Origin of the sequence: Burkholderia mayonis, from assembly GCF_001523745.2 — a bacterium.
GTDB classification, from domain to species: Bacteria; Pseudomonadota; Gammaproteobacteria; order Burkholderiales; family Burkholderiaceae; genus Burkholderia; species Burkholderia mayonis.
Genome location: NZ_CP013387.1, coordinates 2,238,097 through 2,295,767 on the forward strand (window position 1 = coordinate 2,238,097; position 57,671 = coordinate 2,295,767).

At 68.0% G+C, this 57,671-nt stretch carries 47 protein-coding genes, 1 pseudogene and 1 riboswitch (2 of these 49 only partly in view); of the genes and pseudogenes, 18 read left to right on the plus strand and 30 right to left on the minus strand.

The window, feature by feature from the left end; all coding sequences use genetic code 11:
- The 6 genes from WS70_RS28845 to WS70_RS28880 all read right to left on the minus strand — a co-directional run.
- Window positions 1-315, minus strand: partial view of a rubrerythrin family protein gene (locus WS70_RS28845; RefSeq protein ID WP_010110230.1) — the 5' portion only. 108 nt of this gene lie to the left of the window's left edge; only the first 315 of its 423 coding nucleotides appear in the window; it begins with the start codon at window positions 313-315; the stop codon falls past the left edge of the window.
- 282 nt (window positions 316-597) lie between these two features.
- On the minus strand, window positions 598-1,644 hold the full coding sequence (locus WS70_RS28850) for an N-acetylmuramoyl-L-alanine amidase (protein ID WP_059598556.1): 1,047 nt from the start codon (window positions 1,642-1,644) through the stop codon (window positions 598-600).
- A gap of 552 nt (window positions 1,645-2,196) precedes the next feature.
- Window positions 2,197-3,465 (minus strand): RNA polymerase sigma factor, encoded by a 1,269-nt coding sequence (locus WS70_RS28865; protein WP_059598555.1) that lies wholly within the window; start codon window positions 3,463-3,465, stop codon window positions 2,197-2,199.
- Entirely contained in the window at window positions 3,462-4,001 is a 540-nt protein-coding gene (locus tag WS70_RS28870; protein ID WP_059472710.1) for an SRPBCC family protein, read from the minus strand. Before WS70_RS28870 ends, WS70_RS28865 begins: the two co-directional genes overlap by 4 nt.
- Window positions 4,002-4,022: 21 nt before the next feature.
- The gene (locus tag WS70_RS28875; RefSeq protein ID WP_059598584.1) at window positions 4,023-4,436 is read right to left on the minus strand and encodes a YciI family protein; all 414 of its coding nucleotides are present in this window, start codon (window positions 4,434-4,436) and stop codon (window positions 4,023-4,025) included.
- Between the two features lie 416 nt (window positions 4,437-4,852).
- Window positions 4,853-5,206 carry a YciI family protein gene (locus tag WS70_RS28880; protein WP_059472709.1) on the minus strand — a complete coding sequence of 118 codons (354 nt, stop codon included), beginning with the start codon at window positions 5,204-5,206 and terminating at the stop codon, window positions 4,853-4,855.
- A gap of 367 nt (window positions 5,207-5,573) precedes the next feature.
- On the opposite strand from WS70_RS28880, the gene WS70_RS28885 reads away from it, so the two are divergent.
- The 4 genes from WS70_RS28885 (at window position 5,574) to WS70_RS28900 (ending at window position 10,400) form a co-directional block, all read left to right on the plus strand.
- Window positions 5,574-7,448, plus strand: coding sequence for an ExeM/NucH family extracellular endonuclease (locus WS70_RS28885; RefSeq protein ID WP_059472708.1), 1,875 nt, complete (start codon window positions 5,574-5,576; stop codon window positions 7,446-7,448).
- 665 nt (window positions 7,449-8,113) lie between these two features.
- Window positions 8,114-8,494, plus strand: a complete 381-nt coding sequence (locus tag WS70_RS28890) for an ElaB/YgaM/YqjD family protein (RefSeq protein ID WP_059598554.1) — start codon at window positions 8,114-8,116, stop codon at window positions 8,492-8,494.
- A gap of 45 nt (window positions 8,495-8,539) precedes the next feature.
- The gene (locus WS70_RS28895) at window positions 8,540-9,124 is read left to right on the plus strand and encodes a BPSL1445 family SYLF domain-containing lipoprotein (protein ID WP_059472706.1); all 585 of its coding nucleotides are present in this window, start codon (window positions 8,540-8,542) and stop codon (window positions 9,122-9,124) included.
- A gap of 217 nt (window positions 9,125-9,341) precedes the next feature.
- On the plus strand, window positions 9,342-10,400 hold the full coding sequence (locus WS70_RS28900; protein ID WP_059598553.1) for an AI-2E family transporter: 1,059 nt from the start codon (window positions 9,342-9,344) through the stop codon (window positions 10,398-10,400).
- A gap of 304 nt (window positions 10,401-10,704) precedes the next feature.
- On the opposite strand, the gene WS70_RS28905 is transcribed toward WS70_RS28900, so the two are convergent.
- Together WS70_RS28905 and WS70_RS28910 are read right to left on the minus strand one after the other, a co-directional pair.
- Window positions 10,705-11,133, minus strand: a complete 429-nt coding sequence (locus tag WS70_RS28905) for a hypothetical protein (RefSeq protein ID WP_059472704.1) — start codon at window positions 11,131-11,133, stop codon at window positions 10,705-10,707.
- Between the two features lie 357 nt (window positions 11,134-11,490).
- On the minus strand, window positions 11,491-13,587 hold the full coding sequence (locus tag WS70_RS28910) for a TonB-dependent receptor (protein ID WP_059598552.1): 2,097 nt from the start codon (window positions 13,585-13,587) through the stop codon (window positions 11,491-11,493).
- A 560-nt stretch (window positions 13,588-14,147) separates the two neighbouring features.
- On the opposite strand from WS70_RS28910, the gene WS70_RS28920 reads away from it, so the two are divergent.
- Window positions 14,148-15,359 carry an MFS transporter gene (locus tag WS70_RS28920; RefSeq protein WP_059598551.1) on the plus strand — a complete coding sequence of 404 codons (1,212 nt, stop codon included), beginning with the start codon at window positions 14,148-14,150 and terminating at the stop codon, window positions 15,357-15,359.
- Between the two features lie 769 nt (window positions 15,360-16,128).
- On the opposite strand, the gene WS70_RS28930 is transcribed toward WS70_RS28920, so the two are convergent.
- From WS70_RS28930 to WS70_RS28965, 7 genes are all read right to left on the minus strand, one after another.
- Window positions 16,129-16,491, minus strand: a complete 363-nt coding sequence (locus WS70_RS28930; RefSeq protein ID WP_059598550.1) for an MFS transporter — start codon at window positions 16,489-16,491, stop codon at window positions 16,129-16,131.
- A gap of 364 nt (window positions 16,492-16,855) precedes the next feature.
- On the minus strand, window positions 16,856-18,127 hold the full coding sequence (locus WS70_RS28940) for an NADP-dependent oxidoreductase (protein ID WP_108034135.1): 1,272 nt from the start codon (window positions 18,125-18,127) through the stop codon (window positions 16,856-16,858).
- A 75-nt stretch (window positions 18,128-18,202) separates the two neighbouring features.
- A complete protein-coding gene (locus WS70_RS28945; protein ID WP_108034093.1) occupies window positions 18,203-19,000 on the minus strand; it encodes an SDR family oxidoreductase in 798 nt (265 codons plus the stop codon).
- 66 nt (window positions 19,001-19,066) lie between these two features.
- A complete protein-coding gene (locus tag WS70_RS28950) occupies window positions 19,067-19,837 on the minus strand; it encodes an SDR family oxidoreductase (RefSeq protein WP_059472698.1) in 771 nt (256 codons plus the stop codon).
- A 35-nt stretch (window positions 19,838-19,872) separates the two neighbouring features.
- Complete coding sequence (locus WS70_RS28955) at window positions 19,873-20,562, minus strand: histidine phosphatase family protein (protein ID WP_059472697.1); 690 nt, start codon at window positions 20,560-20,562, stop codon at window positions 19,873-19,875.
- Window positions 20,559-21,635 carry a phosphotransferase family protein gene (locus tag WS70_RS28960; protein ID WP_059598548.1) on the minus strand — a complete coding sequence of 359 codons (1,077 nt, stop codon included), beginning with the start codon at window positions 21,633-21,635 and terminating at the stop codon, window positions 20,559-20,561. The genes WS70_RS28955 and WS70_RS28960 overlap by 4 nt, the downstream gene beginning before the upstream one ends.
- Window positions 21,632-22,864, minus strand: coding sequence for an acyl-CoA dehydrogenase family protein (locus WS70_RS28965; RefSeq protein WP_059598547.1), 1,233 nt, complete (start codon window positions 22,862-22,864; stop codon window positions 21,632-21,634). Before WS70_RS28965 ends, WS70_RS28960 begins: the two co-directional genes overlap by 4 nt.
- 137 nt (window positions 22,865-23,001) lie before the next feature.
- Here WS70_RS28965 and WS70_RS28970 point away from each other — a divergent pair, with 137 nt between their 5' ends.
- Window positions 23,002-23,928, plus strand: a complete 927-nt coding sequence (locus tag WS70_RS28970) for a LysR family transcriptional regulator (RefSeq protein WP_059598583.1) — start codon at window positions 23,002-23,004, stop codon at window positions 23,926-23,928.
- Between the two features lie 90 nt (window positions 23,929-24,018).
- Window positions 24,019-24,420: an OsmC family protein gene (locus tag WS70_RS28975; RefSeq protein ID WP_059472694.1), complete on the plus strand. Its 402-nt coding sequence runs from the start codon at window positions 24,019-24,021 to the stop codon at window positions 24,418-24,420.
- A gap of 351 nt (window positions 24,421-24,771) precedes the next feature.
- Here WS70_RS28975 and WS70_RS28980 read toward each other — a convergent pair whose 3' ends face one another.
- Together WS70_RS28980 and WS70_RS28990 are read right to left on the minus strand one after the other, a co-directional pair.
- The gene (locus tag WS70_RS28980; RefSeq protein ID WP_059598546.1) at window positions 24,772-25,998 is read right to left on the minus strand and encodes a DUF3472 domain-containing protein; all 1,227 of its coding nucleotides are present in this window, start codon (window positions 25,996-25,998) and stop codon (window positions 24,772-24,774) included.
- 695 nt (window positions 25,999-26,693) lie between these two features.
- Entirely contained in the window at window positions 26,694-27,578 is an 885-nt protein-coding gene (locus tag WS70_RS28990; RefSeq protein WP_059598545.1) for a Dyp-type peroxidase, read from the minus strand.
- Between the two features lie 645 nt (window positions 27,579-28,223).
- On the opposite strand from WS70_RS28990, the gene WS70_RS29000 reads away from it, so the two are divergent.
- Entirely contained in the window at window positions 28,224-30,218 is a 1,995-nt protein-coding gene (locus tag WS70_RS29000; RefSeq protein WP_059598544.1) for an ABC transporter ATP-binding protein, read from the plus strand.
- 351 nt (window positions 30,219-30,569) lie between these two features.
- Here WS70_RS29000 and WS70_RS29005 read toward each other — a convergent pair whose 3' ends face one another.
- Complete coding sequence (locus tag WS70_RS29005; protein ID WP_059598543.1) at window positions 30,570-31,268, minus strand: DJ-1/PfpI family protein; 699 nt, start codon at window positions 31,266-31,268, stop codon at window positions 30,570-30,572.
- A gap of 87 nt (window positions 31,269-31,355) precedes the next feature.
- On the opposite strand from WS70_RS29005, the gene WS70_RS29010 reads away from it, so the two are divergent.
- The 4 genes from WS70_RS29010 to WS70_RS29025 all read left to right on the plus strand — a co-directional run bounded on the left by WS70_RS29010 (window position 31,356) and on the right by WS70_RS29025 (window position 34,756).
- Window positions 31,356-32,387, plus strand: coding sequence for a GlxA family transcriptional regulator (locus WS70_RS29010; RefSeq protein ID WP_059598542.1), 1,032 nt, complete (start codon window positions 31,356-31,358; stop codon window positions 32,385-32,387).
- A 30-nt stretch (window positions 32,388-32,417) separates the two neighbouring features.
- The gene (locus WS70_RS32000) at window positions 32,418-32,702 is read left to right on the plus strand and encodes a hypothetical protein (protein WP_159082988.1); all 285 of its coding nucleotides are present in this window, start codon (window positions 32,418-32,420) and stop codon (window positions 32,700-32,702) included.
- Window positions 32,703-32,817: 115 nt separating this feature from the next.
- The gene (gene trpS / locus WS70_RS29020; protein WP_059598541.1) at window positions 32,818-33,858 is read left to right on the plus strand and encodes a tryptophan--tRNA ligase; all 1,041 of its coding nucleotides are present in this window, start codon (window positions 32,818-32,820) and stop codon (window positions 33,856-33,858) included.
- A gap of 250 nt (window positions 33,859-34,108) precedes the next feature.
- Window positions 34,109-34,756: an outer membrane lipoprotein gene (locus WS70_RS29025; RefSeq protein ID WP_059472686.1), complete on the plus strand. Its 648-nt coding sequence runs from the start codon at window positions 34,109-34,111 to the stop codon at window positions 34,754-34,756.
- Here the strand turns inward: WS70_RS29025 and WS70_RS29030 are convergent.
- Window positions 34,738-35,256 (minus strand): AraC family transcriptional regulator, encoded by a 519-nt coding sequence (locus WS70_RS29030; RefSeq protein ID WP_226382885.1) that lies wholly within the window; start codon window positions 35,254-35,256, stop codon window positions 34,738-34,740. The two genes, WS70_RS29025 and WS70_RS29030, sit on opposite strands and share 19 nt — an antisense overlap.
- Window positions 35,257-35,275: 19 nt before the next feature.
- Between WS70_RS29030 and WS70_RS29035 the strand changes: the two genes are divergently transcribed.
- Complete coding sequence (locus tag WS70_RS29035; protein WP_226382886.1) at window positions 35,276-35,587, plus strand: hypothetical protein; 312 nt, start codon at window positions 35,276-35,278, stop codon at window positions 35,585-35,587.
- Between the two features lie 151 nt (window positions 35,588-35,738).
- Here WS70_RS29035 and WS70_RS29040 read toward each other — a convergent pair whose 3' ends face one another.
- Together WS70_RS29040 and WS70_RS29045 are read right to left on the minus strand one after the other, a co-directional pair.
- A complete protein-coding gene (locus WS70_RS29040) occupies window positions 35,739-36,974 on the minus strand; it encodes an oxygenase MpaB family protein (RefSeq protein WP_226382887.1) in 1,236 nt (411 codons plus the stop codon).
- A gap of 564 nt (window positions 36,975-37,538) precedes the next feature.
- Window positions 37,539-38,612 carry an AraC family transcriptional regulator gene (locus tag WS70_RS29045; RefSeq protein ID WP_059598540.1) on the minus strand — a complete coding sequence of 358 codons (1,074 nt, stop codon included), beginning with the start codon at window positions 38,610-38,612 and terminating at the stop codon, window positions 37,539-37,541.
- Between the two features lie 321 nt (window positions 38,613-38,933).
- Between WS70_RS29045 and WS70_RS29050 the strand changes: the two genes are divergently transcribed.
- The 5 genes and pseudogenes from WS70_RS29050 to WS70_RS29075 all read left to right on the plus strand — a co-directional run bounded on the left by WS70_RS29050 (window position 38,934) and on the right by WS70_RS29075 (window position 45,475).
- A complete protein-coding gene (locus WS70_RS29050; protein WP_059598539.1) occupies window positions 38,934-40,616 on the plus strand; it encodes a GMC family oxidoreductase in 1,683 nt (560 codons plus the stop codon).
- A complete protein-coding gene (locus tag WS70_RS29055) occupies window positions 40,603-43,083 on the plus strand; it encodes a flavin-containing monooxygenase (protein ID WP_059598538.1) in 2,481 nt (826 codons plus the stop codon). The genes WS70_RS29050 and WS70_RS29055 overlap by 14 nt, the downstream gene beginning before the upstream one ends.
- 176 nt (window positions 43,084-43,259) lie before the next feature.
- Window positions 43,260-43,696, plus strand: a pseudogene (locus WS70_RS33320) (SRPBCC family protein).
- Window positions 43,697-44,030: 334 nt separating this feature from the next.
- Window positions 44,031-44,270, plus strand: a complete 240-nt coding sequence (locus tag WS70_RS29065; protein ID WP_472298000.1) for a DUF4180 domain-containing protein — start codon at window positions 44,031-44,033, stop codon at window positions 44,268-44,270.
- Between the two features lie 257 nt (window positions 44,271-44,527).
- Window positions 44,528-45,475 carry a CPBP family intramembrane glutamic endopeptidase gene (locus tag WS70_RS29075; protein ID WP_059472680.1) on the plus strand — a complete coding sequence of 316 codons (948 nt, stop codon included), beginning with the start codon at window positions 44,528-44,530 and terminating at the stop codon, window positions 45,473-45,475.
- Window positions 45,476-45,645: 170 nt separating this feature from the next.
- On the opposite strand, the gene WS70_RS29080 is transcribed toward WS70_RS29075, so the two are convergent.
- The 9 genes from WS70_RS29080 to WS70_RS29120 all read right to left on the minus strand — a co-directional run.
- The gene (locus tag WS70_RS29080; protein WP_059472679.1) at window positions 45,646-46,926 is read right to left on the minus strand and encodes a voltage-gated chloride channel family protein; all 1,281 of its coding nucleotides are present in this window, start codon (window positions 46,924-46,926) and stop codon (window positions 45,646-45,648) included.
- A gap of 82 nt (window positions 46,927-47,008) precedes the next feature.
- A riboswitch (Fluoride riboswitch) is annotated at window positions 47,009-47,075 on the minus strand.
- A 90-nt stretch (window positions 47,076-47,165) separates the two neighbouring features.
- On the minus strand, window positions 47,166-47,888 hold the full coding sequence (locus tag WS70_RS29085; protein ID WP_059472678.1) for a haloacid dehalogenase type II: 723 nt from the start codon (window positions 47,886-47,888) through the stop codon (window positions 47,166-47,168).
- Between the two features lie 393 nt (window positions 47,889-48,281).
- Window positions 48,282-49,307, minus strand: coding sequence for a chemotaxis response regulator protein-glutamate methylesterase (gene cheB / locus WS70_RS29090; protein ID WP_059472677.1), 1,026 nt, complete (start codon window positions 49,305-49,307; stop codon window positions 48,282-48,284).
- 4 nt (window positions 49,308-49,311) lie between these two features.
- The gene (locus tag WS70_RS29095) at window positions 49,312-51,825 is read right to left on the minus strand and encodes a hybrid sensor histidine kinase/response regulator (RefSeq protein WP_059598536.1); all 2,514 of its coding nucleotides are present in this window, start codon (window positions 51,823-51,825) and stop codon (window positions 49,312-49,314) included.
- Window positions 51,822-52,544, minus strand: coding sequence for a chemotaxis protein CheW (locus WS70_RS29100; protein WP_059598535.1), 723 nt, complete (start codon window positions 52,542-52,544; stop codon window positions 51,822-51,824). Before WS70_RS29100 ends, WS70_RS29095 begins: the two co-directional genes overlap by 4 nt.
- Window positions 52,525-54,585, minus strand: a complete 2,061-nt coding sequence (locus WS70_RS29105) for a CheR family methyltransferase (RefSeq protein WP_059598534.1) — start codon at window positions 54,583-54,585, stop codon at window positions 52,525-52,527. The genes WS70_RS29100 and WS70_RS29105 overlap by 20 nt, the downstream gene beginning before the upstream one ends.
- Entirely contained in the window at window positions 54,582-55,121 is a 540-nt protein-coding gene (locus WS70_RS29110; protein ID WP_059472673.1) for a chemotaxis protein CheW, read from the minus strand. The genes WS70_RS29105 and WS70_RS29110 overlap by 4 nt, the downstream gene beginning before the upstream one ends.
- Window positions 55,122-55,151: 30 nt before the next feature.
- A complete protein-coding gene (locus WS70_RS29115) occupies window positions 55,152-56,828 on the minus strand; it encodes a methyl-accepting chemotaxis protein (RefSeq protein ID WP_059472672.1) in 1,677 nt (558 codons plus the stop codon).
- 171 nt (window positions 56,829-56,999) lie between these two features.
- On the minus strand, window positions 57,000-57,671 hold the 3' portion of the coding sequence (locus tag WS70_RS29120) for a hybrid sensor histidine kinase/response regulator (protein WP_059598533.1). It continues 426 nt past the right edge of the window; the window shows 672 of its 1,098 coding nt (coding positions 427-1,098); its start codon lies off the right edge, out of view; it ends in the stop codon at window positions 57,000-57,002.

Genomic DNA, 57,671 nt, shown 5'->3' on the forward strand with positions numbered 1-57,671 from the left:
CGCGGTCTTCGCCATGCCAGGGTACATGTCGGTGTACTCGTGCGTCTCGCCCGCGATCGCCGATTGCAGGTTCTGGCGGGACGAGCCGAACGGCAAGCCCGTCGCCGGATCGCCGACCGCTTCCAGATACTCGAGGTGGCCGTGCGCGTGGCCGGTTTCGCCTTCGGCCGTCGAACGGAACAATGCGGCGATATCGTTCTGTCCCTCTACGTCCGCCTTCGATGCGAAATACAGGTAGCGGCGATTCGCCTGCGACTCGCCGGCGAACGCGTACTTCAGGTTCTCTTCGGTCTTGCTGCCCTTGAGCTGTGCCATCTGCGCCTCCGTGTCTCATGCCGGCGCGCGCGGCGGCGGGCCGGATGAACGATTGTGGGGAACGATGCGCAGCTCGGCTGCCGCCGCTGGGGCACCGTGCATTTCAATCTAGGCGCTCTCGCGCGCATCCCCCAATAGGCTTTTTCAATGTCGTCGATAGTGCGGCGATGGCGGGAGGCAGCGACGGCGGTCAGGCGATGACGATGACGATGACGATGACGATGACGATGACGATGACGATGCCGCGCCGCATTGCGGCGCGGCACACGCTCGCCTACGGCGTCAGCGCGGCGACGCGGGCGCGAGCGGCCACGCGTCGCTGCCCTTCTCGCCCGTCGGCGCGGTCGCGCCCGGCAGCGCCTGCTTGCTGATCGAGCGACTGCGGTTGAAGTACTTCTCGAGCAGCGCATCGAGGATCGCAACCGTCTCGACATCCGGCACGCCGTCGTAACGCGACGGCCGGAAGTGCATCTGGAACGCCGACACGACGTTGACCGTCTGCGCGTCGAGCGCGCCCGTCTGCGGCGTGTCGTAGCCGTACGCGAGCAGCTTCGACTGCAGGCTCGCGACGTCGCCCGCGAACGGCCGGTTGGTCCGGTAGTAATCGACAGCTTCCGCCTCCGGCCACGCGCCGATCCGATATTGATCGTAGAGCTTCTTCCACGGGAACAGCGGCCCGGGATCGGTCTTGCGGCCGGGCGCGACGTCCGAGTGTCCGACGACCTTCTGCGGCAGCACCTGATGCCGCGCGACGACGTCGGCAGCGAGGGCGCCGAACACCGCGACCTGCGCATCCGGATACGGATACCAGCGCCGGTTCATCAGCGGCAGGTTTTCGTCTTCCGGCGGGAAACCGAGATTGACGATCTCGATGCCGACCGAGCCCGCGTTGAGCATCCGGTCGCCCTGCCAATAGCTGACGCCCGCATGCCATGCGCGGCGCGCCTCGGGCACGAGCTCGAATACCTTGAAGCGCTGGCCGTCGTCGGCCGCGTCGGGCACGAGATAGTGCGAGCTGACCTGCCGTTGCGGATCGGTCAGCGATGCCAACGAATCCGCGAGCGTCTGCGCCGTGTAGTGCAGCACGAGCGTGCGCACCCGCGAATCCTGATTCGGCGACTGGATCGAGCGGTCGATCGTATAGCTCGCGCCGGCTGCCGCACCGGACGACTGCGACGCATCCTGCGCGTGCGCGGACGACACGACGCCGTCGCCATCGCCGCAACCGGCGAGCGGCAGCATGAGCATTCCCACCGGCCATGCCGACGAACGCGCGAGAAAACCGCGCCTGCCCTCGTTGATGATTTTCGCTTGTTGTTCTTCAGCCATACCCTTTTCCGTAAGAGTCGTAACTTGCGATTGAGAATCGGCGCGATGCGCCGAGCGAGTAAATTGCGCGATGAAGCGACGCGCGACCGTGGGAGTCGGCGAGGCAGCGCAAGTTCCGATTCGGAGTGCGACGTATTCGCGGAAAACGGGAAAGCTTCGAAGCGAAGCCGACGATGCGACCGCGTGAAGATGAAGATGCACTGCGTGTCGATATTTCGCGCGGGCGACGCGTGGCGTGTGGTTGCGGCTTGCGGCTTGCGGCTTGCGGCTTGCGGCTTGCGGCTTGCGGCTTGCGGCTTGCGGCTTGCGGGAGGCTACGTCAAGCGCGTCGCCATGTCGGAACGAAACGACGCCGCCCCGACGCATGACGACAACGAGCAACGACTCGCATACGCATCGTCCTCCTGATCGATGTCGAAACACGCCACGCGCGGCAACATGACATATGCCGGGGTGCAACGCGCGGGCGACGACGCCTCACGCACGCGCAATCCGCCAATCCGCCAATCCGCCAATCCGCCAGTCCGACCGCCCAGATCGCCCCACGACGCATCATCGCTCCATCGCCCGCGCGAGCAGCATCTCGCGCTCGCGCGCATTGAGCGTCATGTCGGCCGCGCGCCGAAACTCCGCCTGCGCCTCGTCGCGCCGCCCGAGCTTCGCGAGCAGATCGCCGCGCACGCTCGGCAGCCAGTGGTAGCGCGCGAGCGCCGGATCGGCGGCGAGCGCGTCGACGATTTCGAGCCCCGCCGCCGGCCCGAACGCCATGCCGACCGCGACTGCGCGATTCAGCTCGACAACGGGTGAAGGCGCGACTTGCGCAAGCGCATCGTAAAGCGCGACGATCTGCGCCCACTCGGTGTCGTCGGCGCTGCGCGCACGCGCGTGACACGCGGCGAGCGCCGCCTGCAGCGCATACGGGCCGCTCGCGCCGCCGAGCGCTTCCGAGCGCGCGAGGGCGGCGAGCCCGCGCCGGATCAGCAACGGATCCCAGCGGCTGCGGTCCTGATCGAGCAGCAGCACCGGACGCCCTTGCGCATCGGTGCGCGCGTGCATCCGCGACGCCTGGATTTCCATCAACGCGACGAGTCCATGGACTTCGCTCTCGTCGGGCGCGAGCTCGGCGAGCACGCGTCCGAGCCGCAGCGCTTCGTCAGTCAGCGCGGGACGCATCCAGTCGTCGCCGGCCGTCGCCGAATAGCCTTCGTTGAAGATCAGGTAGATCACTTCGAGCACCGAAGCAAGCCGCGACGCGCGCTCCGGCGCGCGCGGCACCTCGAACGGCACCTTCGCCGCCGACAACGTGCGCTTCGCGCGCACGATCCGCTGTGCGATCGTCGGCTCGGGCGTGAGGAACGCGCGCGCGATCTCGCCCGTCGTCAGCCCGCCCAGCAGGCGCAGCGTGAGCGCGACGCGCGCGTCGGTCGACAGCACCGGATGGCACGCAGTGAACACGAGCCGCAGCAGATCGTCGCCGATGTCGTCGTCGCGCGCCGCTTCGAGCACGTCGACGACGTCCGGCGCCACGTGTGCGCCGAGCGCGTCGAGATCGAGGCCGATCTGCTCGCGCTTGCGCGCATGCAGCGCGTTCTGTCGCAGGTGATCGAGCGCGCGGCGCTTCGCGGCCGTCATCAGCCATGCGCCCGGATTCTCCGGCACGCCGTCGCGCGGCCAGTGCTCGAGCGCGGCGACGAGCGCGTCCTGCGCAAGCTCCTCGGCGGCGCCGACGTCGCGCACGAGCCGCGCGACGTGCGCGATGATTCTTGCCGCCTCGATCCGCCAGACGGCATCGATCGCGCGATGAACGGCGGCGTCCGTCATGCGCGCCCTTCCGCGAGCGCCTTCAGGTTCGCGAGCCCCGCGGTGAAATCCGCACCGATCATCTTGTCGATGCTGAAGAACACCTGCATCAGCTTCGACAGGAACGGCGACGGGCCGCGCATCGCCCACGTGACGACCGTCGCGTCGCCGTCCGGCCGCAGCGTGAATTCCGCGACGTCGTGCGCCTCGAACGGCTTCACGAAATCGAGCCGCATCGTCACGTGCGACGGCGCTTCGAGCTCGGTGATCTCGAAGCGCCCGACGCCGACCTTATCGCTCGTCCACGCATAGCTCGCGCCGACACCGGACGTCACCGCGCCGTATTCGCCGCGCAGCGCCGGATCCTTGCGCTCATATGGGTTCCACGTATTGAAGCGGTGCAGGTCCGCCACGTATGGAAAGATGCGCTCGGCGTTCGCATCGATCCGCGCGCTGCGCTCGACGCGAAACGTGCCCGGCCGCGACGCCGCATACAGCATCAGCAGCAGCGCCAGCGCGACCGCCGCCGCGCAGGCGATCACCACGATCTCGACCATCGCCGTCTCCTCTCGCTCGCGTCAGCCGAGCTTGCTGTCGAGCTCGCGGAACCGCTCGACCGCATCGCTCGGCTCGAAGTCGTCGAACTCGAACAGCTGCCGCACTTCGATCTCGCCGTCCTCGCGCTCGCCGAACGGCGCGGGAAAACGGCGGGTCCATTCGAGCGCCTCGTCGCGCGACCGCACCTGGATCAGCGTATAGCCGGCGATCAGTTCCTTCGTTTCGGTGAACGGACCGTCGACGACGGTGCGCTTGCCGCCCGAATAACGAACGCGCCAGCCCTTCGACGACGGCTGCAGCCCCGACGCATCGAGCAGCACGCCCGCCTTCGCCAGTTCTTCGTGATAGGTCGCCATCGCGGCGATCAGGGATTCGTCGGGCATCGCACCGGACTCGCTCGTCGCGTTGGCCTTCACCATGATCATGAAACGCATCGCTCTCTCCTTTGGCAGATGGACGGACGCCTCATCCGGCATCCCGACCCTACGACGGACAATGCGATCGCCGCTCGACATTCCGGGCGTCGAACTCGGGAAAACCCCTAGCGCCGGTTCACGCGCATGACGGGCTTGCACTCGCCGCCCAAAAAGCCAAGCGCAAGAACGAATACAGGATGTATTCGCAGCGGGCATGGCGCGGCGATCGGCCTTTCCGGCGGCCGATCCCGCGAAATTCGGGGTGTTTGGCCCGGCCAGACGATGCGCCTCCCTCGTTGCACTGCGCCCCGCGGTAAGCCCCGTTGGCAGGCGGCATGCAGCGCACGTTCGCAAACCCGTTTAGCGTGAACGGACCCTGGATCGATGCGATACGCGACGCCCGGCGGGCGTCGGTCGGATTCACGCGAAACCGCTCAGGAGAAGCACGGGCCGATCTCGCGCACCTCGACCGAGCACCACTCGGCAGCAGGGCAGCCCTTCGCGATTGCGAGCGCTTCGCCTTCCGTCTCGACGTCGAGCAGGAAGAAGCCGCCGACCATTTCCTTCGCTTCGGCGAACGGTCCGTCGACGAGGCGCACTTCGCCGTTGCGCACCTGCACGCGCGTCGACTTGTCGTCGGACACGAGCGATTCGGCGCCGATCAGCACGCCGCGCGATTGAAGCTCGCCGGCGAAGTGGCGCATCCGCTCGTACAGGATTTCGCCTTCGGCTCGCGTGCGTGCCGTGCGTTGGCCCCGCGGTTCGATGATCAACAACATGTAGCTCATTTGCGTCACCTCCTGTGACGATGCCGTCCGGAATCGCTCGATGCGGCCGCATCGAGCCGGCAATCGCTGATGGCCGCGCCTCTATTCTGAGCGGCTGGCGTGCGGCGGTCCATCGGAATCGAAGGCTTCCCCTGCGATGCGGAACCGCGCGGGTGAACACGCGGCCGGCGCGTGAAAGCGCCCGGCGTCGCCTCGCCCCGGATGCAGGAAACGGTTCTATCGCGAATCGCCGATCCCGCATCGACGATGCGCCGTGAATACGGCCCCCAAAAATATGGCCTGATTACATATCCATGTCTATTCTTTACGCAAAACTGTCAACATGCGTCATTAAGCTTTCAGGATTCCCACACAACGGACCGTCCTCATGCGCACTCCGATACCCTTGCTCGCCGCCCTGTCGCTCCTTCCGTCCCTCGCCGCCGCGCCCGCCTTCGCGGCCACCGCCGCGCCCGTCAGCACGAACTGCGGCGGCAGCGCGACGCCGATCGCCGAGATCCAGGGCGCCGGCGCACCGTCTCCGCTCGCCGGCCAGAATGTATCGATCGAAGCCGTCGTCACGGCCGACTTCGGCGGCACCGACGGCTTCGGCGGCTTCTTCGTCCAGCAGGCCGATCCGCAGCGCCGCAACCAGCCCGGCGTGTCCGAAGGGCTGTTCGTCTATGCGCCGAAGGCGCGCGCGCAAGCGGGCGATCTCGTGCATCTGGCGGGCAAGGTCGAAGAGAAATACGGGCAGACGCAGCTCACGCTGTCGGGCGGCATCGCGGTCTGCGGGAGCGGCCAGTCGGTCACGCCCGCGACGCTCACGCTGCCCGTCGACAACGCGAGCACGTTCGCCGCATACGAAGGGATGCTCGTGCGGCTGCCGCAGACATTGACCGTCACCGAAGTCTACGAGCTCGGCCGCTACGGCAGCGTGCTGCTCAGCAACGGGCGCCTGCGCACGCCGACGAGCGTCGTGCCGCCCGCGCAGGCGAAAACGGTGGCCGAAGCGAACGCGCGCAACCGGCTGATCCTCGACGACGGCTCGAACAAGCAGAATCCGGCGACCATCCCGTATCCGGCGCCGGCGCTGAGCGCCGCGAACACGCTGCGCGCGGGTTACACGGTCGGCGGCGTCGAAGGCGTGCTGGAGATGCGCTACGGCGCGTGGCGCCTGCAGCCGGTGCCGGGCGCGCGCACGCCGGCGTTCGGCGCGAGTGCGAATCCGCGCACGACTGCGCCCGCACGCGATCCGCGCGCGAACCTGCGGGTCGCTTCGTTTAACGTACTGAATTATTTCAACGGCGACGGCACCGGCGGCGGCTTCGACGATCCGAACAACCGCGGCGCGAAGAACTACGACGAGTTCGTCCGTCAGGACGCGAAGATCGTCAGCGCGCTGAAAGCGCTCGATGCCGACGTGATCGGCCTGATGGAAATCGAGAACGACGGCTACGGCGAGCTGAGCGCCGTGCGCCAACTGGCGGCGAAGCTCGGCGACGGCTGGCGCGTCGTCGATCCGGGCGTCGCGCGGCTCGGCGGCGACGCAATCTCGGTCGCGCTGATCTATGACAGCCGCAAGGTGAAGCCGGTCGGCCAGGCGGCGACGCTCGCGATCGACGACAAGAACCGCCAGCCGCTCGCGCAAACCTTCCGGCCCGTCGGCGGCTCGCGCGCGGTGACGGTCGCCGTGAATCACCTGAAATCGAAGAACTGCCCGGACGCAGCGGGCGACGACCTCGACCAGGGCGACGGCCAGGGCTGCTGGAACGCGACGCGCACGCGCGCGGCGTCGAAGGTCGCGGACTGGCTCGCCCGCACGCCGACCGGCGTGCCGAGCGAAGGCGTGCTGCTGATCGGCGACCTGAACAGTTACACGTACGAGGACCCGGTTCGCACGCTCGAGTCGCGCGGCTACGTGAATCTCGTGTCGAGCAAGATCGGCGCGGGCGCGTACAGCTACGTGTACAACGGCGAGGCCGGCTATCTCGACCACGCGCTCGCGTCGCGCGCGCTCGCGTCGCGCGTGAAGGCGGTGCACGACTGGCACATCAACGCGGACGAGCCGATCGCACTGCAATACACGCTCGCGTACAAGACCGCCGAACAGCAGCGCACGTACTACGCGCCCGACGCGTATCGCTCGTCGGATCACGACCCGGTGCTGATCGACATCGCGCTCGCCGACGAATATGCGGCCGCCGCCTCCCGCAAGGGCGCAGAAATGGCGGACGCGCATAGTCGTCGCGCCTGGCGGTAACGCATCCGATGTCGCGCCGTTCGTCATGCGGGCCGTGTGACGAACGATGCTTCCGCGCATGCCGTGCGATGCCGGCATGCGCGGAAGCGGTGCCGGGCATCGAGCGGCTGGTTGCCGGTCGCCGGTTGCCGACGCAGACAAATCGGCCTCCTTTGAATTTTCCTCGTCGCATCGCTTCAACGCATGTCGCTCGCGAACACATTCGACGATTGCGGCGACGAATCCGCGATCGATCCGCTCGTGCCGGCGACGTCGGATCATTCGGCGCGCACACGCGCTGCCGTGCCGACATGACGACGGAATCCTCACGGCGATCGCTTCGCGAAACGCCCGTCCCGCCCCCTCGAGCGATCGCGGCAATGGACGAAACGGTCCGCACAAGAAGCAAAAGACCGCAGCCGGTGCGCAATCGGAGCAAGTCACATTTACCGAATGCCGCCGCGCAAACCCGGAAAAATCTCCTTTTCCAATTCGCACACTTAATCGATTCCTGCATCCGATCGCCGCACAAAATGTTGCATTTTCCGCCAAGCCCCGCCCCGCAAAGGCTTCGGCCCCATCGCGACGGCCCGCCGCGGCCGGCGCGCGAAACTCAGGGCCGGATAGTGGATCACACTTGAGCAACGCCCGCACATTTCCCTCAAACCATCAGGAGAACGACCATCATGGCTCTTTCCGACACTGTCGAATACAAGCTTGACCGCGGCCTCTCCGAAGCACGACGCGTCGGCCGCCGGTTCGCACGCGATGCGCGTTCCGCGGCGCGCGACTTGAACGGCGACGTGAAGGACAACATGCGCTCGCTCGTCGACGAGCTCGACGCGCTGCTGAAGGAGGACGGCGACGCCGATGCGCTCCGCAAGCGCCTGCACGGGCGGCTCGAAGCCGCGCGCGACACGCTCGACGACGCATCGTGGCACGCGTCGCGCCGGCTGCGCGAATCCGCCGAGCGCGTGTCGCAGGTCGTCCACGACAATCCGTGGCAAACGGCCGGCATCGTCGCCGGCCTCGCATTCGCGGCAGGCATCCTCCTTGCGCGTCGATAAGCGCGGCGCTTTCGCCCGTTCAACCATCAAGATGGAGGAAGCATCATGCGCAAGACACTCGTTATGAAGGTCGCGATCGCGACCGTGCTCGGCAGCCTGGCGCTCGCAGGCTGCACCACCACGCCCGACAAGCCGGCGACCGCATCGTCCAACGCGTCGACGCGCGAAGCGATCGACGCGCGCGTCAACGCGACGCTGTCGCGCCTCTACTCGACGGTGCCGGGCTCGCGTGAACTCGTCTCGAAGTCGCGCGGCGTGCTCGTGTTCCCGAATGTGCTGCAAGCCGGCTTCATCTTCGGCGGCCAGAGCGGCAACGGCGCGCTGCGCGTCGGCGGCGCGTCGGTCGGCTACTACAACACGTCGTCGCTGTCGGTCGGCCTGCAGGCGGGCGCGCAGTCGAAGGCGCTCATCTTCCTGTTCATGACGCAGGATGCGCTCGACAAATTCCGCAGCTCGGAAGGCTGGGCCGCGGGCGCCGACGCGTCGGTCGCGCTCGTCAAGATGGGCGCGAACGGCGCAGTCGACACGTCGACCGCGACGAGTCCGGTCGACGTGATCGTCCTGACCAACGCCGGCCTGATGGGCGACCTGTCGGTCAACGGCACGAAGGTCACGCGCCTGAAGCTCTGACGCAACGCGGCGCGACGCTTCTTTTGCCCGCGCCGCTTCTCCCCCGAGCCGCGGCCTCCGCCGCGGCGCTTTCGATCGCAGCCCGAACGATGTGCGCTCGAGGGCGCGGCAACGCACAGTCGCCGCGCGGGACGCGTCAGGCATAATCGATGCGTCACGGCGGGCCGCCGCGACGCGGCTTGCCCGTCCGATCAACCATCCTCCCCTTGAGCACACCATGGATAGCGGGAACGATCACCAAAAATTCTTCCACCTGCTGCTGTTCGTCGTCACCGTCGGTCTTTGCTGGATATTGACGCCGTTCTTCGGCGCGATCTTCTGGGGAACCATTCTCGCGATCCTGTTCCAGCCCGTGCAGCGCTGGCTCGCCGCGCGCTTCGGCAAACGCCGCAATCTCGCCGCGCTCGTCACGCTGTCGGTCATCATCCTGATCGTGATCCTGCCGCTCGCGTTCGTCGCCGGGACGCTCGTGCAGGAAATCGCGTACGTGTATCAGCAGATCAAGGCGATGCAGCCGAACATGACGCAGTACTTCCAGGACATCATGCATGCGCTGCCGACGTCCGTGCATCGCGTGCTGCACAACTACGGGCTCACCGACATCGCCGGCATCCAGAAGAAGCTGACCGACGGCGCGGCGGCGATCAGCCAGTTCGTCGCGACGCAGGCGCTCAGCATCGGGCAGAACACATTCCAGTTCGTCGTCAGCTTCGGCGTGATGCTGTATCTCGTGTTCTTCCTGCTGCGCGACGGCGGCGAGATCGGCCGCCGCGTGCGGCGCGCGCTGCCGCTCGCCGAAGATCACAAGCAGCACCTGCTGACGAAGTTCACGACCGTCGTGCGCGCGACCGTGAAGGGCAACATCGCGGTCGCAGCCGTGCAGGGTGCGCTCGGCGGCCTGATCTTCTGGATTCTCGGGATCGAAGGCGTGATCCTGTGGGGCGCGCTGATGGCGTTCCTGTCACTGCTGCCCGCGATCGGCGCGGGGCTCGTCTGGGTGCCCGCCGCCGGCTACCTCGCGGTCACCGGGCAGATCTGGAAATGCGTGATCCTCGTCGCGTTCTGCGTCGGCGTGATCGGGCTCGTCGACAATCTGCTGCGGCCGATCCTCGTCGGCAAGGACACGAAGATGCCCGACTGGGTCGTGCTGATCTCGACGCTCGGCGGAATGGCGCTCTTCGGGATCAACGGCTTCGTGATCGGCCCGCTCGTCGCCGCGCTGTTCATGGCGAGCTGGGACATCTTCGCGCGCACGGAGCAGGCCGACTGGGAATGACGCGTTGACGGTATCCTGGCGCCCCCGACGCACGACCCGGCGCTCTTCTGGATTCCAAACGAAAAACCCGGCCAGGCTGTCATGCCGTTCTGTTAAGCGTGGTTCGCAGTGGCCTAGCCCTGCAGAACCAAGGAAAAAGGCCGCTCCGGTATCAATCGGAGCGGCCTTTTTGATCTTGACCGAACGGCATGACGGCCCAGGCCGGGTTTCTCTGGCGACGCCGACGTCGGCTCCGATCCGGTCCGAGCGACGACGGCAGCCGCATCCGCGCAATATGGCGAAGCGACGCTGCGCGTCGCGCCGCTCACTCGAAGCTGAAGCGCAAATCCTTGACGACGGGCTCCTTGCCCCAGTTGAACGAGCACACGCGTCCGGTTTCGAGGCTCACCGCGTCCGCGCCCTTGCCCTGCGTCTCGCTGATCGGCTGGCAACCGCCCGAAATAGTGACGGTCGGCGTGCCCTGCTTCGACAGCGGAAACTCGATCGCGCCGTCCTCTGGCACCGTGTGCGTGAGCGCGACCTTCTCGACGTAGTCGTCGGGCAGCATGAAGATCGGCGAATCGTCAACCCACAGCGTGTAGTAGTCGTGCTTGAACGGCGTCTGCTCGACACACATCTTCGACGTGTGCGCGCCTAGCTTCTGGGTTTGGCACAGCGGCGCGGCGACGCAGACCGAACCTGCGGCGAGCAGCGGCACGAGCGCCGCCCAGCTTTTCTGGGTTGTTCTTTTCATGTTCGACTCGAAAAGGAATGGCGGGAGGAAGTCATGCCGTTTCGCACGACGCCGCATGCGCTCTCAGGGCCGCGCACGGCGACCGCTATCTTACAAACGATCGTCAGCGAACAGAAGAGGGGCGTGGGGGCTCGGATGCGGTGAGCGGTGAGCGGTGAGCGGTGAGCGGTGAGCGGTGAGCAGCGGGCGGCGGGCGGCGGGCGGCGGGCGGCGGGCGGCGGGCGGCGGGCAGCGGGCAGCGGGCAGCGGGCAGCGGGCAGCGGGCAGCAAAGTTAGTCGAGCTTACCGAGCACGTCGACCCGCTCGACTCCACGCGAACTGCCCCGCGCCGCCGATTCTCCCGCCCGCGCGCCGCGCTCAGAATGTCGTGCGCATCCCGACCGTCACGCTGCGCCCGCCTTGCGGCGCGATGTTTCGCACAACCGAGCTCGCGTAACGGATGTCCTGATTGGTCAGGTTGTCGCCGCGCAAATAGGCGAGCCAGTTCGTCGCGCCGACGCGGAACTTGTACGTCAGCACGACGCCAAGCGACGTGTAGCCGTCAGTCGCGAGATCGTTGTCGGGCACGCGGTGCTGCGCCCACGCGTGCGTGACCTGCGCACGCGCGCCGAACGGCCCGTAGCCGTAATCGGCCGCGAGCGTCGCGCGCAGCGGCGCGATCCGCGGCAGCGGCTCCCCGGTGTCCGCGTTGCGCGCATGCGTGTAGTCGGCCGTCAGTTCGAGGTCGACGCGATGCCCGCGCTTCTCGAACGCGCGCCACTTGCCTTCGAGCTCGACACCGTAGAATTCCGCGCGCACGCCGCGATAGACGGCCTCGCGCAGCGCGTCGTCGGCGCCGGCCGCGACGGGCGCGCCTTCGTCGTCGACGAGCCGCCCGGTATCGTATTCGGCGAGGTAGTTCCGGAAGCGGCTGTAGAACACGCCGACGCTGCCGCGGTTCGGCCCGCTCGCGTAGCGCAGCGCGAGATCGGTCGACACCGCCTTCTCCTTCTGCGCATCCGGCAGGCCGATCAGGTACTGCCCCGTCGCGCCGTGCGGGCCGTTCGCGTACAGCTCGTAGAACGTCGGCGCGCGCTCCGTGTACGACACGTTGCCCGCGAACGACCACGCGGGCGCGAGCTGGTACAGCGCGCCCGCCGACACGCTGCCCGCGTTGAAGTCGCGCCCGCGCGCGAAGGCGAACTTGTCGTCGCCGTTCGCGCTCGGGTCGAGCCGCACATGCTCGATCCGCGCGCCGGCAGTGAGCTTCAGCGCGTCGGTCGCCTGCCATTCCTCGAGACCGAACAGCGCGACGCTCGTCGTGCGCGTCGTCGGTGCGAGCGCTTCGCCGCCGAGCGCGGAGAACGTGTTTTGGCCGACCTGCACGCCGAGCGCGCCTTCGAACGGACCGACCTTGCGGTGCCGCGCCTCGACGCGCGCCTCGTAGCCGTGGTTGCGGAACGTCGTGCCGGTCACGCCGTCCTCGATTTCCTTGTGCAGATAGTTCGTGTAGCCGAAGTCGAATTTCAGCTGCGAAAGCGGACCGCGCAGATTGCGCACCTCCGACGCGACCGCGACGCGCTCCTGACGCATCTGCAGCCGAGCGTCGGTTTCGGCGACCGAGCCGTAGTTCGATTCGTAGCCGCTGTACGACGCGCCGACGTAGCCGTCGGCCCACGTGTACGAGCCGCCCGCCGCGCCGCCATAGCGGCGGCCGTCGCTGTTCGGCAGCTTGCCGTACGGCTCGCTCGCGTCTTCGCCGTCGAGCGCGCGCTGGCGCGCCGAATGCGCGAAGCCCGGAATCCTCAGTTCGTCGGTCTCGCGGCCGAACGCGTCCAGGTGGAACGCGAAGCGGCCGTTGCCGCCCTCGACGAGCGCCGCGCCCGCGCGCGCGTTGTTCGCACCGCCATAGCTCGCGTCGACCGCCCCGGTGACGCCCGTGATCGCTTCGCGCGGAATCCGGTTGTCGATCGTATTGACGACGCCGCCGACCGCATTGCCGCCATACAGCAGCGCCGCCGGCCCGCGCACGATCTCAATGCGCTCGACGGTGAGCGGATCCTGCGGCACCGCGTGGTCGTACGACAGCGACGACGCGTCATACGCGGCGACACCGTTCTGCAGCAGGCGGATGCGGTCGCCGTCCATGCCCCGGATGATCGGGCGGCCGACGAGCGGGCCGTAGGTCGTCGTCGACACGCCGGGCAGGCCGTTCAGCGTATCGCCGAGCGAATCGGTGCCGCGCAGCGTCAGCGCGTCGCCGGACAGCGACGCGGTCGGCGACGTGAGCGCCGACGCGCCGAGCGGATTGGCGGTCACGAAGATCGGCGCGAGCGTCGTTGCCGGCGGCGCGTTCGACGGACGGTCGGCAGACGGCGCGCTCGTCTCGCCGTGCGCGAGGCTCGCGGCGAGCAACAGCGACAAGGGATGCAGCCTGCGAACAAAAGGCGGCGCGATACGTCGGTGGTCATCCATTGCGGTAATCGGTGTGGTGTTGTCGGGGTGAACGGGATCACGGGTCGAGTCGCGCATTGCATGAGAAACGATATAACGTATCAATTTGTGCGTGCACGATGACCCGTAGCGAAACGCATCGGCAGTTCGTCGACGAGCGCGGCGATGCAGTTCCGGCCAGCGAGCGAGCATGCGATGGATTGGATATGTTATATCATTTCATTTTTTGTAACAAATCCCTTACGGCGCGGATGGGCGGCGCTGAATCGTCGGCACCCCGCTGTTTTGCACGGCCTCGGCGTTCCCCTTCGTCGCCGGGCCGGCTCGTTCCGAGCGCTTCGCTCGCCCGCATCTCATTGCATCTCATTTCACGCCGCCGCGCTGCCGACGCCTTTTCGACGTCCGCCCGCACACGCAAAACCCATGCGTGGATCACGGGCCCGACCGCGCCGCAGACTCGCCGCATCGAACGCCGGATGCTTGCGCCGCCCGCCGTCGAGGGCGTGCGCCGTCCGGGTCGCTCGCGTCGACGTGGTATCGTCGAGCGCTCGCAAACCGACAAAATCCTTTCAGCTTCACGCATGCATCCTTTCCGCTCGATCCTCCCGCTGGCCCTGTTGACGGCCGTCGGGCTCCTCGCGACCGACCTCTACCTCCCCGCCGTGCCGTCGCTGCCGCAGCAGCTCGGCGGCTCGATCGAAAGCGCGCAGGCGACGCTCGCCGTGTTCTCGGCCGCGCTCGCCGTCTCGCAGCTCGTCTGGGGCGCCGCCGCCGACCGCTTCGGATACCGCCGCACGCTCGCGTTCGCGGTGCTGCTGCAACTCGCCGCAGGCGCCGTCTGCGCGCTCGCGCCGTCGATGGGCGTGCTGATCGGCGCGCGCGCCGTGCAAGGCTTCGGCGTCGGTGCGGCGACGGTCATCGTCCCCGCGATCGTCAGACAGTCGTTCGGCGACGGCGGCGCGGTCCGCGCACTCGCATGGCTCGGCATCATCGAGAGCGCGGTGCCGGGGCTCGCCCCCGTCGTCGGCGCGGCGCTGCTCGTCGTCGCCGACTGGCGGATGAGCTTCTGGATCATCGTCGCGCTTTCGGTCGTCGCGGCGCCGCTCGTGTTCCGCGTCATTCCCGCCGCTTCGTCGACGCACGCGCCTGCACGCGCGGACGCGGGCAGGCGCGCGGGCGGCTATCGGCATCTGCTGCGCTCGCCCGTCTACCTCGGCTACGCGCTGGGTCACGCGCTGTGCTTCGCCGCGCTGCTCGCGTTCGTCGCGAGCGCGCCGCAGGTCGTCGAGATCTGGCTCGGCGCGGGGCCATCGACGTTCAGCCTGATGCAGGCCTGCGGCGTCGCGGCGTTCATGCTGACCGCGTCGCGCAGCGGCAGATGGTCCGACGCATTCGGCCTCGACCGGATCATCTCGCTTGGCGCGCTGCTGCAGCTCGCAGCGGCGGCCGCGTTCCTGCTGCTCGCCCATCTCGCGCTGCGCTCGACGGCGCTCGTCGTTGCGTCATGGATGCTGTTCTGCGGGTCGCTCGGCTTGCGCGGGCCGGCGTCGATGGCGCGTGCGCTCGCGGCCGAGCCGTCGATCGCCGGACGCGCCGCCGGGCTGCTGATGTTCTTCGGCCTCAGCGCCGCCGCGCTCGCGACGCAGGCGGTTGCGCCGTTCCTGCATCTCGGGCTCGCGCCCGTCGCGTGGATGTGCACGGGCTTCACGCTCGCGAGCGGCGCTGTGATCCTGTGGGGAATCGCGATGCGACGGAAGCACGGCGACGTCGCGGCGGGGTCGGCCGCGCGATGAAAGTGGCGCGAGCGGCGGAAAAGCCGTGCGGGTGCGTCGGAAGCAGCGACGTCGGTGCGCAGCGTGCGCACGACGCTGTCGGCCGCGCAGGTCGGCGCGATGACGCATCAAGGCGCCTATGAGTCGAAGCCCCAAGGTCTCGAATGCGCAAAGCCTCGCAGCATTCGAAACAGTTGCTGTTGAAATCGCTACGCAGTCGAAGCAGTTGAAGCCTTCGAAGCAGGCGTGAGACAACAAATCCAGCTAATCCAGCTAATCCAGCTAATCCAGCTAATCCAGCGCCGGCAGCATATCGAACACCCCGCTGTAACGAACGGTAAGTTGGCTTAATTTGCCGAAATTGACTTGGTTCAGCCGTTTCTCAACAATGAACACTGCTTAGGATGCCGTGCCTTCCCTTCTCGCGACGCGCGGCGCGCCAAAGCGGCCAGACCCCAGTCATGTTCCCCCTGACTGGGATTTCCGCGCCACGGACGGCAAGCCTCCGTGGCGTCTTTTTGTCGGCATGCGTCCGGCCCGTTACGGTGCATCGCGTCGGCGATTTCGCAGTCGGTTCGTCGCATGCGACGCCAACATTGCACATCAATGCCCTTGCGTGCCACGATCCGGCGCGCTTCCGCCTGGCGCCGCATCCTGCGCGCCACGATCAGCGCACGGCAACGCGCCACATGCGCCGCACGCGCATCCGGTCCGCTCACCTTGCATGCGAGACGTGCATTGCGCCGCAAGCCCCGCGTGCCGCGGCACACCCGCCGCGCGTATCCGGCAATCACGCCGCGTCGACCGCCTCGGCCGCGTGACGCATCCGCACGAAGTTCGCGCAGCAGGCGACGCCGGCGAAAGCGCTGTCCACCCACAGCGCGACGATCGCGACCGTTGCGCCCGCGGCGGTGAAACATGCGGCGACGAACGCCGCGCCCGTCGTCTGGCCGATCAGGCGCGCGGTCGTAATGATGCCGCTCGCCGCAGCGGTGCGTTCCTGCGGCTGGGCCGCCATCAGCACGGTTATGTACGGCGACTGGAAGAGCCCGAAGCCCGCGCCGCAGACGGCGGGCCGCCACGCGATGTCGATGCTCGTCGCGTGCGCGGATGTCCCGAAGAGTGAGAAGACGCGGACGGCGGTTCGACGCAACGCCCCGCCGCCTCCGGCAGGAAGCGCGAAATCGTCGCGGGCGGGCGGCCGCCCGTTGCATTGCGAAGGCCCGCACGACTTCGATCGTGCGCGTCGTGGCAGACCGGCTTCCGGCGAAGCGACAGCATAAATCCGGCGCGTGCCCGCGGCGAACGACCGACGACGACGCGACAGTCACGCTGTCGCACGGCGCACGCACGGCGCGCCGGATGCGGACGTTCGCGCAAACGACGGCCACGCGCAACGTCGGCGACCGCTCCGCTCGCCCGCCTCGCGCGATCGACTGGCAGTACGCGTCGCGCCCGGTCCGACATCGCGCGCGGCTCGGCACCGCACGCTTGCGCCGACGCCTCGCGCTGCCGCATCACGCCTGCGGATCGACCCGCAGCACGAGCTTGCCCCGATGACTGCCGTCGAACAGCCGGTTCAGCACGTCGGGCGCGTTGGTCAGTCCATCGACGACGGTTTCCTCCGCCTTCAACCGGCCGTCGCGCAACCAGCCCGCGAGCGTCGCGACCGCTTCGCGGCCCTTCCGGTAATCGAGAATCAAGAAGCCGCGCATCGTCAGCCGCTTCGCGATCAGCACACTGACGTCGTCGGACGGGCGGCCGCTGTTGTAGTTCGCGATCACGCCGCACAGTGCGACGCGCCCGCCGATCACCATCCGCGACAGCACCGCGCGCATGATCTCGCCGCCGACGTTCTCGAAGTTCACGTGCACGCCGCCGGGCGTCGCGTCCTTCAGCGCGCGCTTCCAGTCGTCGGCCTTGTAGTCGACGGCCGCGTCGAAGCCGAGCACCTCGGTCAGATAGCGGCACTTGTCCGCGCCGCCCGCGATCCCGACGACGCGCGCACCATGGATCTTGCCGATCTGTCCCGCGACGGCGCCCACCGACCCCGCCGCCGCCGACACGACGAGCGTCTCGCCCGGCTGCACCGGCGCGATCTCGGTCAGCCCGTAGTACGCCGTGAGCCCGCTCATCCCGCATGCGCCGAGGAGGCGCGGCAGCGGCAGGCCCAGCGCGGCGGGCAGCTTCGTGTACTGCGCGGACTCGTCGGCGCGCACGTGCGCGTAGTCCTGCCAGCCGACGAGCCCCTGCACCAGATCGCCCGCGGCGAAGCCCGGCGCGTTCGACGCGACGACGCGCCCGATGCCGAGCGCGCGCATCACGTCGCCGATCGCGACGGGCGGCAGGTATTGCGGGATGTCGCTCATCCAGACGCGATTGGTCGGATCCATCGACAGATACAGCACGCGCACGAGCATCTCGCCCGGCCCGAGCGCCGGCAGCGGCGCTTCGACGAGCGTGAAATGCTCCTGGCCGACGCGCCCGTCGGGGCGCGCCTTCAGACGCAACTGGCGATTGACGGATGTGGACATGGACGTCACCTTCAGGATTTCGATGATTTCGATGAGTGGAAAGATGCGGGGGCGCGCGAACGTTGCGAGCGCGCCGCTGTCGCATTGCCGCGATCCGCGATCCGCGATCCGCGATCCGCGATCCGCGATCCGCGATCCGCGATCCGCGATCCGCGATCCGCGATCCGCGATCCGCGATCCGCGATCCGCGATCCGCGATCCGCGATCCGCGATCCGCGATCCGCGATCCGCGATCCGCGATCCGCGATCCGCGATCCGCGAGCTACGCCGCCGGGATTCTTCAACGCCGACGGCGTCGCAAGAAACCGCCGCCCGCGCATGCACACGATTTCAGACTGCGCACATCCCGCCGTCGATCACGAGCTCCGCGCCCGTCACGTAGCGGCTCTCGTCGGATGCGAGATAGACGGCCGCATACGCGACGTCGTCCGGCTCGCCGAGCCTGCGCATCGGCACGCCGCGCGCGAGCTTGCGCGCCGCCTCCTTCTCGCCGAGCTGCTGGACGAGCGGCGCGACGATGCCCGTCATGATGAACGACGGATGGATCGAGTTGCAGCGCACGTCGGTCTGCCGGCGCGCGCAGTCGATCGCGATCGACTTCGTCAGCGACGCGACCGCCGCCTTCGACGCGTTGTACGCGGTGTAGTCGGGCTCCTGCTTGAACGCGGCGACCGACGAGATGTTGACGATCGACGCGGGCGCGCCCGCCTCCAGATAAGGCAGCGCGTGCTTCGTGCCGAGCACGATGCTCTCGACGTTGATCGCCATCACGCGCCGCCATTCGCCGCGCTCGATCTGCCCGATCGCGCCGAACGAGCCGACGCCCGCGTTGTGCACGAGCACCGACAGCCCGCCCAGCGCGTCGTTCGCCTGCGCGAGCCGCGACTCCCATTGCGCTTCGTCGGCGACGTCCTGCACGGCCGCCCACGCGATCCGCTCGCCCGCCGCTTCGTTCAGCTCGGCCGCGAACGCGTCGAGCACCGCCGCGTCGACGATGTCGGTCAGGAACACTTTCGCGCCCTGCTCGGCCATCCGCCGCGCGATCGCGCGCCCGAGGCCGCCCGCCGCGCCGGTGATGAACGCGCGCTTGCCGGCGAGCCGCGGCGTCAAGTTCTTCGTCATGAACACTCCTGGTCGTTTCGATGTTCGCGCGCACGCGCGAAGCATGATGTGCGATGCGTGCGCGCTCCGCCGTCAGACGGACAGATAGCCGCCGTCGACGTTGAGCACCGCGCCCGTCGTATAGCTCGACGCCGCCGACGCAAGATACAGCACCGCGCCAGCCATTTCCGGCGGCTGCGCGGCGCGCCGCATCGGCACGTGCGCGAGCACCTGCTTCAGCACGTCCGGCGTCTGCGTCAGCGCCGACGCGAATTTCGTGTCGGTCAGCCCCGGCAGCAGCGCGTTGCAGCGCACGCCGCTCGCCGCGCATTCGATCGCGAACGCCTTCGTCATCGAGATCACCGCGGCCTTCGTGATCGAGTAAATGCCCTGCCAATAGCCGGGAATCACGCCGTTCACCGACGCGACGTTGACGATCGATCCGCCGCCGCCCTTGCCCATCAGCTTCGCGCCGCGACTCGACATGAAGAAGTAGCCGCGGATGTTCACGTCGACGGTCTTCTGGAACGCGCCGAGATCCGTGTCGACGATCGGCCCGTAATACGGATTCGTCGCCGCGTTGTTGACGAGCACGTCGAGCCGCCCGTGCTTCGCTTCGAGCGCGGCGAAAAACGCGTCAATCTGGTCGAGCTCGCCGATGTGGCACGCGGCCGCCTCGGCCGAGCCGCCCGCTTCGACGATCTCGTCGGCGATCGCGCGGCAATCGTCGATGCGCCGGCTCGTGACGACGACGTGCGCGCCGGATGCGCCGAGCAGCTTCGCGGCGTCCGCGCCGATGCCGCGGCTTCCGCCGGTGACGACGGCGATCTTTCCGGACAGGTCGAACAGGTTGGGTGCGGTCATGGAGAATATCCTGCAAGCGATGAAGGAAAAAGGAATCAGCGATGCGTGACGAGCCGCTCGCCGTCCGCGCCGTCGAGGTGCGGCCAGCCGTTGTACGTCGTCACGCGCGCGCCGCCGCGGCCGGTCCGGATCCGGCTCACGCTCGTGTTGACGAGCGGCCACGCGAGCTCGAAGCTGCGCTCGACGGGCACGCCGAGCAGCGCCGCGACGATCACGCCGATCGGCCCGCCCGACGTGAACGCCCAGATCTCGCGCGCCGGCTGCCGCGCGAGCGCGTCCCATGCCGCGAGCGTGCGTTCGCGGAAGTCGGGCCACGGGCAGCCGTAGTCGCCGTCGTGCGCGCCGCCCGTCCAGCGCGCGACGGCCGCCGCGAACAGCGCCTGGAACGCGCGGCGCGGATCGGCTTGCGCCCTCATCGCGCGCAACAGCGCATCGCGCGACGCGAGCTCGGGCCGGTGGCGCGCGATCAGCTCGTCGGCATCGAGTTCGTCGAGGCCGGCGAGCGCGAGCCGCGGCGCATCGACGCCCGCCGCGCGCGCGCAGCCGTCCGCTGTCTGCGCGTGGCGGCGCAGCGTGCCCGTCGCGATCAGCTCGGGCCGCCGCGCGCCGCGCGCCATCCATGCGCCGAGCCGCGCCGACTGCGCGTCGCCGAGCGGCGACAGGCAGTCATAGTCGGCCGCGTCGAAGCTCGCCTGCGCGTGGCGAATCAGGAACAGCTCGGTCATCGCGCGCTCCCGGCCGCCGCGATCACGCGCCGGCAGCGCTCGCCGAGATAGCGGACCGCCGCGCCGAAGCCCGCGAACTGCTCGTTCGTCGTGTGGCCGAGCACGAAGCGCCGATAGATCTGCTGCGCGATCACCATCAGCCGGAACAGACCGAACACTTCGTAGAATTCGAAGCCGCCGACGTCGAGCCCCGTGCGCGCGCCGTAATAGTCGACGACCTCGCGGCGCGTCATCATCCCGTCCGCGTGAGTCGGCTGGCGGCGCATCGCGACGAACGCGGGATCGTCGTCGGCCTGCACCCAGTACGCGAGCGAGCCGCCGAGATCCATCAGCGGATCGCCGAGCGTCGCCATCTCCCAGTCGAGCACGCCGACGATCGACAACGGATCGGCCGGATCGAGCACGACGTTGTCGAAGCGATAATCGTTGTGGATCACACAGATACGGCGCTCGCGCGCCGGACGGTTGCGCTCGAGCCACGCGAGCACGTCGTCGCACGGGTGCGTGCCGTCGGTGAGCGCCTTGCGCCAGCGCTCGCCCCAGCCGCCCAATTGCCGCGCGACGTAGCCCTCGCCCTTGCCGAGCGCCGCGAGCTCCGCGCGCGACGCATCGATCGCGTGCAGCTCGATCAGGCGATCGACGAAGCTCTCGCACAGCTTGCGCACGCCGTCGCGGTCGAGCGCCAGCCCGGCCGGCAGTTCGCGACGCAGGATCACGCCGGCGATGCGCGCCATCACGTAGAACTCGCTGCCGAGCACCGCGGGATCGTCGCAACGCGCGAGGATCGCCGGCACGTAGCGATAGTCGGACTCGAGCGCCGCCATCACCGCCGCTTCGCGCAGCATGTCGTGCGCGGCGCCCGCCTTCGCGCCGGCGGGCGGCCGCCGCAGCACCATTTCGCGGTCGCCATAGCCGATCAGGTAGGTCAGGTTCGACGCGCCGCCGTGGAACTGCCGGATTCGCGGCTCGCCGGCCAGGCCCTCGATCCGCGACTTCAGATACGCGTCGAGCTTCGCCGCGTCGAGCCGGTCTTCGTCGCGCACGTCGCGCGCATCGTCGAGACGCACGCTCATGCGACCTCCGCGGCGGCGAGCTGACGCTTCACCTCGAGCTTCGCGACGACCGCGCGATGCACCTCGTCCGGCCCGTCCGCGATCCGCAGGATGCGCGCGTACGCGTAGAGCGCCGCGAGCGGGAAGTCGTTCGACAGGCCCGCGCCGCCGTGGATCTGGATCGCCGCGTCGGCCGCCTGCTGCGCGACCGTCGGCACGACGACCTTGATCTGCGAGATGAGCGACAGCGCCGCCTTCACGCCCTGCGTGTCGATCGTCCAGGCGGCCTTCAGCGTCAACAGGCGCGCCTGCTCGATCGCCATCCGCAGATTCGCGACGACGTCGCCGTTGCCGCCGAGCTTGACGAGCGGCTTGCCGAACGCGGTGCGCGTCGTCGCGCGCGCGCAGAGCAGCGTGAGCGCCTTCTCCGCCGCGCCGAGCGCACGCATGCAATGGTGGATGCGGCCCGGCCCGAGCCGGCCCTGCGCGATCTCGAAGCCGCGGCCCGGCCCGAGGATCACATTCGACGCCGGCAGCCGCACGTTCGCGAAGCTGACTTCGCCGTGGCCCGACGGCTCATCGTATGCGTTGAACACGGGCAGCATCCGCTCGATCGTCACGCCCGGCGCGTCGAGCGGACACAGCACCATCGTGTGCCGGCGATGCGGCTCCGCGTCCGAATCGGTGAGCCCCATGAAGATCACGACGCGCGCGAGCGGATGGCCGATGCCGGTCGACCACCACTTCCGGCCGTTCAGCACGACTTCGTCGCCGTCGATCGTCGCCGTCGCCCGCATGTTCGTCGCGTCCGACGACGCGACCTCAGGCTCGGTCATGCAGAACGCCGAACGGATCTCGCCGGCGAGAAGCGGCTCGAGCCAGCGGCGCCGCTGCTCGGGCGAGCCGTAGCGCGCGAGCACTTCCATGTTGCCGGTATCGGGCGCGTTGCAGTTGAACACTTCGGGCGCGATGAACGAATGCCCCATCAGCTCGGCGAGCGGCGCGTACTCGACGTTCGACAGCCCCGCGCCGCCGTGCTCGACGTCCGGCAGGAACAGATTCCACAAGCCGGCTGCGCGGGCCTTCGCCTTCAGCGCTTCCATCACGTCGGGCTGCCGCCAGCCGCGCCAGTCCGCGCCGCCCGTCAGTTGCTCGAGATAGTGCGCCTCGACGGGCGCGATCTCGTCGCGCATGAAGCCCGCGATGCGCCCGCTCAGTTCGCGGCTGCGGGCCGAGGGAGAGAAATCCACGGCGTCTCCGTATGGTCGGTTCGAATGGAGACGAGCGTACGCGATCCTCGACAATCGATGAAATGAATATTTATTATGCGAGGACATAGACATCATTGATGGGTTCGCGCAATCGCGCGAACCGCCCGGACACGCCGATGCAATCCGACCACCGACTCGACCTGAACCTGTTCCGCGTGCTCGACGCGGTCTACGTGCAAGGCGGCATCAGCGCCGCCGCGCGCGCGCTGCACCTGACGCAGCCGGCCGTCACGCACGCGCTGAACCGGCTGCGCGCGCACTTCGGCGATCCGCTCTTCGTGCGTCAGGGCAACAAGGTCGTGCCGACCGAGCGCACGCGCGCGGTGATCGCGGACGTCCAGCTGCATCTGAAGGGCCTGCAAGACGCGGCGCGCGCGCAGACGCGCTTCAGCCCGGATGCGCTCGACATGCGCTTCGTCGTCGGCGTGCGCGACGTGCTCGAATCGATCGCGCTGCCGCAGCTCGTCGAGACGATCGCGCGCGACGCGCCCGGCGTGCGGCTCGTGAGCCGGCGCGTGCCCGTCGCCGACATCGAACGCGAACTCGGCAGCGGCGATCTCGATCTCGCGATCGAGCGCCGCGTGTCCGCAGGGCCGCGGATCGTCGGCGAATACGTGATCGACGACACGCTCGTCGTCGCGATGCGGCGCGACCATCCGCTCGCGGGCGCGCCGCTGCGCCGCGCCGACTATTTCGCCGCGCGGCACGTGACGGTGTCGCCGCTCGGCGAGCCGCACACGCTCGACGTGCTGCTCGGCGCCGACGGCCGGTTCCGGCAGATCCAGCTCGTCTGCCAGCACTATTTCGCCGCGTGCCAGATCGCGGCGTCGGGCGATTTGCTGCTGACGCTGCCGCGCTCGTACGCGCTCCGGATGACGCGGCTGCTGCCGATCGCGATCCAGCCGCTGCCGCTGCGGCTGAAACCCTATCCGATCCTCGCGTACTGGCACGAGTCACGCGAGCTCGACCGCGCGCACCAGTGGTTCCGGCAGCGCGTGATCGACGTCGTGCGCGAGGCGTCGTCGCATCCGGCAGGCGCGTAAGGGCCGCTGCAGGCCGGCGCGAAGCCGTTTATGCTCGCGAATCGAGGCCGGCATGCCGGCCGATCCCTCCCTTGACACCGAGAACACGCGATGCCGCTCATCCACGCCTCAGCCGAAATGGCGCCCGACGCGCCGAACTACGTCGTCGACATCGCAGCCGGCTCGCATCGCCTGCAAGGCGACGAGAACGAGCGCGAAGGCGGCCGTAATATCGGACCCGCGCCGTACGAGCTCGTGCTGTCCGGGCTCGCCGCGTGCACCGTCGCGACACTGCGGATGTACATGCAGCGCAAGGACTGGCCGGCCGCGCGCCTGTCCGCGCGCGCCGAACTGCATGTCGACCGCGAGGGCGCGCAGTACGTGCGGCGCACGATCGTCGTCGACGGCGCGCTCGACGGCGCGCAACGCAAGCGGCTCGCGGAGATCGCCGAGAAGACGCCGGTCACGGTGTTCATCAAGCGCGGCACGCGGATCGAGACGACGTTGAAATGATGCGCGGTGGCAGTGCCGCATTGCGCAGTGCGGCGTGGGGTGGCGTGGCGCGTGCAGCGTCGCGTCATGTCGCGCCGCGCACAGCATGCAAGGTCCGCCTCGCGTCGGTGACGCCGGATAGATCGAGCAGACACGCACGACGCACAAGTTGCAGACGTTCACGCTCGCACGCGGTGATGCTGCCTCGCGTTATCGCGGCCATTCGTCCCGACGTCGACGCGAACGCTCGCCCCCCAAAGGGCGAACGGGATTCGCTTCAGCGATCTACTGTCGATCCGACGCCGGGACGGCGGCGAGGCGGCGAGGCGCGTCATGTGCCACGCCGCCTTGCGACCGCGACGCGCCCGAGAATCAAGGCAGCGTCAGCAGAATCGACTTCGGCCCGCCCGGCAGATTGTGCGGCTGTCCCACCGCGTAGCCGCCCGTGCTCATCCGGAAGCTGCCGTTGACCACCGAGAACCTGTAGTTCGAGCAGATCTCGTTGTGATCCGGCGTGTAGACGGCGGACGTCCACGCCTTGTCGACCGAGACCCACCGCCCCGACGTCTTGTCGAACGCCCTCACGTTGCCGAACTGTCCGGCCCGTTGCGTCGCGTCGAAACACGACGCGCCTTCCGTCGCCCAATCCTCGACGAAGCTGTCCGCGTAATTCGCCGCCTGAACGCTCTTCTGATAGCGCAGCGTCGCGATCAACTCGCGCGCGTTGGTCGACGTATCCGTGAACCAGACCGAATAATCTGTCTGGCTCTGCCCGGCGACGGGCGCGATCGACGCCTCGAAGCGGTACGTCCTGCCCGCGACGGGTGCATGGCTCTTGAAGCACTTGTAGCCGGTGCCCTCGCCGCCGAATTGCGTGCAATTGACGCCCGGCCCTTTCGCGACGATCTGCGGCGACTTGCCGTTCGCGTCCCACACGGAAAAGAGGATCAGGCCGTTCTGCTTGCCGTCGACCGACTGAATCCCGGTGTAAGCGCCCGGCCAGCCGATCGCTTCCCAATAAGTGGTCGGCGCGAGCGCCTCGGGCGTCACGTCGACGCTGATCCGCGTCCAGTTGTTCGCCTGCGGGTAGTTCAGATGGATCGAGTTCGCGCGCGTCCGGTGCGGCCACGCGGAGCCGCTGAACACCGCTTTCTGCGCCGTGCCGTCGAACCGGCGGATGCTCGCCAGCGCCGTCTGCGTGCCGCCGTTGCCGGCGACCCACCATGCAGCCGCCGCGCCGTTGGCGTCCGTCGACGCGTTCACCGGAAACAGCCAGCCCGACGCGCTGCCGGCGCCTTGCGGCTGCCACGCGACGTCGCAGCCGGCTACCGGCTGGCCGTTGTTCGTCACCTTGACCGACAACAGGACGGGATTGTGCGTGCGGTTGCTCGACGTGATCGACGGATCGTAAAGCGTCGACGAGAACACGGAGCCTTGTCTCGCGACGAGCGGCGCGCCGGTCGACGAAGCGATCACGGAGCCGTTCAGGCAGGCGCCGGCGGCTATTGCGTCGATGGCGGCCGTCGCCAGGATGGATGCTGCGATGCACTTGAATTTCAATTCGATCCTCCTCGAATGGGTGTTTCGATTTGCGGGCATGCGTCGCACACTATAAGCGAGGGTCTCTCAGAGAATGAAAATAACCGAGCATATTCGGCGGGATAATCAACATCCGTTAATATTTAATATGTTATTTACTTGTTTTAGATCGTTGAAACCGATTGAAGAGCACGGCGACGGAGCGTTCGTTCATAACGCTTTCGCGATGTGGCGCGGGATTTCCGCCATTTGCTTGCTTTTCCACATGCGAAACAGGCCGGACGATGGAATATCGAAATGGATATCCACTCGATCGGCTGAGCGCAACAGGCGAAACCGGAAGATGGGTAAAGACAATCGACCGCCGCGAGTGCGGTCCGAAGCGGAACATCGATTCGCAGCGTGAAAAGGGCCGAGTACGATGAGTGTCGACGAATCGAGCCGTCACGGCGACGTCGCCCGGCGTCCATCGCGGCCGCCGGGCAAACGTGTGCTGCGCTGCACGTCGTTCCGCGCGCAGCGCAAGGCCGATTCGGCGCGCCAAAATCGGCCGCCGAAAAACCCTCCGATGCACGTGACGTCCGCAACGACGTCGCGATCGCCCCCCGCATCAGCGCGCCGAAGCATCAGCGCGTCGCACGGCGATCGCGAGCAAAGCGAAACGCGATCACGATCGCGATGCCGATGCGCCGGCATCCGCGCATCGCGCGCCGCCGCTTCCACGCCGCGCAGCGCGGCGCGGCACCGCATTACGGTTACAGCCCGAGCGCCGACAGATCGAGCTTGCCGCCCTTGACGGGCGGGCACCAGAAGAACGAGCCGGTGATCGGCTGCGTGAAGCGGAACAGGCCGTCGTGCACGCCGTCGGTCGCGCCGATCATCCGGCGCATCTGCACCTCGAACGCGCGGAACGAATGCCCGAACGCGACGAAGTACAAGCCGGCGCGGCGTTCGTCCGCCCACGGCGACGAGCGGCGCAGCACCTTCGCCTCCGGCTTGAAGCTCTCCTGCTCGGTACGCTTCACGTGCGCGTACGCAGGCGCGCCTTCGAGCTCTTCGTTGTCGTCCTTGCGGCGGCCGATGATCCGGTCCATCTCGTCGCCCGGAATCTCGCGCATCTTGCCGAAATCGTGCACCCATTGCTGGACCGCGACGAAGCTCGCGCCGTCGAGCCCCGCGCCCTTGCCGGACACGAACGCGGTTTCGAGCGCCTCGTCGCCTTCCGGGTTCTCGGTGCCGTCCTCGTAGCCGGACAGGTCGCGATCGTCCGCATAGCGGAACGCATTCACCGCGACGTCGAGTTCGAACGCGGGCGCGACGAGCTGCTCGATGTCGCGCGAACGCACGGTCGCCGCGCCGAGATCGTCGGCGCGCAGCCAGACCCACAGCGCGGCGGGCGTCGACGGCGCCGGCGCGCCCGGCACCGACAGCTCGGGAAACTCCTTCAGGCCGTCGATCTTCTTGTCGAGCGCGTGCACGAGCGACGGCCCGATGCCGATCACCGTATCGACGCCGTCGACCGCGTCGTCGCGCAACGCGGCGAGGACGCTCGCCGCATGCTCCGGATGCACGATCCGGAAGGACAGGTAACGGCTCGCGGCCGGAATCGGCGCCAGAATGCCTTGCTGAATATCGCTCATCGTTTCCTCGATGCAATGTTCGGTTCTACAGGGGGACGCCGGATTGTCCCATAACGTCCGGGACATGATGCTTGTCGGGGACATGCGCGTCGGGGACATACGCGTCTGCGACTGCTCGCCCGGGATGTGCCCGTTGGAAACATGCCCGTTTGGACGTGCCCGTCCGCGACATGCGCGTCCGCGCGCCGACACGTACACGCACACCGTCGGTACGCGTGCGCGGCGCGATGCGCGCACGACGACGCCCGATGTTAACCCACGCGTCCCGATTCCATCGCACGCGACGAGCCACGACGCCACGCATCGCCCCGTATCGAATCGGCAACATCCATTCGTCTGACATTGCAGCGACACGAAACGGCCGCTAGAATCGTTACACGAGCTGAATTTCAGCTCGCCTTCATTTCACCCACTCAACGCTCGAAGGAGGTGCCGGATGTCGCGAATGCATGTCACCCCCCCGACGGCAGTTCCACGGCGCGCGTTCTAAGTCGCCGTCTCCGCGGGCCGCTTTCCAGCCCGCACCGTTTCCGGACAATTTCTCGCCCTCGTTTCGTGCGCTGACGCGCAGCGGCGTCCGTCCGGCTTTCGTTTCGAACAACAATCGACAAGTCCCGTTCGCCACGAGCGGCCGGGCCCCGACAAATGGTCCAGAAAACTAGCAATCCGGGTGGGCGGGCATTTACCGACGTGCTCGCGTTCACCTTCCGACACTGGCGCGCGCAACCCGCGCGCATCGGCGCGATCGCCTTCTTCGCGCTCGCCGCCGCGCTCGGCGACGTGCTGACGCCGCTCTTCGCGGGACGCCTCGTCGACGCGCTGTCGCACGGCGTCGCGGCCGCGGACAGGGCCGACGCCTGGAGCCGCGCGCTGCACGCGTTCGGCATGCTGATCGGCATCGGCGTCGCGTGCACGCTGCTGCGGCAGGCGGCGTTCCGCCACATCATCGTGCTGACGCTGAAGATGATGAGCGAAGTCGCGGCGAACGCGTTCCATCGCGTGCAACGCTTTTCGACCGACTGGCACGCGAACAGCTTCGCCGGCTCGACCGTGCGCAAGATCACACGCGGCATGTGGGCGATCGACTTGCTCAACGACACGCTGCTCGTCGCGCTGCTGCCGTCCGTCGTGATGCTGACGGGCGCGACGCTGCTGCTCGGCGCGCACTGGCCGGTGATGGGCGCGGTGGTCGGCGGCGGCTCGCTCGTCTTCATCGCGGTGACGGTCACGATGTCGCTGCGCTTCGTCGCGCCCGCCGCGCGGCTCGGCAATCTGTGGGACACGCGGATGGGCGGCGCGCTCGCCGACGCGGTGAGCTGCAACCCGGTCGTCAAGGCGTTCGGCGCGGAGACGCGCGAGGAAGCGCGGCTCGACCGCGTCGTGTCGAAGTGGCGCGCGCGCACCCGCCGCGCGTGGCGGCGCGGCACGCTGAACGGCGGCGTGCAGGGCGCGATGCTCGTCGCAATGCAGGCCGCGATCCTCGGCGCGGCGCTGTGGCTGTGGGCGAACGATCGCGCGAGCGTCGGCGACATCACGTTCGCGCTGACGACGTTCCTCGTGCTGCAAGGCTATCTGCGCGACATCGGCATGCACATCCGCAACCTGCAGCGCTCGGTCAACGACATGGAAGAACTCGTGTCGCTCGAGCGGCAGCCGCTCGGCATCGACGACAAGCCGGGCGCGAGGCCGATCTCGATCGTGCGCGGCGAGATCCGCTTCGAGCACGTGACGTTCGGCTACAGCGGCGCGCACGCGAAGCCGCTCTACGGCGATTTCTCGATCCGGATCGCGCCGGGCGAGCGGGTCGGGCTCGTCGGGCATTCCGGGTCGGGCAAGACGTCGTTCATCAAGCTGATCCAGCGGCTCTACGACGTCGACGGCGGCCGCATCGTGATCGACGGGCAGAACATCGCCGACGTCACGCAGGATTCGCTGCGCAGCCAAATCGCGATCGTCCAGCAGGAACCGCTGCTGTTCCACCGGACGCTCGCCGAGAACATCGCGTACGCGCGGCCCACCGCGACGCGCGACGAGATCGAGCGCGCCGCGCGGCTCGCGAGCGCGCACCACTTCATCGCCGCGCTGCCGCAGGGCTACGACACGCTCGTCGGCGAGCGCGGGATCAAGCTGTCGGGCGGCGAGCGGCAGCGCGTCGCGATCGCGCGCGCGTTCCTCGCCGACGCGCCGGTGCTGATCCTCGACGAAGCGACGTCGAGCCTCGACAGCGAGAGCGAAGTGCTGATCCAGCAGGCGATGGAGCGGCTGATGGTCGGGCGCACGACGCTCGTCGTCGCGCACCGGCTGTCGACGGTGCGCGCGCTCGATCGGCTGATCGTGCTCGACAAGGGACGCGTAATCGAAGAAGGCTGCCACGACGCGCTGATCCGGCTCGAAGGCGGCGTCTACCGGCGGCTGTTCGAGCGGCAAGCGCTCGAACTCGCGAAGGGCCTGATCGAGCAGACGGGCGGCGACGTCTCCGACTGGCTGCGCGACGAGCATGACGGACGCGACGAGCGCAACGAGCGCGGCGAACGCGACAAGCCCGGCGTGCTCGACGAGCACGACGCGCGGCGCTCGCACGGCGCGTTCGACGGCGGCGACGGGCGAATCGACGATTCGGCGGTCGCCGTCGAGAAGTAGCGGCGGTCGCGACGGAGCCGCGATGCGGGCGGCGCGGCTGTGCGCGAGCGCGGTCGCGTTGCTTGGCGTCGCGTTCGCGCGGTGCGCGACACGCGACGTGTACGCAAAACGCGCGATCGCGTCGCCCCAACTCGACTCGCACGGACAACGCACGGCATCGCGACGATCGATACATGCGGTCGAAACGCGACTGGATCAAAACGCAGCAAACCAAATCGAGCCGCAAAGCGCTGCGTCGCTTCGAAGCCACCGCTCCCCGCGCGGCCGCAGGCCCGCAATCCGGGACGCCCGCCTGCGCCGCCCCGCTCCGCCCCGTTGCGATTCCCCCTATCCGTCAACCAACCACCCGCATCACCCCGCGGCCCAGCTCCGCTCCAGCGCCGCCGCGACGCGCGCGACCACCTGCTCGCGCCGCGCGAACACCGGTGTCGACCGCTCGCGCACGCGCTCGACGATCCGCGCGGGCGCGGTGTCCGGATCGCCCGATTCGAACGGCGGCGCTGGCGCATATTCGAGCTGCAGCTGTACCGCCTGCGCGTCGTCCTCGCCGACGAGCTCCGCCGCGAGCGTCAGCGCAAAATCGATCCCCGCAGTCACGCCGCCGCCCGTCACGAGATTCCCGTCGCGCACGACGCGCTCGCGCACCGGAATCGCGCCGAGCGGCGCGAGCAGCGAATGGAAAGCCCAGTGCGTCGTCGCGCGCCGGCCGCGCAGCAGGCCCGCCGCGCCGAGCACGAGCGCGCCCGTGCAGACCGACGCCACGTAACGCGCTTGCGCCGCGTGCCGGCGGATGAACGCGAGCGTATCCGCGTCCTCCATCAGATCGGCGACGCCCGCGCCGCCCGGCACGCAGATCACGTCGAGCGGCGGACAGTCGTCGAACGTCGCGGTGGGCGCGAGCACGAGCCCGCTGCTCGCGGCCACCGGCTCGCGCGTCTTCCAGACGAGCCGCACCGTGACGCCGGGCAACGACGCGAACACGTCGTGCGGCCCCGTCAGATCGAGCTGCTGCACCTGCGGAAACAACAGTAATCCCACTTCGATGGCCATTCCGATCCTCCTCCTTGTTGCATGCCGTCACGCCGGCCCGGCAGCCCGCGCGGCACCGTGGACAAACCGACTGTACGCAAGTACCGTATGGCGAATATGCCAAAGTCCCCACGATTCCTGCCAGCCGCGCCTGCCGCCGCCGAGCGCCGCGCGGTGCACGTGCTCGCGTTCGACGACGTGCAGTTGCTCGACGTCACCGGGCCGCTGCAGGTGTTCTCGACTGCGAACGACTTCGCGGCGCGGCGCGGCCTCGCGATCCCGTATGCGCCGCGCGTCGTCGCCGCGCACGCGCCGCCCGTCATGTCATCGGCGGGGCTCGTGTTCGTCGCCGCGCCGCTGCCCGCCGCGCGCGAGCCGTCCGATACGCTGATCGTCGCGGGCGGCCGGGGCGTCTACGACGCGGCGCGCGACCCGCGGCTCGTCGACTGGGTGCGCCGCCGCGCGGCGCAAACGCGGCGCATCGCGTCGGTGTGCTCGGGCGCGTTCGTGCTCGCGGCGGCGGGGCTGCTCGACGGCCGCCGCGTCGTCACGCACTGGTCGCGCTGCGAAGAACTCGCGCGGCGCTACCCCAACATGCGCGTCGATCCAGATCCCATTTTCATACGCGACGGCGACGTGTGGACGTCGGCAGGCGTCACGGCCGGCATCGATCTCGCACTCGCGCTCGTCGAAAACGATCTCGGCCGCGCGCTCGCGCTCGACGTCGCGCGGCATCTCGTCGTATTCCTGAAGCGGCCGGGCGGCCAGGCGCAGTTCAGCACCGCGCTGTCGCTGCAGCACGAAGGTGGTCGCTTCAGCGAACTGCACGCATGGGCGGCCGCGAACCTGGGCGCGGATCTGTCGGTTGCGGCCCTCGCCGCGCGCGCGGGGATGAGCGAGCGCAGCTTCATGCGCCGCTACCGCGAGACGACCGGCAAGACGCCCGCGCGGGCGATCGAGCAGATGCGCGTCGAAGCCGCGCGCAACCTGCTCGCCGACGCGCCGCTGCCGATCAAGCGAATCGCCGCGCGCTGCGGATTCGGCTCTGAGGAAACGATGCGGCGCAGCTTCCTGCGGATGCTCGGCGTGACGCCGCAGACGTATCGCGAGCGGTTCGCGGTGGATCGGCGAGGCGTCTGAGCTCTATTTGCGTCGGCGCGGCGCGGCGCGTTGGCTTTGGCTTTGGCTTTGGCTTTGGCTTTGGCTTTGGCTTTGGCTTTGGCTTCGCATTCGACGTCGATCTCAATTTCGACCTCGACGTCGACTTCATCTTCGGCGAGACCTCGACGCAGTAACATTGTCGCGACCCGCACCGCCGCCGCCGAGCGCATCCTCGACCGCGCGCGCACGACGCGTCGCGACACAGCCTCGCATGGCGAAAAAGCCGAAATATGCGACCCTCTCCGCATGTCGACGCAATACCTTCCCCTCTCGCACTTCTGGCGCCGCTTCTGACGGAGCGGCATAGTCACATCCCGATCACGACCATGCCGCCGCATCCGGCCGGCATTGCGTCGATCGCGCCCCCAACCCGGCTCGGACTGCGGCGGTTTTCCCGGAGAAACCGTTCATGCACGACGACACCTCGAATCCTTCCCGACCGCCGATCGCACTGACCGGCGATCGCCCGACGGGCGCGCTGCATCTCGGCCATTACATCGGCTCGCTGAAGACGCGCGTCGCGCTGCAGGACACACACCGGCAGTTCATCCTCGTCGCCGACACGCAGGCGCTGACCGACAACGCACACGATCCGGACAAGGTTCGCCGCAACGTCATCGAAGTCGCGCTCGACTATCTGGCGGTCGGCATCGATCCGCGCCGGAGCACGATCGCGGTGCAGTCGGGCCTGCCCGCACTCGCCGAGCTGACGCTCTTCTATCTGAACTTCGTCACCGTCGCGCGCCTCAAGCGCAATCCGACGATCAAGGACGAGATCCACGCGCGCGGCTTCGGCCGCGACATCCCGGCGGGCTTTCTCTGCTACCCGGTCGCGCAGGCGGCCGACATCACCGCGTTCAAGGCCGATACGGTGCCCGTCGGCGACGATCAATTGCCGCTCGTCGAGCAGACGAATGAAATCGTCCGGCGCATCAACCGGCAGGCGGGCATCGACGTGCTGCCCGAAGCGAACGCGCTGATCTCGTCGACGGGGCGGCTGCCGGGCGTCGACGGCCGCGCGAAGATGAGCAAGTCGCAGGGCAACGCGATTCCGCTGTCGTCGTCGCCCGACGCGATCGCCGATGCCGTCAAGCGGATGTACAGCGATCCGAATCATCTGCGCGTGTCCGATCCGGGCACGGTCGAAGGCAACGTCGTGTTCACGTATCTCGATGCGTTCGACGACGAGCCCGACGAAGTCGAGCGACTGAAGGCCGCGTATCGCGCGGGCGGACTCGGCGACATGACGCTCAAGCGCCGGCTCGAAGACAAGCTGCAAGCGCTGATCGCGCCGATCCGCGAGCGGCGCGCGCAGCTCGCGCGCGAGCCGGGCTACGTCGTCGACGTGCTGCGGGACGGCGCCGCACGCGCAAACGACGTCACGCAGCGCACGCTCGGCGAGGTGCGCGACGCGCTGGGGGCGTTTTCGTTTCGGAAGATCGTCGGCTGACGCAGGGTGGCGCAGGCGGGCGCACATTGTCGGGCCGTCGAGTCGTCGGATCGTTCATGATGCATCGTCCGACACGCGCGCCTTTCGTCGGACGGATCGCTTTCGCCGTTGCAACACGCACTGCGCGCAAGCCGTTTTCGCACGCGCCGACCGAGCGGCAACAGACTTTACACACTGTTACCCGCGACGCTCATCCAACGATGACGGCATTCCCTATACTGCCGGCGTGCAATAGCAACCACCCGCTACCATGAACACGAAGCCCATCCAAACAACGACAACGAAACGCCCGGCTTTCGCGAGGACCACCCTGCTCGTTTCGCTCGCCGCGACGGCGGCGCTGTCGCTGAGCGCATGCGTCGCGCCGAATGCGTACGGACCGTATGGTTCGCAGCCGCAGTACGGTGCGCCCGCCTATTCGCAGCCGTCGTACGCTCAGCCGGCCTACTCGCAGCCGTCGTATGCGCAGCCCGACTACTCGCAGCCCGCGTATCCGCAGCAAGGCTACGCGCAACCCGGCTATCAATCGGGCTATCAATCCGGGTATCAACCGGGCTACTCGACCCAGTACGGCACGATCGCCGGCATCCGCCCGATCGGCGGCGCGACAGGCCCGTCGGGCGTCGCGGGCACGGTCGTCGGCGCGCTCGTCGGCGGCGTGCTCGGCAACCAGATCGGCCGCGGCCACGGCCGCGACGCCGCGACGGTCATCGGCGCACTCGGCGGCGCGGTCGCGGGCAACCAGATCGGCCAGCAGATGGGCGCGCAGCCGAGCGCGTATCGCGTCGACGTGCAACTGAGCGACGGCTCGATGCGCTCGTTCGACCTGCAGACGCCGGGCGATCTGCGTCCGGGCGATCGCGTGCGCGTCGACGGCAATCAGATTTCGCGGTACTGACGAATGCGCTCGCGCCCGAACGCAAGACGCATCAACCCCGCCCGCACCCGGTCGACGAGATCCGACGCGTCCAGATTGAGCAGCGCCATCTCGCGATTGAGCTGCCGGATCGCCTGCGAATGGGCGGCGGCGTTCGCGAACGGCGACTTCCTCGCGAGACTGGACGACGGCAGCCGCAGTTGATTGTCCGACGCGCGAAAAGTCACCTTCGGCAGCCGATCCCGATATCGCTCGAAGTAGTCCGGCTGCGGCCACGTGAAGCCCAGTTCGATCTGCTCGAACAGATCCGGAAACAGGAACTTGACCGTCGCCGATATCCCGATCAGCAGGCATTCGAAAAAGAAATTCCGCAGGTTGCCGAGCGGCACCTTCCCGCGGACGGTCAGCGTCGCGTTGACGCCGTCCTCCTTCAGATAGATCGCATAGACGCTCAGCCGGCTGCGGGAGTACTTCGCGGACGTATCGAGCACATGCGCGCGCACGACTCTGCGCTCACGCACATGGAGCAGCAGGGAATCGATGAGCGTGAGCCAGTTATCAGAGCGCTTGAGAATTGCATATGGCAACGCGTATCTGATCACGAACGGCATGATGCATCGCTGGCTGCTGAGCCGGATCGGCGGAGGTTCCGGAAAGCGAGGCATTACATTCGTCGTCAGTCGTTCCGGCCTGGACCTTGCCGCGCGAGCCCCCGTGCAGTCGCTCGTGCGCAAGGCCATCCTGCGGTTCGCCAAGCACGACATGCAGCTCGTGCACCGAGGCTTGCAGCACATTGTTCAGGCTTGCGAAGAAAACGCGCTTCGGCAACCGAACGTCGACGACGACGCGTGACGAAGCGACGAGCCAATGATTCGCGATCCGAATCGGCAGTCGCGATCCCGCCAGCTCGTCTCGTCGTCAGGCGCGGCATCCCGCGTGTGCCGCCACTTGCCTGAACGTCGGCTCGCGTCAAAGATCGCTCAACGGCACGAGGAATGAATGGTCACCTCACAAAGCTGAGGTCGGCATTCGTTCGATCGATGATGGAAGACATGATGATCTTGCGCCTCCTCATTTGTCTGCGCCGCACCGATTCCTGCCCTCCGGGCACCAGCTTCGCCACCAGGTTTACCGAAGCATTCTTCAGGAAAGAGGCAGCGATCATGACAATGCCAATCGAATATTTCGGAAACGAAAGCGCATCGGCCAATCTATTTCCGAGAATTATTCTCGCCAGATTTCCGTAGTACGATCTTTTAATTTTCAGAGTCACCATGCCACTGAAAGTGGACTCGTCCTTGCCGAGAATTTCGGGCAGCGCGCCGAACAAGGCGCCTCCAAGCATCGGCGTGATGTGATCCATCTTATAGGCGTCATGCATTTGAAGCCACACCAAGCGCCACAAATCGGACTCGTCGGCAGGCTGCAGTTCCGGGTGGACGTCAACAAGGTATCCAATATATCGCCACAAATGAACGATATCCCCTCTTTTCTTGGACGAGAGCACATCGACGTGACCGAGCGCCAAGGCTCCCAGTGAAGACGCCAAGGAAAACGGAATAATTGTGGCTACGTAGATGCACTGATGAATCGGATTACCCAGCAAGGTCCGATTCCAGTCTTCCCGTCCGTTCATCGCTCTACGCATGTGCGCATGGATCAGGCGAATGCGGACGCAGGCCTTCAAGCCGGCGCCGAAACGGGCAAGCCCTCCCGGAGCCGTGACCTCGTTATACCAAGCGAGCGTTTCGACCGCCCGCTTACCCGCTTTTTTATGAAGATCCCCGGAGCGGATCAGCACTTCGTTCGCGTCCGGCGCCACATAGCTCAACGCCAATCCCGCGATGAAAATCGGCAACGCCTCGTCGCCCACCATTGCGATCAAGTCGGTAGCGGAATCCAGCCTTGTATAGTCCAACCAATACGGAACCCGGTCCACTTCGCGAAAAAATTCGACGAGTTCGGATGGGGGATTAACGACGATGTCGATTCCATGCTCCAGCGCGTGATTGAACATTTCCCACACCGCCTTCCCGTCGCGATGCATGCACTCGACAAGCCGGTCCGCGACGGGATCGAACTCATTCTTGAATCTCATAAAAGACTGGAACTGTGCATCGGTCGATTTAACATTTTTCGGCGCAAACAGACTCATAGCCACGTTATACGGAAACTCCAGCGTGATCGAAGGGTTCTCCAAAAAATCGACCTGCTCATAATTCGATTGAATTTTTCTCATATATGCGTCTCCCTATCCATTAATACTATTTCCGCTATGCATTCGACGAATACCTCGTCCGATCCCGAGATCGGGATCTGCATGCCCATGCGTTGCCTAATGGGTTTGCCCGACGGCCGTGCGATCCACATGCAATGCCACACCGTCGATATGGACTGCCCAGTGAAAAAATGTTCTTTTACGATCGACAATACTCATTTATCGCTTTCATAGTGCTGCATGTTCCGGCAAACGAGGGGAAACAGCCATGTTGAAAAGGGACAGGTGTTTTAGTTTGCGGGCCAAGCTGGCCCTTCCAAGGGTTTTTCCTGGACGAGCGCCTGGATGGCCGCTCGGAGCGCCGTCGAACGCACGTTGACGGCCGAAGGCAGATGATTGCGGGCTGCATTTCCCGCCTTGCAAGCTGCATCGAATCGGTACGCTCCCACCCTACATCGATCTTGTTTTCGCGGAGGCGACCTTGGGAAACGTTCTTTCTTGTCAATGTCGAAAAGAGCCGATGTGCCGAAAGCTACGTATCGGCCGCGACCGCATGGCGGGTCGCCCATCCGGCGTTTTGCCGAATCATCGGTTGCGTTCCTCTCGACGACCGACATCGCCGCTTCCGTCCGCCGCGGCCCGGCTACGGAAAGCGCTAGGCGCCATCCCTTGCCAACGCTTGAACGCTTGGGAAAAGCTCGACAGATCGCTAAAGCCCAATCGCTCCGCAATTTCGCTCAGCGGCAAATCCGTGTCCGTCAACAGCTCCGATGCCATCGCGCTGCGCGCGCCCGCCAACAGCGCCCGAAACGTCGTGCCTTCGTCCTGCAGACGCCGTTTCAAAGTGCGCGGGCTCGTGTTCATCAGCCTGGCCATGTCGTCCAGCGTCGACGGCACGATGCCGGGCACGGCGCTCATGTAATGACGAATCATCGCCGCCGTGCCGAGGCGCAGGCGTCGCTCTTCCATGAGCCGCTGGCACATCTGCTCGCACATCGACACGGTGATCGGATTGGCCTGCGGCAGCGGCCGATTCAGAAGCGCCCGCTCGAACACCAGGCTGTTCGAGCGCGCAGAATACTCCGGCATCACCCCGTGCGTGCGTCGGATTTCTGCCGCCGGCGCGGACTCGAGCGCCCCGCGATCGCCCTTGAGCGTGAAGCGGTTTAAAACGAACGCGTCGCCGCCGATCTCGTGCAGCAGCACCGCTGCGGCGGCCATGTCGCGCTCCGCGACAAAGCGTTTCATCTCGTCCGCCAATTCGGGTTCGCTGAAGGTCAACACGCCGAGATCGCCTTCGTGGTGATACGTGATCGCTGTGAACGCATAGGTGAGCGGCAGGAAACGCAGCGCCAGCGCGAGCGCGTGGCCGGCCGTGGCGCTCGCGATCAGTCCGTATCCCCACAGTCCGTATGTCGAGAAGTGATAGCGCAACCCGACCTGCAAACCCAGCCCGACCGGATACTTGAGCAAGCGCAGCAGATTGCTCGCGACGCGCAATTCCTGCGCCGCCGTCACGTTCACGTTCGGGTCGTCCAGTTGCGCGACGGACAAGCCCGCGCCGGCGAGCAACTGCGCGTCGGCGAGTGCCCGCTCTCCACCGAAGTCCACCATCAGGCGCACGCTGGCGGGGCTTCGCGTGAAGTCCCAGACGCTCATATAGAGAAACCCTCGAAGGACCGATTTGGCCCAAATACTAAAACAAATGTCCCGTCTCATCATTGGCGTTTTCCCGCGACGCAGACAACATGCAGCACGACCAAGCCGTCGTCCGAAGCCCGAAGGGCTGCGTCGATGCCGCACGCATCGCACGCGGCATCGAAGATGCGGTTCCCCGCGCGGAGACGACACGATGCACGATACGCGGTCGTCGCACGCAAACCGACGCGAAGGCACGACGCCCGTCCCGGGCAACGGTCGCGGCGAGCCCGTGTCGAGCATGTCGAATCGAATCAACCGATGCATCGAGGAAACGACAGCATGAGCACTACATTCGATTACATCGTCGTCGGCGGCGGCTCGGGAGGCTGCGTTGTCGCGGGCCGGTTGACCGAAGATCGGAACGTCACGGTCTGCGTGCTGGAAGCCGGAGGGCGCGGCGGCGGAGCGCTCGTGACCGTTCCGACCGGCGCCGTCGCGATGATTCCCACCCGGATCAACAATTGGGCGTTCGAGACGGCGCCCCAGCCCGGCCTCGCCGGCCGCAGCGGATACCAGCCCCGCGGCCGGACGCTGGGCGGATCGTCGGCGATCAACGCGATGGTGTACACGCGCGGACATCGCCGCGATTACGACGATTGGGCCGCGCGAGGCAACGCCGGCTGGTCGTACGACGACGTGCTGCCGTACTTCCGCCTCAGCGAGCACAACGAACGAATCGACGACGCATGGCACGGCCGAGGCGGCCCGTTGTGGGTCAGCGATCTGCGCACCGGCAACCCGTTCCATGCGCGCTATCTGGAGGCCGCCCGCCAGATCGGTCTGCCCGTGACCGACGATTTCAACGGCGCGGAACAGGAAGGCGTCGGCCTCTACCAGGTCACCCAGAAGCACGGCGAGCGGTGCAGCGCCGCGCGCGCGTATCTGCTGCCGCATATCGGGCGACGCGATAATCTGCATGTCGAAACGCGTGCGCATGCGCAGCGCATCCTGTTCGATGGCACGCGAGCAATCGGCGTCGAAGTGCGGCAAGGCGGCCGGGTTCGCACCTTCCACGCGCGCCGCGAAGTCGTGCTTGCGTGCGGCGCGCTGCAAACGCCGCAACTGCTGATGCTCTCCGGCGTGGGGCCGATCCAGGAGCTCGACCGCTTCGGCATCCGGCCGCTCCTCCATCTGCCGGGCGTCGGCAAGAACCTTCAGGATCATCCCGACTTCATCTTCGGTTACCGCACGCGCAGCGTCGACACGATCGGCGTATCGGTGCGCGGCGGCCTGCGCCTGTTGCGCGAAGCCGTGCGGTTTCGCCGAACGCGCCGCGGCATGCTCACGTCGAATTTCGCCGAAGGCGGCGCCTTCCTCAGGACCCGCGCCGATCTGGCCGCGCCCGACATCCAGCTCCATTTCGTCGTCGCGCTCGTCGACAATCACGCGCGCAGCCTGCACGGCGGGCACGGCCTGTCATGCCACGTCTGCCTGCTGCGTCCGCGCAGCCGCGGCTCGGTCGCGCTGCGAAGCTGGCATCCGCAGGACGCGCCGCTCATCGACCCCGCGTTCTTCCGGGATCCTCAGGATCTGGAGGACATGGTCGCCGGCTTCAAGCTGACGCGCACGCTGATGCAGGCGCCGGCGCTCGGCGAATGGATCACAGCGGACCTGTTCACCGCGCACGTGAAGACCGACGACGACATCCGCGACGTGCTGCGGCAACGCACGGATACGGTTTACCACCCGGTCGGCACCTGCAGGATGGGGCAGGACGAGCTTGCGGTGGTCGACCCGCAACTGCGCGTGCGCGGGCTCCAGGGCCTGCGCATCGTCGACGCGTCGATCATGCCGACGCTGATCGGCGGCAACACGAACGCGCCGACGATCATGATCGCCGAGAAGGCAGTCGACCTGATCCGCGGCCGCAGCCGCGTTCGATCGTCATCGGGCGAAGCATGCGCGACGCGCGATTCGAAGCAGCCCACACAAGAAAAGGAGATCGGTCATGCGATCGTTTGACGTCGACGGCAGGCTGGACGCCGGGACGCCGTTGGCCGCCGTCATCATCGGCGCGGGCTTCGGCGGCATCGGCATGGCCCGCGCCTTTCGGCAGGCGGGGTTGCACGATTTCGTGATCCTCGAGCGCTCGCACGACGTCGGCGGCGTCTGGCGCGACAACAGCTATCCGGGCGCCGCGTGCGACGTGCCTTCGCATCTGTACTCATTCTCGTTCGAGCCCAACCCAGACTGGTCGCGAACGTTCGCGCATCAGGCGGAGATCCATGCGTACCTGCGGCACTGCGCACGCAAGTACGATCTGATGCGCCACGTCAAGCTCGGCGCCGAAGTTGCAAGCGCCGGGTACGACGAACGCCGATCGCTGTGGCGCGTCGCGCTGACGGACGGAACGATCGTCGCGACAACGCTGCTCGTCACCGCCACGGGACAATTGAGCCGCCCCATTCTCCCGAAACTGGCCGGCATCGAAACGTTCGAGGGGCACGCGTTCCATTCCGCGCACTGGGATCACGGCTACGCGCTGTCCGGGAAACGCGTGGCCGTGGTGGGCACCGGCGCGTCGGCGATCCAGTTCGTGCCCGCGATCGCGAACGACGTCGACCGGCTCACGATCTTCCAGCGCTCGCCCGCATACATCCTGCCGCGTCCCGACCGCGCGTACCGCGGATGGCAAAAGGCGCTGTTCCGCCGCATGCCGTCGACGATGAAGCTCCACCGTGCGTGCATCTATCTGAAATACGAAGCGCGCGCGCTGGCCTTCACGCGCTTCAAGGGGCTGATGCGGTTTTCCGCCCGGCGGCCGTTCGTCCGGCTGTTGTCGACGCAAGTACCGGACGCCGCGCTGCGCGCGAAGCTGACGCCGGACTATCCGATCGGCTGCAAGCGCATCCTGCTGTCGAACGACTACCTCGCCGCGATGAACAAGCCCAACGTCGCGCTCGTGACGGCCGGTATTCGCCGCGTGACGCCCGGCGGCATCGAGACGGAAGACGGCGTCCATCATCCGGTCGACGCGATCGTGTTCGGGACAGGTTTCGCCGCAACCGAGTTTCTCGCGCCGATGCGCATCGTCGGACGCGCCGGCGTAACGCTGAACGACGCGTGGCGGCGCGGCGCACGGGCCTATCTCGGCGTCGCGGTGCCGGATTTTCCGAATTTCTTCATGCTGTACGGCCCGAACACGAATCTCGGGCACAACTCGATCGTATACATGCTGGAGAGCCAGATCGCGCACGTCATCCGGTGCTACGAGGCGATGCGGGCGGCAAACGCGACGGCGATCGACGTCGACGAGCGCCGCTATCGCCAGTTCAACGCACATGTGCAGAAGCGCTTGAGCAAAACGGTATGGAGCGGCTGCACGAGCTGGTACGTGGACGCGAGCGGACACAACAGCGCCAATTGGCACGGCTTCACGCTGTCGTACCGCTGGCTCACGCGCTTCTCGAGCCTGAGCGCGTATCGCATGACGCGCGCGCTGCCGGGCCCCGTCGGCTCGGCGGGCGGCATCGCCGTCGCGGAGCCCGAAGACCGGCTCGAAGCGATCAGCGCGCGTTTCCTGCGCGGCTTGCTGCGGACCACGTTCCGCGTCGTCGTCGGGCCGCCGTTCGGCGTCCGCGTCCAGCGGCGCGCGGTCGCCGCGCTCGCGCCGCTCATGCCCGGCGTCGGCGGCGTCGTCCGCTATCGGGAAACGGCGAGAGACGCGGTGCCCGTCGAAGTGGTCGCGCCGAAACGGGGCGAAGCCGGCGGCGCGATCCTGTATCTGCACGGCGGGGCCTTCTGCCTCGGCGCGCCGCGCACGCATCGCAGCATCACGACGCGCCTCGCGATCGAATCGGGCATGTCGGTGTGGACGCCGGACTACCGGCTCGCGCCGGAGCATCCGTGTCCCGCGGCGTTGCAGGATGCGTTGTCGTGCTATGCGACGCTGCGCGATCAGGGCTACGCCGCCGACCGGATCGTCGTCGCGGGCGATTCAGCGGGCGGCGCGCTGGCGATCGCGCTCGCGATCACCCTCCGGGACCGCGGCGACAGCCTGCCGGCGGCGCTCCTCCTGATTTCGCCCGTCACCGATCCCGGCCTCGGCGGCGAAACCCTGACGTCGATGCGGGAAGACGATCCGATGATTCGTCGCGGCTGGCTCGAGCAAGGGCTGCGCTGGTATCGCGCGCCCGCCGGCGTCGACGCACATTGGCCGCTCGACGCCGACTTGCGCGGTCTTCCGCCGATGCTCGTCCAGGTCGGCGATCAGGAGGTGCTGCTGTCGGATGCGTTGCGGCTCGCCGAGCATGCGGCGGCTTGCGGGACGCCGTGCCGTCTCGAAGTTCACGCGAAGCGGTGGCACGTCTTTCATCTTCAGTCGTTCTATCTGCGCTCCGCATCGACGGCCATTCGCACGCTCGCCGGCTTTGCGCGGCGCTGGACTGCCGAGTCGAGCGCTGAATCGAGCGCCGAGGTCGACGCATGAACGCCCCGCATTCCGGATCGAACCCGCATGCGAGATGCAAACGGATCGCACGCGGCCCGCGCATGGCATTCGACGCCGCGCCCGTCCGCGTGAAGACCGACCCCGCCGCCCCGCGCGCCTGATGTGTCGCGGACGCCACGGCGCATCCCGCTACCACCCGCAACAGAGGAACCACGATGGCAACGCAACGCATAGAAACAACGAAGCGTTCGACGCGCCCGTTCAACGTGTGTTTCGCTTCTTCAGCGAGCACGAGAAGCTCAAATCGCCCTTCGCGCCCGCGAAAATCCGCCGCATCAGCGACGTCGATCTGGAACGCAACGGCGTCGGTTCCGCCCGCCAAATGCAGGTGCGCGGCGCACCGCCCTTCGTCGAGACCGTCACCGCCTATCAGGCAAACCAGTTGACCGAATACCGGATCACCGAAGGCAGTCCCGTTGCTGGACCACCTCGGCGTGATGAAGTTTCTCGCGGGCGACGGCGATCGCATGCGGTTTCATTACGTCATCACGTTCGACGGCAAGGCGCCGCGCATCGCGTCGTGATCTGGCATTTTCTGGAAGGCGGCATTCGCCGCGGCGCGCGCAAGCTCCGGCTGTCGAATCCGTGGTGATCGCGTCGTCGAGATTCGCCAGGATGCCGAGCGTGTGCGGCGGCGGCTGCCGCACGCGGACGTGCGCATGCTCGCCGATCAACCGCACGTCATTCGCGGCCAGGGTGACGCGACGCTCGACTTCCTCGTCGGCAAAACGAAAGATATGTGCGATTGCGCATGACGTCCGGGTCGTCGGCGACGTGCGCGTGCTGCGTTTCGACGCGGCCGACGCGGCCCCCCTGGCCTGCTGATCGTCGCCGCGCGCGAGCATGGCGCGGCGTGGATCGCGCTGCCAGCCGAGCGGCTGCACGACGACTTCTTTCGTCTCGACTCCTGCGTCGCCGGACATTTCGTGCAGAAGCTGATCAACTACGGCGTCAAACGCGCCGTCGTCGGCGACATCGACGCACCGCTCGCGCGCAGCCGCGCGTTGCGCGCGCTCGTGCGCGAGACGAATCGCGGCGATGCGTTCTGGCTCGTCGCGGACTTCGATGCGCTCGCGCAGCGGCTGTGCGAGTGCGGCCGCCGCGCATACGCGTCGAGTGGACACACGCTGAATCGTCGCGCCGCTCGGTCGTCGAAACGTCAATAAGCCGAATCGCCGAAACACCACGTGACGCGACACGCAGCGCGACACATCCCCCGCCGCACCGCCGCACCACCGCGCTCGACGTCGCCGCCGCGCGACGCTCGACATATCGCCAACATTCTCCACAATCGGCATCACCACATTTCCTCGCGCCGGATGTACCATTCGGCCCCGTACGCGCCACATTCCGAGACTTGGCCAAGCGTCGTACGCGAAGGCAATTCGTAAGCCTGATCATCGAAAAAACCCGGGACGCGCAAATGGGAGACGTGAAAAAAACCAGCCGGCCGCCCTCGCTACCGCCTCGACTCAATCGGATCTGGCATGGCGCCGACGGCCTGCGTGCCGGCTGGGCCGTGCTGCTGTATGCCGCGATCGTCGCGGCGATCCTGTTCGTGCTCGGCTACGCGGCGCGCATCGTACACCATCCGTTCCGTCAGCCCAGCGACCTGAGCGCGGCCGGGCAGATTCCGTTCGAGCTCGCGCTGTGCGCGGCCTCGCTGATCGCAACGCGTGTGATGAGCCGCATCGACCGTCGCTCATGGCTCGACTACGGACTGCGCGCACCGCGCAGCGTGTCGCATTTCGTCTGGGGCGCGCTCTTCAGCCTCGTCGCGGTGTCGGCGATCATGGGCCTGCTCGTGCTGACGGGCGGCGCGACGATCGAATACTCGGGCGCGAACCGGACGGCCGCGCTCGAATCGGCGCTCGTGTGGGCGGCCGCGTTCCTGGTCGTCGCACTCGCCGAGGAAGTCGCGTTTCGCGGCTATGCGTTCTTCAAGCTCGCGCAACGCACACATCCCGTCGTCGCGGCCGCGCTCACGTCGCTCGCGTTCGGCATCTCGCACGTGTCGAATCGCAACGAGAACATCGCGGGCATCGTGCCTGTCGTGATCTTCGGGCTCGTCGCGTGCCTCGCGATCTGGCGCACCGGCTCGCTTTGGTGGGTGCTCGGCGAGCATTCGATGTGGGACTGGAGCGAGTCGTTCCTGTTCGGCGCGGCCGACAGCGGACTCACCGCGCACGATACGCTGTTCAGAAGCCACGCGATCGGCCCTGTCTGGCTGAGCGGCGGCACGGTCGGCCCCGAGGCGAGCGTGCTCGTGTTTCCGGCGCTCGCCGCGCTTGCGTACGTCGCGTGGCGCCTGCCGCCGCGCGCGGCGTCGAACGGCGCGGCGCTCGCGCACGGGCGTCGACAGATGATCTGAGCCGGCCCGGCGATCGATCCGGGATCGGCTCGCGCGCGGCCGACGCGTGTCGGTTGTGCTTCGGTTGTGCTTCGGTTGTGCTTCGGTTGTGCTTCGGTTGTGCTTCGGTTGTGCTTCGGTTGTGCTTCGAACGTCACGCGCGCGCCGCTGGGCTCGGGCGCGGCTTGCGATCACTTCGCCGCCGATTCCCGCGCAACCGGCCGCGCGATGCTCGCATCGCCGATGCCCGGCAGCTTCGTCTGCCCGACGCGCTGCGCGCGATAGATACCCGCGTGCCCGGAGAACAGATACGCGACGACGCACGCGAGCGCCGCATACACGCCGATCGGCGTGCCGAATAGCTCGATCGCCATGATCGTCGACGCGATCGGCGTGTTCGCCGCGCCCGCGAACGCCGCGACGAAGCCGAGCCCCGCGAGCACGGGCGTCGGCAGCGCGAGGAGAGGCGACAGCGCGTTGCCGAGCGTCGCGCCGATGTAAAAGAGCGGCGTCACCTCGCCGCCCTTGAAGCCCGACGCGAGCGTGACGACCGTGAACGCGAACTTGCCCGCGAAATCGTAGACGGGCAGCGGCCCGCGAAACGCGGCCTCGATTGTCGGGATGCCGAGGCCGAGATATTGCGGCGTATGCAGGAGCGTCGCCGCGAGCGCGACGAGCGTGCCGCCCGCGACGGGACGCAGCGGCGGATACGCGATCCCTCGCTTCGCGAGTGCGCCGAGCGCATGCGTCGCGGCGGCGAACAGCCTGCCGACGACGCCGAACGCGATACCCGCCGCCACCGCCGACGCGACGCCCGCCGCGCTCAGCGCAGGCACGAACGGCACCGCATAGACGGTGTGATGGATGCCCCACAGCCGGCACACCGCGTCCGCGACGATCGACGCCGCGACGCACGCGAGCAGCGCGTCGTAGCGCAGCCGTCCGATCGCGAGCACTTCGAGTCCGAACACCGCGCCCGCGAGCGGCGTGCCGAACACCGACGCGAAGCCGGCGGCGATCCCGCCCATCAGCATGATCCGGCGGTCGTCGCGATCGAGCCTGAGGAGTTGCGTGACGCGATCGGCAAGCGCGCCGCCCATCTGCACCGCGGTGCCTTCGCGGCCTGCGGAGCCGCCGAACAGATGCGTGACGACCGTCGCGACGAGCACGAGCGGCGCCATCCGCTTCGGCACGATCCGCTGCGGATCGTGGATCTCGTCGATCAGCAGGTTGTTGCCGCGCTCGACGGACTGGCCGACGCGGTGATAGATCCAGCCGGTCGCAAAGCCCGCGACGGGCAGGAGCCACAGCAGCCACGGATGCGCGACGCGCGTGCCGGTCGCGAAATCGAGTGCTCGGAGAAACAGCGCGGACGCCGAGCCGGCGAGCGTGCCCACCACCGCCGACAGCGCGAGCCAGCGGCACAGATGCACGAGCATCGCGACGGGCTCGAGGATTTGCAGACGTTTCATGAATTTCCAGATTCGACAGGACATCAAACCCGGGCGGCAGGACGCCGCGTGTTACGGATGGCCTACGACCTCCTGCACCCAGGAACGCGTAGGCATCATCAGCCGGCTCGCCGGCGGTTGTACGGAGGCATGCCATCTCCGGTCGCCGTGGATTGTACGCGATGCCGGGGCGGAGCGACACCGTCCGTCAGCCTTATCCATGTCCGCCGCCGTGGCCATGATCCGCGCCGCATCGCTCGTCACGCGCCGAACCGCTCCGCCAGCTCGACGAAATCCGCCGCAACGACGTCCCAGTCCTGCTCTGCGCGCAAGTCGGTCGTCTGCGCGGGACCGTGCTCGCGCGGTCGCGCGACGAACGCGGTCCGATAGCCGCAGCCCCGCGCGGCCGCGAGATCGCCGTTGTGTGCGGCGACGAGGCACACCTGCTCGGGCCGCAGCGCGAGGATGTCGGCCGTACGCAGATATGCTTCGGGCGTCGGCTTGTACGCCTGCGCGACTTCCGCGCCGAGAATCACGTCCCACGGCAGTCCCGCGCGCTTCGCCATGTCGACCATCAGGATCACGTTGCCGTTCGACAGCGGCGCGATGATGTAATGCGCCTTCAGCCGCGCGAGCCCCGCGACCGAATCGGGCCACGGATCGAGCCGGTGCCATGCGAGATTCAGTTCGTGCAGATCGGCTTCCGACACGCTCGCGGGATCGATGCCGAACGCCGGCAGGATCGCTTCGAGATTCTCACGATGCAGCACGTCGAGCCGCGTGAACGGCCGGCGGCCGCTTCGCACTGCCTCCATCGCGGGCGAATAGCGCTTGCGCCACGCATCCGCGAACGCGGCCGGGTCGGCTCCCGCGCGGCCGTGCTTCGCCAGAAAAGGCCCCGCGTCGCGAATGACGCCGGAGCGCCAATCGGCCACGGTGCCGAACACGTCGAAAACCAATGCCTTCACGCCAAGCGCTTGCATGATGCTCTCCTGAGCCGTGGGATGACGTTTCAGGATGCCGCGGCCCCGTTCGGGCGAGTCGAGCCGTGTTCGTCGGCCGTGCGCACGCAGTCGGCGACGCACCGCGGAGAACGGACCGCCGGACGATGATGCTGGCGGCATCGTCGAACGCAGGACCGCCCCGTACGACCGCCGAACGCGGACCGCCGCTCCTGCATGTCTGGAAAATCGCACATCTGCTGTCCGACATTATCGGCGACCGCGTGCGCGCATCCGCGCGGGCGGAATCGAGGCCGAAGTCGAAATCGAAATCGAAGCTGAAACCGATGCCGACGCAGACACGGGCACGGGCACGGGCACAGACACAAACACAGACACCAATATCGAAGCCGAACCCGAGCGCGCCCGGCGCGCTCAGCGCCAGCGATGCTTGTTGCGCTGGACGAGCGAGATCAACTGATCGGCGATCTGGTCGAGCGGCAGCACCGCGCTCGCCGCGCCGATCGCGGCGGCCGCCTTCGGCATCCCGTACACGGCGCTCGTCGCCTCGTCCTGCGCGATCGTGTAATGCCCCTTCACGCGCATCGCCTTCAGGCCGAGCGCGCCGTCGCGCCCCATGCCCGTCAGCAGCACGCCGATCGCTTCGCTCGTCCAGTGATCGACGACGCTGTGAAAGAACACGTCGACCGACGGCCGGTAAGGCGTCTCTTCGGGCCGCCGCGTATAGCCGAGCAGCCCGCGCGACGTCAGATGCAGGTGATCGTTCGTCGCCGCGAGCAGCACCTCGCCGAGCTGCGGCGCGCTGCCCTGCCGCGCGATGCGCACCGGCAATGGCGTGTAGCCGTCGAGCCACTGCGCCATCCCGATCGCGAACGCCTGGTCGACGTGCTGAACGATCACGATCGCCGCCGGGAAATCCTCCGGCAGCCGCCGCAGCAGCGCGGTCAACGCGGTGGGCCCGCCCGCCGACGCGCCGATCGCGACGAGCGGCGGCAGCACGCCCTGCGGCGCGGGCGCCGGGACGGGCGCGGAAGAAGGCGTGCGCGTCGCGAGCAGCCGGCCGATCTGGTCGATCTTCGCGAGGAGCGGCTGCGACGGATCGGCGCTGCCGCCCTGCTCGAGCGTCGGCGTATCGACCGCGTCGAGCGCGCCCGCGCCCATCGCCTCGTACACGTACGATGCGTTCGCGCCGACGTTCGCGGTGACGACGAGAATCGCGCACGGCGAGCGCGCCATGATGCTGCGCGTCGCCGTCACGCCGTCGATCCGCGGCATCACGAGGTCCATCAGGACGAGGTCCGGCGGCTGCGCGACGCAGAAGTCGACGGCCTGCTCGCCGTCCGTCGCGACCCACAGCACGCGGTGCTCGGGCCGCAGCGCGATCGTGCGGCGCAGCGCCTCGACGGCGAGCGGCAAGTCGTTGACGATGCCGATGTTCATGGCTTTACGCGCCCCCAATCAGGTCGTGCACGGCGTCGAGCAACGCCTCGTCGTGGAAGCCGCCCTTCGCCAGGTAGTAATCGGCGCCCGCTTCGAGCCCGCGCCGCCGGTCCTCGTCGCGATCCTTGTACGACACGATCATCACGGGCACCGACTTCGAGAGCGGATCGCCCTTGATCAGCGTGACGAGCTCGATGCCGTCCATCCGCGGCATGTCGATGTCGGTGACGACGAGATCGAAGCTGTCGCCGCGGACCGCGTTCCAGCCGTCCATCCCGTCGATCGCGATCGTCACGTCGTAGCCGCGCTTCTCGAGCAATTTCCGTTCGAGCTCGCGCACGGTCAGCGAATCGTCGACGACGAGCACGCGCTTCTTCCGTTGCGCGAGCGGGTCCCGATCGCCGCGCCGCACCTTCGCGAGCTGGCCGCCCCGAATCAGCTTGTCGATCGAGCGGATCAGATCCTCGACGTCGACGATCAGCACCGGATCGCCATTTTCCAGCAGAGCGCCCGCTGCAATGTTCTGAATTTTGTCGAGTCGTCCGTCTAACGGCTGCACGACGAGCATCCGCTCGCCGAGGAAGCGGTCGACCGCGACGCCGTATGTCTCCGGCTCGCCGCCGACGACGACGACGGCCGTCGTCGGACGGCTCTCGTCGAGCTCGCCCGCGTCGAGCAACTGGTGCGCGGTGACGAGGCCGACGCGGCGATCGTCGAGCGGGAAATGCTGCTGGCCCTCGAGCACGTCGATGTCGGTACGGTCGAGTTCGAGCGTGCGGCGCACCTGCACGAGCGGAAACGCGTACGGCTCGCCGCCGACGTCGACGATCAGGCTGCGGATCACCGACAGCGTGAGCGGCAGCTGCAGCACGAAGCGCATCCCGAGGCCCGGTTCGTTGAAGATCCGCACCGCGCCGCGCACCGACTTCACCATCTCCTGCACCGCGTCGAGACCGACGCCGCGGCCGGACACGTCGGTCACCTGCTCGCGCATCGAGAAGCCGGGCAGCAGCAGGAATTCGAGCAGTTCCTGGTCGGACAGGCGCGCCGCCGTGTCCTCGTCGGTCAGGTGATGGCGAACGATCGCCGCGCGCACCGCGGCGAGATCGGCGCCGGGGCCGTCGTCGCTCACGCTGACGAGGAGCGACCCCGCGCTGTGCCGCGCTTCGAGCGTGATGACCGCCTCCGCCGGCTTGCCCCGCGCGACGCGCACGTCGGGCGGCTCGACGCCGTGATCGATCGCGTTGCGCAGCAGATGGCCGAGCGGCGCGTCGAGCATGTCGAGGATGTCGCGGTCGACCTGCGTCGCTTCGCCGACGATCGAGAAGCGCACACGTTTGCCCAGCGAGCGTGCGAGATCGCGCACGACGCGCGGATACGCACGCGTCGCGTCGCCGAACGGACGCATCCGGCACTGCAGCGCTTCGTCGTAGAGCTGCTCGGCGATGTGCGAGCTGCGGCGCTCGAAGCGGTCGAGCTCGTCGAGCCGCGTCGCGAACGTGCGCTGCAAGTCGGTGAACATCTGCCGCACGTCGTGGAGCGCGCCGCGCACGCGCGGATCGGCATCGTCGGCGAGGGCTTCGGCCAGCGTGTCGAGCGAGCGGGACGCGTCGTGCTGCGCGCGCTTCACGCGCAGCATCGACTCGGCGAACGGCTTCAGCCAGCGTGATTCGACGAGCGATTCGCCGGACAGGCTCAACAAGCGGTTCAGCGTTTCGGCGCGCACGCGGCGCATCTGGCTCGACGCGCGCTCGGCGTCGGGCGAACGGGCGGCCTGGTCCGGCGCGTCCGGCAACGTCGCCGGCGTATCCCGCCGCATCGTGTCGCGCGTCGTGTCGGACGCGTGCGCGTCCAGTACGAGCTCGGTGCGAAGCTGCATCGAGTTCGATGCGGGCGACGCGCGGCGACGCGCAGGTGCTGACGCGTGCCGTGGTGTTTGCGTGACGTCGGGGCTGTCGGTCATCGCGCGCGAATCGGCTGCGCTGCGCGAGACGCCGCCGGTTGCAGCGCCCGCATCGCTCGCGCCTGTCGCGCCGATCGAGCCGCGCATGCCGGCCGCTTCGTTTGCGGCGATCGCGTCGCCGGCTCCGCTCGCGCCGACTGCGGCGCCCCACTCGCCTGCCCCCGCATCCGCCGCATCGAGCGCCGCCGCGAACGAGTCGATCTCGCGCTGCGTGACGGGCGCCGCCGTTCGCGGATCGCCGACCCGCACGAGCAAGTCGACGCCCGTCAGCAGCGCATCGACGTGACACGGCGTCAGCGGCTGCCGGCCGTGCTGCGCGGCGACGAAGCAATCCTCCATCCGCCCCGCGATGTCGACGCCCTGAGGCACGCCAACGATCCGCGCCGCCCCCTTCATCGAATGCGCGGCGCGCATGCACGCCTCGAGCGTCGCGGCGTCCTGCGCGCCGCGCTCGAGCGCGAGCAGCCGCTCGGACAGCGCCTGCGTCTGCGTCTGCGTCTCTTCGCGGAACAGCTCGAGCAGCGACGCCCGGCCGAGATCGTCATCGAGACTCATCGCAGGCTCCGCGTCAGCGAATCGAACAGGCGGTCCTCGTCGAGCAGGCCGATCGTCTTGCCGCGCCACGCGAACACGCCGCGCGAATGCGCGCCGCCCGTGCGCGCGACGGTCGCGGGCACGGGCATCCACTCGGACGGCGTGAAGCGCAGCACGCCCTCGACTTCATCGACCGGAAACACGACGGGATCGCCGCGATGCGCGACGACGAGCATCCGCGTGAAGCGCGTGCGCGACGCGGCGCGATCGGCCCGCGCATCGAGGCTCAGCAGCTCGGCGAGCGACACCGCGACGCGCAGCATCCCGCGCACGTTGACGATGCCGAGCACCGCGCGATTGCGCCGATGCGGCAGCGCATGAATCGGCCGCGTATCGGCGATCTCGCGCAGCACGCCGATCGGCAGCGCGAGCCATTCGTCGGCGACGCGAAACGCGAGCGCCGAATGGACGGTCTCGGCCGCGCCGTCGCGCGCCGCCGCCGAGACCGCCGTCGAACGCGGCGCGCGCTCGGCCGCGAGGCGCGCCGCGTCGGCGAGATCCGCATCGGTCAGCGGACGGTCGAGAAGCAGCGCCGCGTGCTGCGCGAACACCGTGCAGTTCAGGCAGCGGCGACAGGCTTCGAGCCGTTCGCACGAACGGTCGCCGCGCGTGCCGATGCGGTTCCAGCAAGCGTCGATCTCGAATGCGATCCGTGGTCGCTCAACGGCGTCGCGGTCCATGGGCTCCTCTTGGTTCGCCGTCGTTCGTGTCGGTCACGGACGAGGCCGATTCGTACTGAGCCGCACGCCGGGCCCGTTGCATCAGCCATTGTGCGCCGTCGCGATCGCCCGCGATGTCGAGCAGCGTCGCCAAATGCGTCAGCGCTTCGTAGTGCGACGGCTCGAGATACAGCGCCTTCCGATAACAGTCCGTCGCTTCGTCGCCGCGGCCCTGCGCGTCGGCGATCAGGCCGAGCAGATAGAACGCGTCGACGCTCGGGCCGGATTGGTCCATCGACGCGCGCACCGCCTGCTGCGCGGCGTCGAACGCGCCTGCGTCGGCGAGGCGGCGGGCGGCGTCGAGCGACGCTTCGGGCGGCACGCCGGCGTACGGATCGGCGCTCGCGCGAGACGCGGCGTCGGTCCCGGCGCCGCCGACGACGACGCGGGACGCGCCGGACGCATGCGACGCGAACGCCGGTTGCGCGACGCCCGACGCGCTCGCGAGCGTCCCGGACGCGGACCACCCCGTATCGAATGTGCGGGCGAGCGATGCGGACGCGCGCGGCGCGGCGCCGACGTCGCGCGCGAGCGGCGCGGCTGCGGGCGAGCCGACATCGGCCGCCGACGTGGAAAGCGAATCGAACACCGGACGCGCACCGCTGGCACTGCGCGCGAGCGGCGCGGCTGCGGGATGCGCGGCGTCGATCGCCGGGGCGAACGATTCGCCGGACGCCTGCGCGGCGTCGGGCGCGCGCGAGAATGCGCGCGCGGCCGTCCAGCCCGTGTCGAATGCGTTCACGGGCGGCGCGCTCGCGGGACGTCCGGCATCGCGAGCCGGCGCGAACGATTCGCCGGCGGGCTCCGCAACACTCGGCGCGCGCGCGAACACGCGGGCCGCAGGCCAGCCGGAATCGCCCGCACGCGCGAGCGGCTCGGATGCGGGACGCGCGGCGTTCGGCGCGGACGTGAACGATTCAGTCGACGGCTCGAACGCGGTCGGCTTACCGTCGATCGCGCGCGCGATCAGCTCGGGCGTCGGCCAGCCGGCATCGACGAACCATTCGTGCGCGATCGCGCGCAACGTGCCGCCGAGCGACTGTGTTCGCTCCGCATCCGCGATGCCCGTCACCGCCGCCGGTCCGCCGCGCCGCGCGCCGCCCGCCGCAGGCGCGCCGATGCCCGCCACGCGGGGCCGCGCCGCCGCATCGGCCGCCGCCTTGTAAAAAGCGAACGCAAGCGGAATCTGCACCGACGTCAGCCCCTGTCGCATCACGACGCCCGTCTCGGCCGGGCCGACGAATACGATCCCGCGCTCGCCGAGTTGCTCCTCGACGATCCGCACGACACGGTCCTGCGCGTCGCGATCGAAATAGATCAGCACGTTGCGACAGAACACGAAGTCGTACGGTTCGCCGGGGCAGCCTAGCAGATCGAGCAGATTCGCCCGCCGGAACCGCACGCATGCGCGCACCCGCTCGTCGAGCACCCAGCCGTCGGCCGCCGCCTTGAAATGCCGGTCGCGGAACTCGAGCGCGTGGCCGCGAAACGAGTTGCGTCCGTAGCGCGCACATTCCGCGTGCTCGATCGCGCGGCCGCTGATGTCGAGCGCGTCGATCTCGAAGCGCGCCGGATCGATGCCCGCATCGAGCAGCACCATCGCCGCCGAATATGGCTCCTCGCCCGTCGAGCACGGCGCACTCAGGATTCGCAGCACGCGCGCGGGCTCCGCGAAGAGCCGCTCGGCGCCGAGCCGCGCGAGCGCGCCGAACGCCTCGCGCTCGCGGAAAAACCAGGTCTCCGGCACGACGAACAGCTCGATCAGCGCGCGCCGCTCGTCGGGCGACGCGTTCAGGCGCTGCCAGTAGGCGTCGACCGCTTCATCCGTGATGGGCGAATGGGGCCGGCCCGACTGCGCGGCCGTGCCGCCGTCGACGCCCGGCCGGGTCGCGGCGATCCGCTCGGCGAGCGCGCGCGCGACGAATTCGTTGCCGAGCGATGCCGGATCGATCCCGGTCTCGCGCGACAGCCATGCATGAAGGCGCGGGTCGAACACGTTCACAGCCCGCCGCCCGCCGGCGCGCCGGCGGGCGGCGCAAGCGGCCCGGCCGGCGCGAGCGACGCCGCATAGTCGAACAGCAGCGCGCGCGCATCGCCGTCGACGATGTGCTGGACCGCGATCCACTGGACGACGCCGTCCGCATCGCTCGCAATCGGTCCGAGCCAACGCGCGTGCGGCGTCGCGATCCCGCTGTCGCGGAACGCGTCGCGCGGAATTCGCGTCGTCTGCGTCGCGCGTTCGACGATGAGCCCGAGCAGACGCACGCGCGGCTGCACGAACGCCGGCTCGGAGGCCGCGGGCAGCCGGTAGCGCACGAGCACGAGCCGCGTCGAGCGCAGATGCTGCGCGGGACGGCCGAGCGCGAGCCGCGGCACGTCGATCACCGGCACCGGCTCGCCGCGATGCATCAAAATGCCGGCCGCCCACGCGGGCGCGCCGGGAATCGTCTTCGTCGCGGCGAACGGCAGCACTTCGGCGATCTCCGCCGCATCGAGCGCATAGCGCTCGCCGTCGAGGTGGAACAGCAGGAACAGCATGTCGGCTCCGCTTTCCGCGTTACGCGCGCATCACGCGTCGACCTTGAAACGCGACACGCCCGTGCGCAACTGATTCGCGACGAGCGTCAGATCGTCGATCGCCTGCGACGATTGCCGCAGCGATTCCGCCGTCTGCTGCGCGGCCTCGGACAGTTGCGACAGCGCCTGCGTGATCTGCTCGGCGCCGCTCGCCTGCGTCTGCATCCCTTCGTTGACCATCTGGAAGCGCGGCGCGAGCGTCTGCACTTCGGCGATGATCTGCGACAGCTGCCCGCCCACCTGCTGCACGTCGCGCATCCCGCGCCGCACCTCCTCGGAGAACTTGTCCATCCCCATCACGCCCGCCGACACCGCCGACTGGATCTCCTTCACCGTCTGCTCGATGTCGTACGTCGCGACGGCCGTCTGATCGGCGAGGCGGCGGATCTCGGTCGCGACGACCGCGAAGCCGCGGCCGTATTCGCCCGCCTTCTCCGCTTCGATCGCCGCGTTCAGCGACAGCAGATTGGTCTGGTCGGCGACCTTCGTGATGGTGGCGACGACCTGGTTGATGTTGATCGCCTTCTCGTTGAGGATCGCGAGCTTCGCGTTCACCGAGCCAGCCGCATCCATCACGCTGCGCATCGTCTCGCCCATCCGCGTGAGGCCGCTCTGGCCGACGCCCGCGAGCGTCGCCGACTGCTCGGCGACCGACGACACTTCGTTCATCGTGCGCAGCAGATCTCGCGACGTCGCGAAGATCTCGCGCGACGTCGCGCCGATCTCGGTCGTCGTTGCCGCGGTCTCGTTCGCGGTCGCCTGCTGCTCGCGCGACGTCGCCGCGATCTCGGCGACCGACGTCGTCACCTGCAGCGACGACTGCTGCGCCTGCGCGACGAGCGCGGTCAGTTCGTCGGCCATCCGGTTGAAGCCGCGCTCGAGCGTGCCGAACTCGTCGTTGCGGCCGAGGTTCAGGCGCTGCGTCAGGTTGCCGGTGCGCATCACGTCGTGCACGTCGATGAGCTGCGCCATCGGCACCGTCACCGCGCGATACAGGAAGTAGCCGAGCACGAGCGCGGACACGAGCACGACGCCGAGCGCGACCGCGAGCGTGATCTCGGTGCCGTGCACCGATTGACGGATCAGCGTCGCCGATTGCTCGGCGAAGCGCCGGTTCTCCTGCACGAGAACGTTCGCATTTCGAATCACTTCTTCCCACACGGGCGTCATCTTCGCATACGCGGCGAGCGCATCGCTCTTCGCGCCGCGCGCCTTCTGCACGGTGTCGTTCAGCAGCGGCAGGTAGCGGTTGTACGAATCATGAAACGTATTGAAGCGCTGCTGGTCGTCGCGGCGGAACGCCGACGCCTGATACGCGGACAACAGCTTGTCGAACTCTTCGAGCATGCCGGGCACCGTCGCGAGATCGCGCCGGACCGCTTCGGCATCGGCGTCGACGAACACCACGCGCTGCAGCGTGATATACGATTCATTCGCGGCCGCGCGCAATGAAGACGCGAGATAAACGCCAGGAAGAGAATCGCGCCCGATGCTGACGGCTTCTTCGTTGATCGCGCGCAGTCGCTGATACGACAGCGCCGCCATGAACAGCATCAGCACGAACAGCACGCCGAAGCTGAGCAGGATCCGGTTGCCCAGCGTGAGCCGGCTGCCGGCGGCGGGTTTGCGAAGAGTCTCGTTGCTGGCGCGGGGCGTCACAGAGGGCATGTCGTTCTATCCAGCTGGCGGAAAATCATGTGAAAAAAGCGTCGCGCGCCACACCGGGCGGATCGCATCGATCCAGCCGCGACGCGAAACCCGGGTATCGCGAGTGTAACTTGAAGCATCGTGTCCGGGGACAGGTCAGGGCGCACGAATGAGCCATACCGTACGCACGCGTCACACGGCGCTCGCATCCTTCGGTATCCGAAGTCCCGCGAGAAAGCCGCGCGGCGTGTAGCGCATCAGGATCTGTCCGCGATGCTTCGCGGCCGTCGCGCGCACGAACGCGAGCCCGAGCCCGAAGCCGCCGCGCTGCGCGCCGCCCGCGGGCACGAGCCGCACGAAAGATTCGGTCGCGGCCGCGCGCTGCTCGGGCGCGATGCCCGCGCCTTCGTCCTCGACGCCGATCAGCCAGCAGTCGCCGTCCTCGACGAGCGTGCAGCGCACCTCGGAGCCCGCGGGACCGTACTTCAGCGCGTTGTCGACGAGATTCGCGACCGCGCGCGTCAGCATCATCCGGTCGCCGATGCACAGGCATTCGGTAGGCGGCACGTCGGCGCGTACGCGGCTGCCGACGCTGCCCGCCTTCTCCCACATCTGGTCGACCGCGTCGAGCACGACCTCGTTCAGGCTCACCGTCTCGCTCGGCCGCTTCTCCGATTGCGCGCGCGTCAGATGAATGAAGCCGTCGGCGAGCGCGAGCGCGCGGCGCGCGTGCGTCTCGATCCGCTCGAGGATCGGCGGCATCGCGCCGCGCTCGTTGCGATAGACGTCGAGGAGCGCAAGGATCGACGTCTGCGGCGTGCGCATGTCGTGCGACAGGAAGTCGAGCACTTCGTCGCGCTGCCG

Coding starts and splice junctions, on each gene's coding strand:
- WS70_RS28900 (WP_059598553.1), top strand. CDS start 9,342: ATGGATAGCGGGAACGATCACCAAAAATTCTTCCACCTGCTGCTGTTC.
- WS70_RS29005 (WP_059598543.1), bottom strand. CDS start 31,268: ATGGCCATCGAAGTGGGATTACTGTTGTTTCCGCAGGTGCAGCAGCTC.
- WS70_RS29050 (WP_059598539.1), top strand. CDS start 38,934: ATGAGCACTACATTCGATTACATCGTCGTCGGCGGCGGCTCGGGAGGC.
- WS70_RS29010 (WP_059598542.1), top strand. CDS start 31,356: ATGGCGAATATGCCAAAGTCCCCACGATTCCTGCCAGCCGCGCCTGCC.
- WS70_RS29085 (WP_059472678.1), bottom strand. CDS start 47,888: ATGCAAGCGCTTGGCGTGAAGGCATTGGTTTTCGACGTGTTCGGCACC.
- WS70_RS28885 (WP_059472708.1), top strand. CDS start 5,574: ATGCGCACTCCGATACCCTTGCTCGCCGCCCTGTCGCTCCTTCCGTCC.
- WS70_RS29040 (WP_226382887.1), bottom strand. CDS start 36,974: ATGAGAAAAATTCAATCGAATTATGAGCAGGTCGATTTTTTGGAGAAC.
- WS70_RS29080 (WP_059472679.1), bottom strand. CDS start 46,926: ATGAAACGTCTGCAAATCCTCGAGCCCGTCGCGATGCTCGTGCATCTG.
- WS70_RS28865 (WP_059598555.1), bottom strand. CDS start 3,465: ATGACGGACGCCGCCGTTCATCGCGCGATCGATGCCGTCTGGCGGATC.
- WS70_RS29045 (WP_059598540.1), bottom strand. CDS start 38,612: ATGAGCGTCTGGGACTTCACGCGAAGCCCCGCCAGCGTGCGCCTGATG.
- WS70_RS28970 (WP_059598583.1), top strand. CDS start 23,002: ATGCAATCCGACCACCGACTCGACCTGAACCTGTTCCGCGTGCTCGAC.
- WS70_RS28980 (WP_059598546.1), bottom strand. CDS start 25,998: ATGCCCGCAAATCGAAACACCCATTCGAGGAGGATCGAATTGAAATTC.
- WS70_RS29025 (WP_059472686.1), top strand. CDS start 34,109: ATGAACACGAAGCCCATCCAAACAACGACAACGAAACGCCCGGCTTTC.
- WS70_RS29035 (WP_226382886.1), top strand. CDS start 35,276: ATGAGCGTGAGCCAGTTATCAGAGCGCTTGAGAATTGCATATGGCAAC.
- WS70_RS28910 (WP_059598552.1), bottom strand. CDS start 13,587: ATGGATGACCACCGACGTATCGCGCCGCCTTTTGTTCGCAGGCTGCAT.
- WS70_RS29095 (WP_059598536.1), bottom strand. CDS start 51,825: ATGAGTCTCGATGACGATCTCGGCCGGGCGTCGCTGCTCGAGCTGTTC.
- WS70_RS29100 (WP_059598535.1), bottom strand. CDS start 52,544: ATGGACCGCGACGCCGTTGAGCGACCACGGATCGCATTCGAGATCGAC.
- WS70_RS29110 (WP_059472673.1), bottom strand. CDS start 55,121: ATGCTGTTCCTGCTGTTCCACCTCGACGGCGAGCGCTATGCGCTCGAT.
- WS70_RS28960 (WP_059598548.1), bottom strand. CDS start 21,635: ATGAGCGTGCGTCTCGACGATGCGCGCGACGTGCGCGACGAAGACCGG.
- WS70_RS28920 (WP_059598551.1), top strand. CDS start 14,148: ATGCATCCTTTCCGCTCGATCCTCCCGCTGGCCCTGTTGACGGCCGTC.
- WS70_RS29075 (WP_059472680.1), top strand. CDS start 44,528: ATGGGAGACGTGAAAAAAACCAGCCGGCCGCCCTCGCTACCGCCTCGA.
- trpS (WP_059598541.1), top strand. CDS start 32,818: ATGCACGACGACACCTCGAATCCTTCCCGACCGCCGATCGCACTGACC.
- cheB (WP_059472677.1), bottom strand. CDS start 49,307: ATGAACATCGGCATCGTCAACGACTTGCCGCTCGCCGTCGAGGCGCTG.
- WS70_RS29055 (WP_059598538.1), top strand. CDS start 40,603: ATGCGATCGTTTGACGTCGACGGCAGGCTGGACGCCGGGACGCCGTTG.
- WS70_RS28850 (WP_059598556.1), bottom strand. CDS start 1,644: ATGGCTGAAGAACAACAAGCGAAAATCATCAACGAGGGCAGGCGCGGT.
- WS70_RS28975 (WP_059472694.1), top strand. CDS start 24,019: ATGCCGCTCATCCACGCCTCAGCCGAAATGGCGCCCGACGCGCCGAAC.
- WS70_RS28870 (WP_059472710.1), bottom strand. CDS start 4,001: ATGGTCGAGATCGTGGTGATCGCCTGCGCGGCGGCGGTCGCGCTGGCG.
- WS70_RS28990 (WP_059598545.1), bottom strand. CDS start 27,578: ATGAGCGATATTCAGCAAGGCATTCTGGCGCCGATTCCGGCCGCGAGC.
- WS70_RS29115 (WP_059472672.1), bottom strand. CDS start 56,828: ATGCCCTCTGTGACGCCCCGCGCCAGCAACGAGACTCTTCGCAAACCC.
- WS70_RS28955 (WP_059472697.1), bottom strand. CDS start 20,562: ATGACCGAGCTGTTCCTGATTCGCCACGCGCAGGCGAGCTTCGACGCG.
- WS70_RS28875 (WP_059598584.1), bottom strand. CDS start 4,436: ATGCGTTTCATGATCATGGTGAAGGCCAACGCGACGAGCGAGTCCGGT.
- WS70_RS28950 (WP_059472698.1), bottom strand. CDS start 19,837: ATGACCGCACCCAACCTGTTCGACCTGTCCGGAAAGATCGCCGTCGTC.
- WS70_RS28905 (WP_059472704.1), bottom strand. CDS start 11,133: ATGAAAAGAACAACCCAGAAAAGCTGGGCGGCGCTCGTGCCGCTGCTC.
- WS70_RS28895 (WP_059472706.1), top strand. CDS start 8,540: ATGCGCAAGACACTCGTTATGAAGGTCGCGATCGCGACCGTGCTCGGC.
- WS70_RS28890 (WP_059598554.1), top strand. CDS start 8,114: ATGGCTCTTTCCGACACTGTCGAATACAAGCTTGACCGCGGCCTCTCC.
- WS70_RS29000 (WP_059598544.1), top strand. CDS start 28,224: ATGGTCCAGAAAACTAGCAATCCGGGTGGGCGGGCATTTACCGACGTG.
- WS70_RS28880 (WP_059472709.1), bottom strand. CDS start 5,206: ATGAGCTACATGTTGTTGATCATCGAACCGCGGGGCCAACGCACGGCA.